Raw genomic sequence first — 52,107 nt, 5'->3', positions numbered from 1 at the left:
TGGTAAGGAGAGGGATGTCCGGAACGGACAGGGTGAGGTTTTTCAAGGTTTTTGGGTAATTCGATGACTTGTGTGTACATGCTAGCCTGAAAGGACAGAGGGATAGACATCGACCGAAACCTTTGTGGAGACGTTCCGGTGGAACGTCTCTACCCAGACGTTCCACCGGAACGTCTCTACGCAATTATCAAAACAAATCTAAATCTGTCAGCGCACCAAGACTGCTGGAAGATACTAGTTTAGCATATTTCCCTAACACACCTTTGGTATAACGAGGTGGACGGGGTTGCCAATTTGCACGACGACGAGCTAATTCTTCATCGGATACGTTTAATTGCAACAGTCGCGCATGAGCATCAATTGTGATAGTATCACCTTCTTCCACCAGAGCGATCGCTCCCCCAACTGCTGCTTCTGGCGCCACATGTCCAACTACCATTCCGTAAGTACCACCAGAAAATCGTCCGTCTGTAATTAACCCGACTGAATCAGCTAAACCCGCACCGATAATTGCTGAGGTTGGTGCTAACATTTCTCGCATCCCTGGACCTCCTTTTGGTCCTTCGTAGCGAACGACGATAACATCACCTGCATTTATCTGCTTTGCTAAAATCGCATCTAAACAAGATTCTTCTGATTCAAATACTCGTGCAGTTCCCGTAATTTTGGGGACTTTTACGCCAGTAATTTTCGCTACTGCTCCCTCTGTCGCCAGATTTCCTCTGAGTATAGCCAAGTGTCCTTGGGGATACATCGGGTTATTCCAAGGACGAATTACATCTTGGTTGGGGGATGGTTCATCTGGTATATCTGCCAACACTTCGGCGATTGTTTGTCCAGTGATAGTCAGAGCATCTCCGTGAAGTAAATCATGCACAAGTAGCATTTTCATCACTTGGGGAATACCACCAGCTTTGTGTAAGTCGGTAGCTACATAACGTCCGCTGGGTTTTAAATCGCACAAAACTGGAACACGAGCGCGGATGATTTCAAAGTCATCTAAATTAAGTTCGACACCAGCAGTGTGGGCGATCGCCAAAAAATGCAATACTGCATTTGTGGAACCACCAACTGCCATAACCACCGAAAGGGCATTTTCGATAGATTTGCGGGTGATTATTTGGCTGGGTAGAATTTGTTTGCGGATTGCTTCAACTAAAACAAACGCAGATTTTTCTGTACTATCTGCCTTTTCTGCATCTTCAGCCGCCATCGTTGAGGAATATGGTAAACTCATACCCAGCGCCTCAAAAGCGGAAGACATGGTATTAGCTGTAAACATTCCCCCACAAGAACCTGCACCTGGACAAGCTTTGTGTTCGACTTCTGAAAGTTCTTTGTCGTCAATTTTGCCAGCGCTGTGTTGTCCGACAGCTTCAAAGGAACTGACAATAGTTAAATCGCGTCCATCGTGGTGTCCGGGTTTGATTGTACCCCCGTAAACAAAGATAGCCGGGATATTCATGCGAGCGATCGCAATCATCGCACCAGGCATATTTTTATCACAACCACCGATAGCAAGTACACCATCCATACTTTGCCCAGTGCAAGCAGTTTCAATGGAATCAGCAATTACTTCTCGTGACACCAGGGAATATTTCATTCCCTCAGTTCCCATCGAAATCCCATCGCTAATAGTAATAGTACCGAATAATTGCGGCATTCCTCCAGCATTTTTAATACTAGCTTCCGCTCTGAGTGCGAGTTGATTAATTCCCATATTGCAGGGAGTTATGGTACTGTAACCATTAGCTACACCGACAATTGGCTTGATAAAATCCTCATCTTTAAAACCAACAGCACGTAGCATCGCTCGATTAGGCGATCGTTGTACCCCTTGAGTGATAACCTGACTTCTTAAATTATCTGACATCTTTGTTTAATTCCACGCGATCGACACTTTAATTAGCGCTTATGTTACACGATTTTCTCATGCATAGGATGCACAATGAAGCAAGAGTTAAAAGTTAAAAATCTCAAATTTCGTTCTTCGGATTTTGCGATATGGCATACAGCGATTTTACATTCCGCAGAGTAAAGCAAGACTTTGGGTTAAGCACCGTTGAAGGTGGTCGTTTTTTACCAGAAGTTGAACCCATTACACCCAGTTTAGTCTTATCTGGACTATTGGCAGAAAATTTATCGTGGGCGATCGCTGTCGGCACCGAAAAGGCAAAATCTGACGCAATACAGTTCGGTTAAGACAAGAGACGCGATAAATCGCCGTCTTTACAATAAAAAGTCCTTTGTAGAGACGGCGATTTATCGCGTCTTTGTGATCTATAATTTTCATCAAAAAATCTTATCCGAACCGTATTGCGGCGTGTCGGATGTAAAAAAACTTTTCTTTTTTTCCCTACACCCGACACCCTATACCCTACACCCTTTTTATCAACTTTCCCAAGCTGCTTGAAAAAAGTCTCGCTCACACAACATCGCATAACGATAAGTTGAATGTACTAAAGTAGTAGCAGTAGCATAACTTTCCACCAAACCTTCTAATTCCACTGCTAGCGGTTGAAAATCTGCGCTGCTATAAGTGCGAATCCACTCTGCATACTCATGATTGGGAATACCATTACGCGCTAACTCTTCTCCCAAAAAAGCATACAAACGCATACACGGAGACATCGCAGCAGCAGTTAAACCAACATCTCCACCCCAAGCAGTTGCTAATAAAAAGTCAGTATAACGCCTAGTAGCTGCTTGTGGTTCAACAGATTGCAGATTAACTTTCCAAGCTTGGGCATAACTCTGATGTAACTGTAATTCTTGCAAAACACCAGCCGCTAAATTGTGAAATATAATAAATCCTGCCCAATCTGGTGCTTTCGCAGCAGCAATACTGTAAGCACGGGCAAAAGCTTCTAAGAAAAAAGCATCTTGTCCGACATAGTAAGCGAACCTCTGCGAATCTAGCGTACCATCAGCAATGCCTTGAACAAAAGGATGCTTTAAACAAGCTTGCGCTAAATCTTGATTTGCTTTCCACAATTGAGCAGATATAGTCATTTGTTAAGTGTTGGGCATTGGGCATTGGGCATTGGGCAATAAATTAAATGTAGGGTGTGTTGTCGCGCAGCGCAACGCACCATGAATTGCGTAAGTCCTATCTGGAATTGAAACAACGCGATCGCACTATGGGATGAGGCAAGGCGTCATTGAGTGGATCTAACTATAATTAAAAATACCTGAAGAAGTATCTTTACTGCTGCATTTACCTGTAAAGTTTCTTCCAAGGATATAAATAATTACTAAATCAGCAGCGTGATGGCTATAGATTTACGGAAATTTTTTGAAGCAACTGACCCTAGCAAGACTCTAGTTATCACTAATCCAGAAGATAGAAAATATTATATTGATTTTTCTTCGGTGCGGGGTGGAGATATTATCACCAAGCTGAAGCAAAAAATTACCTATTTCAAGCCGGATGACCCCACTTGTACTTTATTGACGGGGCATATTGGTTGTGGAAAATCAACGGAACTATTACGCTTGCAGGGGGAACTAGAAACAGATGGCTTTCATGTGATTTATTTTGAGTCTAGCGAAGACTTGGAAATGACTGATGTGGATATTGGTGATGTAATGCTTGCGATCGCACGTCGGGTCAGCGAAAATTTAGAGCAGATAAATATTGCCGAACCCCGCAGGTTTAAGGAATTGCTGCAAGGTGCGTGGAATGTTTTAAACTCGGAAGTTACCGGGGTGAAGCTGAAGGTTCCCAATGTGGGGGATATTGGGTTTTCGGCTGAAAAGGAGAAATATTCGCTCTCTCTGGGGATTGGGGAAATTACCAGCAAGGCTAAAAGCGATGCAACCTTGCGGGAAAGACTCAATCAGTATTTGGGACCGCAAAAAATCAAGCTTTTGGCTGCGATTAATCAGGAGTTTTTGGAACCTGCGATCGCTAAACTGAAACAGCAAGGTAAAAAGGGTTTGGTGGTAATTGTCGATAATCTCGATCGCATTGATAATCGTATTAAAGCTTGGGGACGAGCGCAACAGGAATATTTATTTGTCGATCAAGGTGAATTTCTCAACAAGTTGAATTGTCATGTTGTGTATACAATGCCACTTTCCCTCAAGTTTTCTAATGATTATGGAATGCTGACACAGCGCTTTGATGACCCGAAGGTGTTACCGATGGTGCCTGTAAAATTGCCAGATGGTAGCGTCCACTCAGCAGGGATGGCATTAATGCGGGAGATGGTTTTAGCAAGGGCATTTCCTGACTTGAACTCAGTTGAGCGATACGGTAAAATTTCAGTAATATTTGATGATGAAATCACCCTCGACCGTTTATGTATGGCAAGTGGTGGTCACGTTCGAGATTTGTTGAAGTTGTTAAATACGTGTATTCAGGAGGAAATGAAGCTTCCCCTTACCCGTGCAACTTTGGAAGCTGTAATTATTGGTCGTCGAAATGAAATGATGTTGCCAATTTCCGATGAAGAATGGGAATTGTTGCGTCGGGTCAAGGAAAAGAAAAAGGTTAGCGATGACCAAGGGTATCAAAAACTCATCCGCAGTCGGTTTGTATTTGAATATCGGGATAATGGGGAAGTTTGGTTTGACGTTAATCCGATTTTGGCTGAAGCAAGAGAATTACAGTAAGAGGGTGTGGGGTGTGGGGTGTAGGGTGTGGGGGATAGGGATAACTTGACCAAAATCTAAAATCCGATGCAGGAAGATAAGGGAGAAACGTCATTAGAGGTGAATAATGAAAAAGCTTTACGGCAACTCGCTTGGGCAATAGAAAACGCTGCGGGAAAGTTTAAGCTGATTTTGGCAAGGTGTAATTATGCGAGTTTGCGATCGCATCTCATATCCAGATTACAAGAAATTTGTCAAGTAGAAGTTAGTGTTTTGCAGTTGCGGCAGTCTGGGAGGACTCTTTATACTGCGATTTATGAGGAATTTGGTGAGGATTTACCTGCTGCATTGATGGTTTTAGGTTGGGAGTCAGTGCAGGGACTTTCCCAGATGTTGACTTCTGCTAATCAAGTGCGGGAAGAATTTCGCAAGCATTTGCCGTTTCCGTTGGTATTGTGGATTAATGATGATGTTTACAAGCAAGTAATGCAGTTTGCCCCAGATTTGGAAAGTTGGGCAACTAGTAAAAATTTTGAAATAGCTAAGGATGAGTTAGCAAATGAAGTGAGGGATATTGCTAATTTGTGGTTTAGCGATAATTTCAGATTAAGTGAAGATGATTATTTCATCTTGGCAGCAGAATTAGAAGCAGCGCAGAAAGATTTATTAGGAGATGAAGAGTTTTTCACTTTGGAATTGCAGGCTGATTTAGAATCTTTGCTTGGTTTGGTTAAAGGAGTCACTAATCAAAAGGATACAGCCATAAAACATTTCCAAAAAAGTCTATTTTTATGGCAGCGACTTAATAATTTAGAACGTCAGCTAAAAAATCTTCATGAGATTGCTTACTGCTATTATTTAAAATCTCTGAGAATTTCAGATAAAACACATCCCGATTGGCAAATAACAAAAAATTACATTGAAGAATATCTAAATTTAATCTACGAGCATCAACAACATAAGTTAATTGCTAATGCTTGCATCAAATTTGGAGAAGCATTACGAGATTTAGAAGAATGGGAAGCTTTAGAAAGGTTAGCAAACCAAGCTATAGAAATACATCAAGCTGAAAATCAATGTTTAAATTTGGCAAGAGATTACGGATTTTTGGCAGAGGTAGCTTTAGCAGAGGAACGCTGGCAAGATGCCAAGAATTTTGCTTGTCAAGCATGGGAAATATCTAATTTAGAAGAAGATGTCAATAAAAGCCTTTATAAATTTCTCCTAGCTAAATCGCAATATCATTTAGGTGAGAAATCAGCCGCAATTCGCAATTTGGAAACAGCGCGAGAATTAAGCGAACCTCTAGAAGATTTAAGGCTTTATCTAGATATATTAAAAGATTTACAAAACCTGTATTTTGAGTCAAAAGAATATCTAAAAGCTTATGAGCTTAAACAAGAGCAATTTTCTGTAGAACAGCAATTTGGTTTACGGGCTTTTATTGGTGCGGGGAGATTGCAATCATTTAAAACAGAAACTTTTAGTACAGAACATAAATATAGGGAAACAATTGCACCGGAAATTGCTGCATCTACTCGTCAATTGGATGTAGAAAGATTAATTGAACGGGTTGGTCGTCACGATTGTAAGCTAATAGTAATTTACGGAGAGTCTGGTGTAGGTAAAAGTTCCCTGGTAAATGCGGGACTTGAACCAGCTTTGAAAAATAAAGCGATTGGTATTAAAGATAATTTGCCTGTGGTAATGCGAGTTTACACTAATTGGCAAGAGGAATTAACAAAGCAAATCACAGAAAACCTCTCTCCTGAAAGAAGAGAAGCTTTAAATTCTCCCCCTTCCCTGCAAGGTTCGGGGGTTGGGGGGTTAGGTTCCCCGATATTCCAGCAATTAACAGAAATTGAAGAGCGCAACATTCGCACGGTGTTGATTTTCGATCAGTTTGAGGAATTTTTCTTTGTTTACACTGAACCAGCGCAAAGACGAGAATTTATGGAATTTTTGGCTGAGTGTCTCAATGTTCTTTCGGTAAAAGTGATTTTGTCGCTGCGTGTGGATTATCTGCATTATTTGCTGGAGTGCAATGATTTATCTAGCATGAAGATTATTGGTAATGATATTCTCAGCAATAATGTTCTCTATAAAGTCGGGAATTTTACACCCAGCGATGCAAAGTCAATTATTCAACGTTTAACGGAGAATGCTAATTTTCCTTTGGAATCTGGTTTAATTGATAAATTGGTGGAAGATTTAGCAGGTGCATTAAAAGAAGTGCGTCCAATCGAATTGCAAATTGTCGGCGCACAGTTGCAAACTGAAGATATTAATATACTGGCAAAATATAGCTTATTGGGTAATAAAGCCAAGGAAGAATTAGTTAAGCGCTATTTACAAGCAGTTGTGGAAAACTGTGGTACAGAAAATATCCCCGTGGCAGAACTTTTGTTGTATTCCCTGACAGATGAAAAGGGGACTCGTCCGTTGAAAACTGGTGTTGAGTTGGAAAGAGATTTAAAGCATGTTATTGCGCTGTCGCGCACCCTCCCTAGTCAATTCGATTTAGTTTTGGAGATTTTAGTTAAATCTGGCTTGGTGTTGGTGTTGCCAGAAAAACCTGATGACCGTTATCAATTAGTTCACGATTATATCGCCGCCTTTATTCGTCAGCAACAGGAACCGAAGTTAAAAGTGTTGATGGAAGAATTGCAGAGGGAAAGAGAGCAAAGAAAAGCCAGCGAAATAAAGTTCAATAAATTTCTCAAACGTGCTTTGGCTGGTTCAATTGCTGCGGGATTTGGGTTTGCGGTGCTGACTGTCACAGCAGGTTATCAAGCATGGGAGGCAAATAAGCAAAAGCAACAAGCTGATATTAATGCATTAGAAGCACAAATAAATTCCTCCGAAACGCTTTTTGCTTCTGGGGAAACCCGTGATGCTTTAATTGCAGTTTTAAAAGCAGCAGGAAAAATTAAACAAGGTGAAGGAAAAGCAGGAAATAACCAAATTCTCATAAAAGCAGCTTTACGGCAAGTAGTATATTCAAACTACCCAGTTACAGAGCTAACAACCCTGACTGGGCATAGCGATAGGGTCATTCGTGTGGGTTGGAACCCCGACGGTAAAATTCTCGCTTCTGGAAGTAACGACAAAACCATCAAACTCTGGGATGCAACTACTGGTAAACTAATCAAAACCCTGACTGGGCATAGCGATGCGGTCATTGGTGTGGCTTGGAACCCCGACGGCAAAACCCTCGCTTCTGCAAGTTGGGACAAAACCATCAAACTCTGGGATGCAACTACTGGTAAACTAATCAAAACCCTGACTGGGCATAGCGATGCGGTCATTGGTGTGGCTTGGAACCCCGACGGCAAAACCCTCGCTTCTGCAAGTTGGGACAAAACCATCAAACTCTGGGATACAACTACTGGTAAACAAATCAAAACCCTGACTGGGCATAACGATGCGGTCATTGGTGTGGCTTGGAACCCCGACGGCAAAACCCTCGCTTCTGTAAGTAACGACAAAACCATCAAACTCTGGGATGCAACTACGGGTAAACAAATCAAAACCCTGGCTGGGCATAACGATGCGGTCATTGGTGTGGCTTGGAACCCCGACGGCAAAACCCTCGCTTCTGTAAGTAACGACAAAACCATCAAACTCTGGGATGCAACTACGGGTAAACAAATCAAAACCCTGACTGGGCATAACGATGCGGTCATTGGTGTGGCTTGGAACCCCGACGGCAAAACCCTCGCTTCTGCAAGTTATGATAATATCATCAAACTCTGGGATGTAACTACTGGTAAACTAATCAAAGCCTTGACTGGGCATAGCGATGCGGTCAATGGTGTGGCTTGGAACCCCGACGGCAAAACCCTAGCTTCTGCAAGTTTGGACAAAACCATCAAACTCTGGGATGCAACTACTGGTAAACTAATCAAAACCCTGACTGAGCATAGCGATGCGGTCAATACCCTGACTGAGCATAGTGATGGGGTCAATGGTGTGGCTTGGAACCCCGACGGCAAAACCCTCGCTTCTGCAAGTTATGATAATATCATCAAACTCTGGGATGTAACTACTGGTAAACTAATCAAAGCCTTGACTGGGCATAGCGATGCGGTCATTGGTGTGGCTTGGAACCCCGACGGCAAAACCCTCGCTTCTGCAAGTTTGGACAAAACCATCAAACTCTGGGATGCAACTACGGGTAAACTAATCAAAACCCTGACTGGGCATAGCGATAGGGTTAATGGTGTGGCTTGGAACCCCGATGGTAAAACCCTCGCTTCTGCAAGTTCAGACAAAACCATCAAACTCTGGGATGCAACTACTGGTAAACTAATTAAAACCCTGATTGGGCATAGGGATGCGGTCATTGGCGTGGCTTGGAACCCCGACGGTAAAACCCTCGCTTCTGCAAGTTCAGACAAAACCATCAAACTCTGGGATGTAACTACTGGTAAACAAATTAAAACTCTGACTGGGCATAGCGATGGGGTCATTGGTGTGGCTTGGAACCCCGACGGTAAAACCCTCGCTTCTGCAAGCTACGACAATACAATAATCTTATGGGATTTCGATTTTGATAATTTAGTCAAAAGTGGTTGCAGTCGCTTAGAAAACTACTTAGCTTTCCATCCGGAAGTGTTAGCCGATCTCAAGGTATGCCAAACACCATCTCTTTTAGCTAGAAGTGCTGAGGTGCTGGTGGTTCAAGGAGAGGAACAAGCGAAAAATGGTGAGATTAAGGCTGCGATTGAGAAATTCCGTGACGCACAAAAGTGGAATCCGCAGTTAAATTTTGACCTAGAGAAGAAAGCACGGGAGTTGCAGAAGAATGGGGGTAGGGGGTAGGGTGTGGGGTGTAGGGAACTGGAGAAAGTCTTACTACATCCCACACCCTCTGACTTTTTTCTCTCCGACACCCGACACCCGACACCCGACACCCGACACTCCCCTAAAAAGGAAAGAACTGAAGTAATACTGACGCCACTCCGCCTAAAAAGTCAACTAAACTAGGTTTGCCGGTGGTTACTTTACTACCTTGGGGTGTTTTCAGTTCGAGAAGAAAAGCTTGCGCTGTTTGCATTCCGGGGTTGTCGTTTTTGCTTTTAAACAGGTTTTCAGCAGTTAGAGCATCTTGAAATGCACCTTGTCGATCTAAAATTTGATAACGGGCAACACCACGAGCGAGATAAGCGCCGGCAAAGTCTGGTTTACTAGCGATCGCTTGATTAAAATAATCAATGGCATGTTGTTGGTTGCCTTTTTGCGCTTCTGCTACTCCCCAAGCATAAAATTCTTCTGGTTTAGCTGCTTGCAATGGTATACCCAACGCTCCTTGCAAGTTTGCACCGTTTAGGCTAACATCATTTAATTCCGCGTTGGCAAGATAGGTATTTCTCAAATCAGTACCCAGCAAATTTGCCCCATTAAGTTTCGCACCACTCAGGTTAACCCCAAATAAACTCGCACCGCTCAAATTGGCACCTGTTAAATCTGCACTGCTCAAGTTGGCACGACTGAGGTTTGCACCACTAAGATTGGCTTTACTCAAGTTCGCTCCAGATAAGTCTGCTAGCACCAAACCAGCGTTGCTCAAATCGCAGCTTTCACATTGTTTGGTTGCTAATAACTGTCTAATGTGTTCAGAATTTGCGGCTTGAGCGACGGTTGTTAAGCTAATTGTGGTTAAAAATACGACTGTGGATAGAATTTGCTTTTTCATAATCTGTGTCAGAATGCTTCTAAGTTAGAAACTTCGCCTGAGAAGTTGACACAGTTATAACTCAGGTTAAAGTATCAAGCATCACTAAATTCTTGATTGTTTTATGTGGAGAATTTCAAACTGTCGCCCGCTGTAGTGCTGTATATATTAGACATCTCCAGAAAAGACGTAAAGACGTTCCGTCGGAACGTCTCTACAAGGGTTTTGGATAACGCATATTTAATTTATACTTCTTATCTCTATTTAGTTATCCCGCTGAGTCAGAGTGAAAACTGCATGATTGTGCAAGTTTACCTCTCCAGTTGTCTGACTGGATGAAGACCAACCCATCTTGACACATAAGCTAAGTGCAAAAGTTAGGACAGCCGCTAATAATAATTTTTCCAGCATAGTCACACCTCACAACCATTAAATAATCACTCAACCACTATTTGCCTTTTAGCGTATGATTTATTTTTCTTCTAATCTAGCTGATAACCGAATGTGGTACAAATGATTTGGATCTGTTTTTGGGGTGACGCTAATCACGTAAATTTAGGTTATGGAGGCGATCGCTGATTATTGACAAGGAACTACAAACAACATAAATAAATTCTGTATTTTTTACTTCTGACTGGGGATCAGTTACATAGAGTCTCCCAGAAAGCGATCGCAACTAATAAGGCAAAGTTGCACCTTTAGTGTTAGCACCATCAAGTCGAGTATTGTTCAAATTAGCACCTTTAAGGTTAGCATTCCCAAGATTAGCACCGCCCAAGTCAGCATAACTCAAATTAGCATTTGTTAAGTTGGCTTTTTCCAGATTCGCACCCCCAAGTTTTGCGCTACTTAAATCTGCACCACTCAAGTTAGCGTTACGCAGATTTGCACCACCTAAATCTGCATTACTTAAGTTTCTTCCCCGCAAGTCTCTTCCTTGTAAGTTTGCACCACCAAGGTTTTTACCTAATTGATTTTTTGGGCTAGAATCTGCTAGTTGCACCACGGATACTTTTTGTGGTGGTAAGTTAGATGTTTCTACAGGTGCTTCTGATGATACATCTTGTGGTGTTAAGTTAGATGTTTCTGATGGCTTGGTTGATGTGTCTACAGTTTTCAATCCCAGATAAATTCCCACCCCAGCTACAAGAGTGGCGCCGGTGAGTACAGCAGCGAGGGTGAAAAGTATGCGATCGCGCAAATTGGACTGATGCATGGTTGCTACCTAAGTAATAGGGATTTTGCCTATTTATTTTCGCGTAATTACCTTGTAATTGTCTACTTTTTTAGACATCTCCAGAAAACAACCCACCAGACGCGTTAGCGAAGCGGAACGAAGTTCAATTTCGCGTCTGGTGGGTTGTTACGATATTTAGTCCAGAGGGATGGTAAAGTCATAAAAGTTAACCGTGCAGGAGATTTTTAACTTGGTTGCATGAGTTTGCTGTTTGTTTGCTTCAATGTATTGCATTTTTGAGTGTGGAATGTGGAATTAAATTGATATTATCATCGGTAAATTATTTACAATATAAAGACGTTCCACCGGAACGTCTCTACTAAATTCGGTGGAACGTCTCTACTAAAAATGGAGATGATTTAACCGATAAAGGGTATACCTGAAACAGCGATCGCACCAGCAATTGCACTAGCTGCGAGGGATGTTAAAGCTGTACCAAATAACCACCAAGCTGCACTGGCAACGGTTTTCTTCGTTTCTTCAGCTTGCTTTTTCCCTAGCTCTTTAATTGCATTCAAACGTCTTTGTGTCTCTTTTTGGATGCGTTCTGCTTGGTGTAAAACGCGATCGCGTGAGGCTTCGATTTGGTCGATAATCTTATTAGCTTGCGTTTCGGAAATATCTTGACGGGAACTAATGACAGCAACTAAAGTATCACGATCAAATTGACTTAAGCGATCGCGCAATGCTTCAAATCCAGCTTGGGGATCGTCAAAGACTTTCGTCACATCTTGCTTAATTGCTTCATAGTTAAGTTCCGGACGATCCAGCGAGTTGAGATAGTTGCGAATTTTCCCAAAAATTCCCTCAACTACCGATTGTACTCTTTGCTGAATCTGTTGATACTGTTCTACAAGTGAGTTGCGAACCGATTCGATTTGATCGACAATGCGGTTTGCTTCTTCTTCGGAAATATCCTCACGTTGAGATAGCAAAGCGACAACTGATGAACGGTCGATTTTAGCAACGCGATCGCTTAAACTTCCAATTCCTGCACGGGGAGAAGACAACAACAATTGTAAATCGCGCTTGATACTATCTGGGTTAAGTTCTTCTTTGTTCGTATTCCGCAAATAGTTTTCTAGATTCGCTTCAAAATCTAAAGCTCCTTTTGTCGCACGATTTGCAAAACGACGTGGTGCTTTGATAATATTGTCAATCGCTGATTGCACAGAATCGATTATCTGATTAACTTGTTCTTCGCTCAAGTTACCGGTGGAAGTGACAAGTTTAGTTAAGGTTTCTCGATCAACTTGCGATAAGCGATCGCGTAAAGCAGAAGCACCTTCTTTCGGATTGTCGAGTAACTTTTCTAAATCTGCTTTAATACCTTCAGGATTCAATTCTTCCAAATTGGTATTACGAAGATATTCGGCAATTGCTGTTGTCGTTTGTTCGTATTGTTCTTTCGCTTTTTGCGGTGCTTGCAAAATATTATCGCGTACCGATTCAAAATTATCGAGAACTTGATTAATTTGTTCTTCGCTTAAATCTTGACGCTGACTCAACAGTTGAACTAATGTATCCCTGTCAAATTGCGAGAAGCGATCGCGCAATAAGCTGATTCCCGCTTGCGGATCGTCCAACAATACTTTAAACTCGCGTTTGATAGCATCGGGATTGAGTTCTTCTTTATTCGTATTCCGCAGATATCCTTCTACTTTTTGACGCAATTCATCAGTTTTAGCTTTTGCTTGTTCTTGCAATTCTTGAGCGCGATTTAAGACATTATCGCGAGTACTTTCAATTGAACCAACAATATTGTTAGCTTCTTCATCGCTGATGTCTTCACGTTGCTTGAGCAATTGTACCAAAGTATCGCGGTCAAATTGTTTAAAGCGATCGCTCAAATCGGCAAAACCCGCTTCTGGATCTTCCACTAACTTAGCAAAATCCCGTTGAATACCTTCTGGGTTGAGTTCTTCCTTTCCAGTCGAACGCAGATATTCTTCAACGCGAGTGCGGAAGTTTTGATTTGTTTGCTGCGATTCTGCTTGCCCAACAACTTCTAAAACTTCGTTGCGATCGCTTTCCATTTGTTCGGAAATTTCTTTGATCCGCTCTTCGCTGATATCACCACGTTGCTTCAGCAAGTTGCTAAAATACTCTAAATTTATTTCTGACAATTGCCGTCTTACTTTTCCAGCATCTGCATTTTGGTCATAAATCACATCTTTGAATTCATTTTTAATCGTCAGCGGGTTAAAATGCCAAGGAAACGAATTCAAAATGTAATCTTCGACATCTGTCTTAATTGTGTTGCTAGCTGCTGGCAATTTTGCCTTTGCTTGCTGGCTTAAATTTTGTAGTTGTTGTCTAATTTTTTCAACATCTACATCTTGAACTTTTTCTTTCAGCTTTTGCAACTGAGGTGTAATTTTATCCAAATCTATATTAGATAAATTTGCATTCTTCAATACTACAGGTACAGCAGCGCTCAAGCCTAATTCAATAGCTTGTTTCATCATGCCATTGCTTTGCTTGCCATTACCGACACCACTTGTGACTAATTCTTGAAGCTTTTCGCCTAATTTATCAGAATTGATTTCTTCCGGAGTCACAGAATTGAGCAAATTCAATACTTGCTCTGTGGGATTGTTTTGTCTATTTAAAACTTGTTGCCAAGCACCTTCTAATTGGTCAGCAATGTTATTTATATCTTCTTGAGAAAAGTCAGATCGGCTGCTGATTAAATCAACAAAAGTCTGGCGATTAATATTTTTCAAAACATCGCGATCGCCAAGAGATTGTAAATCTACATCTTTCAGCAACTGGTCAAATTGATTGCGAATATCTTTGACATCCAGCTTTGGCAATTGCAAAGAACTTAAAGAACTTTGCAGCGTATTTTTGATACTATCGGGGTCAAAACCAGAAGTTAATTCGCGACGAACTGCGGCTGTAATTTCTTCCGCAGTAGAAACCATTTGATTTTTCGCAACATTAGCACCTAAAGCTGCCGTTGCTGTTCCCATCATTCCTTGAAAGCCAGCACTTGCAGTCTTTACAAGAGAACCAATTAATGACCCTACGGCTGTTGAACCTAACCAAACAATTAAGAAAAAGTATGTAGACCAAATCACAACACCGATAATTGCTCCTAAAACTGCGCTACCAATTAAGCTCAGTTTGACTGCGAGAAAACAAGCAGCAAATAAGGCAATACTCGCGGTTAACAGTGCCCAAATTCCTACTTTTGCTTCAACACCACGAATTGTGCTACCCAAGCTTTGATAATCATCATCATCAGATGAGTCACCACCTAAAGTAGAAATTCCCACCGCTAGAGAGAAGTTTGTTAATAAAAATTGAAAGGCAAATGCCATCAATACACCAGATAGCATTGCTACCAAAAACTTCGGTTCCGAAAAACCAAGTGATACTTCGGGAATTACAACTGCCTGAGCAATTGGCAGCGATTGTAATCCGTGTGCTTCGTTTAAGTTCAAAGCTGTTTGCAAACTGGAAAACATATTATTTTCTCACTTTCGCACTTACTACTACTTCAAGCTAACGACCAATTATCTAGATGCACACTGACTTCAGTAATAAATGGCTTTATCAAAAGTAGTAGTTTTGCGTGTAGTTAGGAAATTAATTTTTGATACATTTCTTCAAATAAACTCAGAAAGTATATATAGATTCAAAAAGCAAATTTTTTGCTTTGTTGTTATTAACATATAGGTACGGTAACTCCTATCATACTCCAGATAGAGGTAAAACTTATTCCAAGGGATTGATGACGACTTGACTAATAAAATGGATAAATAGAGTTATTCAAGCGACTAAAGAAAGAAAAATATTAGTATTGGAGAATTTGAAAATGGTTGTGGGAATACATAGACGCGCTGTAGGCGTATTTGCTAATCGCCGGGATGCAGAAGAAGCGCTCCATGAACTGAAAAAATCCGGCTTTGATATGAATAGAGTGTCTGTAGTAGTGCAAGATGCAGACGGCGATAAAAATATAGCTGGTGCGGAAGTTACAGAACGTGTTGGCGATAAATCTGATGAAGGTGCTACAGTTGGGGCAGTTTCCGGTGGTACTTTAGGTGGATTGACAGGCTTATTAGTTGGTTTGGGAACCTTAGCAATTCCCGGAATTGGACCAATTATGCTGGCAGGTGCAGCAGCAACCGCCTTAGCAACAACTTTAGCAGGTGCTGGTATTGGTGCATTAGCGGGGAGTTTGTTGGGTGGATTAATTGGCTTGGGAATTCCCGAAGAACGAGCCAGAGTTTACAACGATCGCGTCCAACGAGGACAATATTTAGTCATCCTTGATGGTTCAGATGCGGAAATTGCCGAAGCGGAAAAAATTCTGCATACTAGTGGTGTAGAAGAGTTTGGCATTTATAACCATCCGGGTGTTCCTAATCAGAATGTCGGTGTGAGAAAACATGCTGTTGGTTATTTCTCAAATCTGAATAATGCAGAATCTGCAATCAACGATTTGCGAACAGCAGGCTTTCCTTTAAGCCAAATTTCTCTAGTTCATCAAAACTCAACCCGTCCCGATGCATTTGCCGGCGTTGATTTACGCGATCGCTTTGATCAAAATAGATGGCATCTACCAGGCGATCGCCATCGCTTTTACAATGAAATAATCGATCAAGGACAATACGTTATCATCGTCGATGGTACAGATGATGAAATTAACCACGCTGCGGCAATTCTCAATCGGCATGGAATTCAACAGTGGCAGGTTTTTGACCCGGAAGCAAGTCCAAGAGGAGATTTGTATCCCAATCCAACTGGCATCGGTAGTCCTGTAAGTAACGCACCTCTGCATAGAAAACGAGCGATCGGTGTATTCTCTGACCGACGTGTTGCCGAAGCTGCAATTACCGATTTACGCGATGATGGAATCTCAATGGATCGCGTTTCAATCATCGGTAAGAATGCAGACCACAACGTTGCTGGTGTGCGTCTAAATGACCGTGTAGACGATACCAAAGCCGACGATGGCGCAAAAACAGGTGCAGTTACAGGTGGTGCATTAGGCGGTTTAGGCGGCTTATTAGTTGGTCTTGGCACCCTCGCGATTCCCGGAGTGGGTCCAGTACTATTAGGTGGTGCGGCTGCAACTGCTTTGGCTACGGCTTTGACAGGTGGTGCAATTGGTGCAGCTGCTGGGGGTATAGCTGGGGCATTAGTTGGTTTAGGAATACCCGAAAAAAATGCCAAAGTTTATAACGATCGCATTAACAGAGGCGATTATTTGGTAATCGTTGATGGCACAGATGCAGAAGTTCACCGCGCTGAAGAAATCCTCAGACGGCGACATGTTGAAGATTTTAACATCTATGATGCTACCGATTTAGATCGTCCAGGCGATCGGTCAGTTGTTACTCAACCAACACCTGTTGTTAACACAACTCAAAGCAATTATGTACCGCCGACACTTGATAGCAACGAACCCTCAGTAATCGTTGTTGACCGTCGCGATGAATCTGTCCGATAAACTTTTTACCTCTGGTTTCTGAGCCTAACCTGTTGGCGATTTGCAAGAATTTCCAGGTCTGATTTGGAAACCAGAGAATGAAAAACTTCCTCCTCACCACTTCACAATTTACTCGTTTCTAGTAATAATTAAACAAATGAAAAAGCTAACTCCCTTCTTAATTAGTTGCGTATTAGTTTTTGGTGCTGCTGCTTGTCAAAACCCCGCTAAAACTAGCGCGGATGCACCAAATGATGCTAATAAAACTGTATCTCAAACCGAAGCGCCAAGCGTAGAAGCAACTGAAGCTGCGAAAGAAGATGCTCAAAGTGAAGTCCGCAGAAGACAGCTAAATGCCGACATTAAGGCTCGTGAAGAACGGAATAATGTGACTGGAGGCGATACCGACAGAGCCGTAGGCGACCTGAAAAGTCAAGTTCGCTCTAAATTGGAAGCTAATATCCCCAACGGTAATTTAGCAGTTGATGCTACAAATGATGGTACAGTAACTGTTACAGGAACTGTAACTAATGAAGCCCAATTAGCTAAGATTGAACCTTTATCTAAAGAAATTAAAGGTGTCCAACAAGTGGTAAATAAAGCAACCGTTGTTAAGAAATAATCCCCGCAAAAATCTTTTTCTTCTCTCAATGTAGAATAAACATGGATGCCAACTTACAACAATCGGAATACGCTACTCCCACTTCACCAAAGGAAATGGTAGCAATTGCAGGTTCAAACCCGCAAAGTCTGCCAATGCTACCACCTGCGAGTGAACCAGAAAACCAATTGCAGGAATTTGGACAACAAGTTTCAGATTCTTTAGCGAAATTGCCGGAAAACTTAGGTAGATTCTTTAGCGAATACAAGAAACCAATTATCAACGTTGGTTTATTTATAGCAGCAATTGTCGCAGTCAAAATAGTTCTGGCAATTTTGGATGCCATCAATCATATTCCGCTGCTATCTCCAACTTTTGAGTTAGTGGGAATTAGTTACTCAACTTGGTTTACTTTCCGCTATTTACTCAAAGATTCGACTCGGCAAGAATTATCTGCTAACATTCAATCGCTCAAAGAACAGACTTTTGGTAGCAATGTTTCAGAAATGTAAATTAACCCCTGCCGATAAGCAAATTTAATTTTGTTAAATGTTGTGTCCGGAATTTTTTTGCTTGTTTGTGGTCAAGTCGAAATCAACTTTCTGACTTGACCGTTTTCTTTTAGGCTATATCGCGTCCAGTAAAGACGTTCGGTGTGGAAGTCTCTACAATGTAAAGACGTTCGATGTGGAAGTCTCTGCAATGTAAAGACGTTCGGTGTGGAAGTCTCTGCAATGTAAAGACGTTCGGTGTGGAAGTCTCTACAATGTAAAGACGTTCCGGCGGAACGTCTCTACAATAATAAAAATTAATTATAGGTTTTTATAAAATCTACCTGATGATAGAGAAAAAAAATGAATTTTTTGAGCTAATTCCCTTCTAAAGATAGTGTAATCATCATAACAAAAACACTTAATCTAGTTTATAAAGTTATTCAATCAGTTGAAAAAGGATTTGATTTATGGCTGAACAAAAGTTTAATAAAGCAGTAGATTCATCCGATCGCGTTAAAGAAGATAATTACGATAGAGGTATTGTGCCTGCGGAAACTGCCGCTCGTAGAGATAGAGAAGGAGATCAATTTAAAACAACCCCCACCGAAGAAAGGGAAGCAAGTGCGCTCACCGACGACCAAACCCACCCTGGTGACAGCATCCGCACCACAGACGGCTACACGGTGGATAAAGAAGGTCTTTTGAACAACTACGCAGTCGAACCGGAAATGTACTACGAGACACCTGGAGATGCCAGCCAAACAGCAGCAGCAGATGAAGCTGCACGGGTCGAAGAACTCGAAGAAATCAACGAAGACAAGCAAGGAGAATTGACCGAAACAGGTGACAAACGCGGTAGAGGTCCGGGTGCCGTTTAGTTTTGCACTCTTAAAGTTTCTCTGATAGTTATACGGCATTTTCACTGCGGCGATCGGGCTTTTCTCCCGGTCGTCGCTTATTTTAATAACGGTGAGTTATCATAATTTGCTAGAATATCAGCCGGATCGTCGTATTGCAAGTAAATAAGGTACACCCCACTCGCGAAGAAAGCGCACCCTCCCCGCTTGCAATACAGTTTATATACAACCCCTACATAATCTCAATGAATTTACTGCTTGACCTTTTCCTGATCGCTGGTGCACCCGAAAAAGGTTTGATCAAGCCCCTCGGTCATCACGAGTTGTTTCTGATATTACTCGAGTTAGCTTTGCTGCTTTTGGTCGCCAGAGGTTTAGGGGAGTTTATGCGGCGAATCCAACTACCGCCGGTAATCGGTGAACTGTTGGCAGGGGTGATCCTGGGTCCATCCATATTCGGGTTAATTCTACCAAGTTTACAAAAGCACATTTTTCCCCGCATTCAAGCACAGTCAGATTTACTTTCAGTAGTTTCCTGGTTGGGAGTGCTATTTTTGTTGGTTGTAACTGGATTGGAAACAGACTTAAACTTAATTGTCCGCAAAGGCAAAATCGCCCTACTCATTTCTTTAGGGGGGATTATTGTTCCCTTTGCCACAGGATTAGGATTGGGATGGTTGCTACCAGATAACTTTTTAGCGAACCCTAACGAACGGTTAATTTTCAGCTTGTTTATCGCTACTGCGATGAGTATCTCAGCAGTTCCGGTAATTGCCAAGGTACTGATGGACTTAAAGTTGATTCGGCGCGACATTGGGCAAGTTACCTTAGCTGCGGGTATGACTGATGATACTCTTGGCTGGATTCTCCTTTCTGTAGTGTCGGGTTTAGCAACCAGTGGCAAATTCGATTTTATAACGGTATTTAGGTCGGTTGCGGGAGCGCTAATATTTTTAGGACTTGCCTTTACCGTCGGGCGATCGCTTATGGCTTGGATGTTACGCTGGGTAGATGATTACATCGGCGGTGCTACGGCTAGTTTATCGGCTTTGTTAGTTTTGGCGCTAGGTGCTGCCGCTTTAACTCACGCTTTAGGTATTGAAGCTGCACTGGGAGCTTTTGTTACCGGGATTCTTGCCGGACAATCGCCACGCTTTAGTCGCGAAGCCGGGATAACTTTAGAAGTGATTACAGCTGGGTTTCTGGCACCGATTTTCTTTGCCACAGCCGGATTAAAGGTAGATTTAGTGCAACTGCTGGCACCGGAAACATTCTTTATTGGTTTAATTGTGTTGGCGATCGCCTGTTTTGGCAAGTTCACTGGTGCCTACATCGGTTCTCGTGCCGGTGGTTTGTCGCACTGGGAAGGTATCGCGATGGGTTCGGGGATGAATGCCCGTGGTGCAATGGAGATTATTGTTGCTACTATCGGCGTTTCCTTGGGCGTGCTAAACCAGCAAATGTATTCGATTATTGTCATGGTGGCGATCGTTACTTCTTTAATGGCTCCGCCTTTGTTACGCTGGGCACTGTCGAAAGTAGAAATCGGTGAAGAAGAAGCTCAACGCTTGCAAAAAGAACAACTCGCAAGCCGCAGTTTTATTAAGCGCATCCGCCGAATACTCCTACCTACTCAAGGCGGACCCAATGTCAGATTAGCTGCTCAGTTAGTTAGCCATCTGGCACATCAGAATACCCTAGAAGTCACGGCTTTGTTTGCTAAAAAAGATAAACAAACCATAGGAAATGCAGTAAACTTTTCTAGGAAAGATGTCAAAATTCATACACCTGAATTAGCGATCGCTGCCGTAGCCGAGCAAATTCACCTGCCGACGGATGGAATGTTGAACACGAAAGTAGAATCAGGAAACGATATTGCTGACGTAATTGTTAAAGAAGCCAGTAAAGGATATGACTTGATTGTTATTGGTGCAACTGAAAGTTCGCGCAAAAGCGGTGCTTTATTTAATGTGCTAGTCGATCGCGTCATTCAAGAAGCTCCTTGCGCCACAATGGTGGTGAAGTCGAATTTGCTCAAAGCCAAAGATTTGGGCGAAGCAATTAACTCTTACAAGATTAGTCAGATTTTAGTACCTACTAGTGGTGGCGATCGCAGCGAATATGCAGTTGAGATTGCTAGCACAATCGCGGCTCAAACCGGGGCGATTGTCACATTAGTTAACGTTGTCAATCGGACTCAGCGCGAGTATATTTTGTTTGAAGAGCAGACAATGCGATCGATAACAGAGATTGCCGAGCAGATTGTGCAACAGCAAGCAGAACTCGGACGGGGACTAGGTGCTGAGGTGAAAACTGTAATTCTGACGGGAATTCCCGAATTAGAAATTCTCAACTTTGCCCATTCTCACCAAGTAGATTTAATTGTCATGGGTAGCACTATTCGGACAGTCACAAATCGCGTGTTTTTCGGACACCGCGCCGATGCTATCCTTAATAAGGCGCCTTGTCCGGTAGCCGTGATTACCTTAAATGGTAATTCGTGGCGTTAAGCGAATAGAATTCGCTACTACACAAAAATAACCCGCAGAACCGAAGCGGGTTTTGTCTTCTGTAGCGATCGCCAGTGCCTTGGAAAGTCAACCACAGCGGTATTGTCCCCATAGTTGCGTTAGCGTTCCTCAGGAAAGGTATCGCTACATCGTTATAATAATTCGAGGCTGTCTGAAATGCTCTCTATGATAATTCTCGTGATGGGTGTCTCTGGTTCTGGTAAAACTACCATTGGACAACTGCTGGCAGAATCCTTGCATTGTGAATTTAGAGACGCCGATTCTTTTCATTCTCCAGAAAATATTGACAAAATGCGCCAGGGAATTTCCCTCAACGATTTAGATAGAATACCGTGGTTGCTAGCAATGCAACAAGCAATACAACATTGGCTGCAAGAAAATCAAAATGTAGTTTTAGCGTGTTCGGCACTGAAAGCTAGCTATCGTCAGTATCTTTTAATTAATGATGAACGTGTTAAATTAGTTTACCTTAAAGGTTCGTTTGAATTGATTCAAAAACGCTTGCAAGATCGTCACAATCATTTCATGAGTGAAAAACTTCTTCAAAGCCAGTTTGATACCCTTGAGGAGCCAACAGACGCGATTTTGGTTGATGTTTTCGAGTCGCCAAAGGAAATACTGCAAAATATTATAATGACTTTGGAGATTTAGTCAAATTAAATGAGTAACTTTGTCTGGTTGTTTAAGAACGGAAATATAAAATCTGGGGCGGGAAACGTTTGCTGACAGGCTATACTGCTCAAAGAATAGCCATTGTAACACTCGTGTTCGCGTCAGGCGATCGCTCTAACCGTCGTAGAGACGTTCCGATGGAACGTCTTTACGCTGTATTAATCCTTACATATTTTCCACTATGGAATATCAGCCGATCGCAACTGATATCCCAATTTATATTACATTCTAAAGTTGATGCGAAGCCAGAAAAGCTTCAACTTCGGCTTTGGTTGGTTGAGAAGCGATCGCACCGGGTTTCGTTGTCGTCAGCGCCCCGACAGCGCTAGCATAAGTCACAATTGCCCGTGCAGTTTCCGGGTTCCTCAAGCTTTGGATACCATGAATGAGGAGTTGATGAATTAACCCTGCTAAAAAGCTATCTCCCGCACCGGTTGTATCAACCACAGGGACGGAAAAAGCCGGTAATTTGCCTTCATTTTCCCCAAGACAATAAGCACTACCATTTTCTCCATCCGTGACTAATACACCTTCAATGGAATCAAGACGATGAGCGATCGCCCCCGCATCCGTGGTATCAAATAACCATTCGGCTTCTTCTAATGCTAATTTGATAAAATCCACCCGCTTAAATAATTCGCGAATTTTCGCTGGTGCAATATCAGGATTTTTCCAAAATACCGGGCGCCAATTGACATCTAGCATAATTTTCAAATCGTATTGTTCTGCTAAATCAAGAGCGCGGTGAATTGACGAAGCACTTTCGGGATATGCTAATTCCAAAGTACCCAAAACCAGAAAATCTGCTTCTTGGAATAGCGATTGTGATAATTTTTCCGCTTTGAGGCGAGTATCGGCAAATTCAGAAGTATCATATTCCCCAAAGCCCGCAAAAGTGCGATCGCCTTCCATTGAGCGTGTAACATAAACTTGCCGCGTTGGTGCTGTAGAATGGCGTTGCACCCCCGTCGTATCTACACCTACCTCTTCTAAAAGCTTTACCAGAGAATTTCCCGGTTCATCTTCACCCACACAACCGATAAAGCCTGCTTGCGTTCCCAACTTCAGTAAAGCACAGGCTACGTTAGCTGGTGCCCCTCCTGGATAAGGAGTCCACGATTTAACTTCTTCTAGCTTTAGCCCCAATTGATCGGCTAAACAATCAAACAAAACCTCACCTAAGCACAAAACACGGGGATTGCTCATTTCATTTTCGATTTTCTATTTTTCACTCTTTAATTTACAGTATAAAATCTACAGCAATCTTTCTATTATGTCGCCAGTTGTTCACAGAATTAAATAGCCATTTTTGCTACTTATATAAGTTGTAGATGCTCCTATCTCTGGAATTTGCCTAAGTAATATCTCGACAATTAAATAAATAAATAGTATAAAATAATTACTATTTTTCGCATTTAGTTTGAGTGTCAAAAATTTTAATTATAAAGAGAATATTGACAATCGTATTACTGCTAACACTTGAAATCCCTAGCTAGCAAAGAATCTTCTAGAATTAGAAAGAGCGATTGAGTACATATACCAAGGGAGGAATGAAAAAGTCATGGCTGGTGGCGAGTCTCAGACCCCTGTTAGTCTGTCAGACAGAGAACTGCAAATTATCGACTTAGTAGCCACTGGCTTAACTAACCAAGAAATTGCAGGGAAACTGGAAATAAGCAAACGTACAGTTGATAACCATATCAGCAACATCCTCACCAAAACGCAGACAGAAAACCGAGTAGCGCTTGTCCGCTGGGCTTTGCAGTGGGGCAAAGTCTGCTTAAATGATGTAAATTGTTGTGCTCTGCCTAAACCGAACGATTAAACGCCTAGTAGTGACGCGATTTATCGCGTCTGTCATCCTACTTTTGGCAATGGGCATCGGGCATAGGGCATTGGGCATAGGGCATCGGGCATAGGGCATGGGGCATTGGGCATAGGGCATAGGGCATGGAAAGAATTGTATTAGAATCCGCATCACTTACAGCCGCTTCTTTAATTCCCATTGCCCATTGCCCATTGCCCATTGCCCATTTCCCATTGCCCATTGCCCATTGCCCATTGCCCATTTCCCATTGCCCATTGCCCATTGCCCAATGCCCATTGCCCATTTCCTATTGCCTAACAAAAATTAGCAACAATCTACCGGCTGAAACGCTACATTTGAAACAAATCTATGTTGCTCCATTCTTTCGTAGGGAGCAGTGTTTCTATGAATACCTCTGCTTCTGCCAAACAAACATCATCTTTCTTTGATTTTTTTAACTTTGATTTAACAACACCAATGTCTGAAAAAATTGCCAATGTGGATTTTATTAGCTCAGACTTTGGGCAACCCACACAAGATGCCGATTTACTCAAACAGCTATCCTTTGTACCAGGGCTAAAAGAAATTCTCATGTTGCGACAGGTTCACGCCTTAGAACATGCTACCGTTTGGGTTCTGGGTCAATCAACTTCAGGATGTAGCAATTTTCAACTTGATAACGAACTATTAAGCGGCTTATCTACCGAGCAAGGATTTTACCTTTATGGTGAAGTAAATATTAGTAACTTGCGACGTGCGGTAACATTGGCTTTACATCGTCTCACCAATGGAGAAGTTGATTTAGCCGTGCATCCTCGCTGCGGTACAAATGCATCAGTCGCTATGTTGCTCACAGCTGGGTTAGCGGTGGGGATGCATCTGCTGCTTCCATTTCGTCCTATTGAGCAATTAGTCGGTTTGGGTTTGGCAGCTAGCACAGCGGCTAAACTTGCGCTTCCTATCGGTGCTTTAGCGCAGCGATATGTCACAACTGCGATACCTTTTAACTTGGCAATTGAAAATATTGCCGTAACTCGCCATGTTTGTGGACGCGAGGCGCATTTTGTCAAGGTGCGCTGGCGGGAATAATATTATGTCAGGTTTATTACTTACAATTGTATTGACGTTCCAGTAGAGACGTTCTGCCGGAACATCTCTACGAGGGTTGCGATATTTTTATTACTGTTAATTATCAAGATGTAATATTTTCACATGAGAAAACTTTATTTTTTACTACCTGGGACAGATGGCAAATTTGCCTGTGGTGGTCTTTGGGTAGAGTTAAATACAATTAAACTCGCTCAACAATTTTGTAGTGCTGAAGTTGTAACTTATCGACAAAGAGAAGAAGGTAAGCTTTTTTTAGATGATGTGCTAAAAGAGAAAAATTTAGATGATGTTATTTTTGTTATCAGTTGGGGATTTGATGTAGCTAAACTTGCTCGGAAATTACAGCCACACAATATAATTTATCATGCCCACAGTGCAGGTTACGGATTTAAGCTTCCCGCGAATATTCCCATCATCACCGTCAGCCGAAATACAATGGGATATTGGGGGCAACATTCCCCCCACTCTCTTATCTATTATTTGCCCAATCAAATTGGTAATCAATTTCAAAATTTAAATATTCAACGCGATATTGATGTTTTAATTCAAGCTCGAAAATCTTCTGAATATTTAATCAAAGAATTAATTCCCGCTTTGCAACAGCAATGTAAAGTATTAGTTGTTGATTCTTATGTCGAAGATTTAGGAAAGCTGTTTAATCAAGCTAAAGTATACCTCTACGACTCAGCAGAATATTGGGCACAACAAGCCGTCAGTGAAGGCTTTGGAATGCAGCCATTAGAAGCTTTAGCTTGTGGTTGTCAAGTTTTTTCTAGCATTAACGGTGGACTTTCTGACTATTTAGATCCGGGATTTAATTGCAATAAAATTGCTGGATATTCAAAAGAATATGATGTAAAACGTATTTTAAAAGCCCTGGAACATCCATCATATTCAATACCAGAACATATTTTAGCAGAATATAGAATAGAAAATATTAATCAGCGATCGCAAGTAATTCTAGATGGACTAAATGATTTTTTTGACCACAAAATGCATTACCCTAGCAATATCAAAAGCTTAACGGCAATGCATATCACAAAATTACGAACAAAAAAGATTTTTGATAAATTAAGAAAAAAATATTTTTCTAAGTAGTAAGCGCTTCAGCGCTTTCAAGGTGGAAAATCGAATTCCTAGATGATTTACTCAAGCGTGGCTGTGCATGGCTCAAAGATTACGTTGCTAGCCACCCTGAGGAGGCTGCTAATATTTGTCCTAATCGGTCTTGAAGATAAAAAATAGGCGATGCCTGCGGTGGGCTGCGCCTACGCGTTTCCCCCCTAACTGAATAATACTCAACCATTCTAGTTTTAGAGGCGATCGCTGGAGCAAAAAGGTTGAATATTGTAGTGTCAGGAGCGATCGCTGTAACTAATCAGTTTTCCACTCATATTCGGGAATATCTGCACCTATCATGATATTACGCAAAGTCCCAATTGGCAGATTCCGACCTTTGTGATAAGGCACAATTACTTGTAGTTGGCGATCGCCATTTCGCCATTTACCGAAAAAATGGGTTTAAAGCCCCGTCCTTATACGACGGCTTTCAATTAATTAGTGTACCAATACACTATACTAATAATAGTGGAAAGGTAATCAACCACTTAAAAAACCTAGCTGTCGAAAGACAAAGCACTGAACCTTGATAATTGAACGCCACTTGCTACAACGGGGGGAACCCCCGCAACGCAGTGGCTCATCTATGCGGTTCTACTGCATTGTTCTAGTTTCTTTAAGCGCAGTAGGTAAAAGATTCATAAGGGCTAGACGACTCAGAATTTTGGAACAAATTGTTTCAAACTAAACAGGACTTGCAGCAATGCAACTACCGAGGGGCACTTGGAAAGTTAACGCTTGGGGAGAATCCCACCTCTGGTCTAGATGACGCAAGGACTCTAGGTTAAGTGGTTTCGTTGAACCAAGAATCCACGTCGATTTATCGCGGGGAGTGTCAAGATGGCTACCTTTTTGAGAAATCAGATCGAATCCGTAGTGAGTGTAAAATTCTTTCAACCTCATCCGCATTCATTCGTCGAGTACGAGTCATCCTACCGTAACCTCGCGGGATATTGTGCCTGGTGCTAATTGAATTGGATCGGCTTCCAGATATAATTGAATTGCCTCGCGGATATTTTCTAAGGCTTCTTCTTCCGTATCACCTGCGGATGTACAACCAGGTAATTCAGGACACCAAACAGCCCATTCTCCGGTTTCTTGATCGGGTTCGAGAATTACTCGCCACTTCATAGTAAAGATACTTCCTGGGGATTTATTTTCTAGTTCTAGCTATATTTTGACACTCCTACCGTCGTAGAGACGTTCCATCGGAATGTCTTTACATTAGACATCTGGTAGAAAAGACGTAGAGACTACCAAGTGCTACGTCTCTACAAGGGTTTCGGGCAACGTATAATAAGCATAGCGGTCGATGTCTATTGTAAGTAATTTACCAGACATGATATTGATAAAGCCAAGCTAAGATAAAACCTCTGCAATTTCTGCTGTCAGTTTTTTGACATGAGGTTCCCTCATAATTGTTTGATGTTCGCCAGTTAAACAACAAACGCGCACTTGATCTGTGGTTAATTCTCCCCAACCTACAGTAGCATCGTCTGGAAATTGTTCTGCTAATGATGCTGTTTTGAAGAGTGAGATAGCAGCTTTAACAGTTTGCGGTTGATAACGCAGACTTGCTTGCACATTAGTTTTGTAAACGTTTACTAATCCAGCAATGAAATTTCGCCCCAAGTCAGGGGGAATAACTTCAGATTGCTGCAAAATTTGCAGTACATACTCAAATTGAGCTTCTTGGTTTCGGCTAGATACTTCTTCGTAAGAAATATTTATAGTTGTGTTGAAGTGAATTCCTATTTGCTCAACCATGAAGCAAAGAATACCAGCATCATCTTCCAAAGAAGCGTCATTTTCTAGAGTAGATAATGGTGGATGGGTATCGATAATTAACAGATTTTCAACCTGTTCACCCGCAGCTTCTAATTGGGCAGTCATTTCAAATGCAATTAGTCCTCCCAAAGAGTGACCACCTAGCAAATAAGGACCAGAAGGCAAGATTTCTCGAATTGCATTGATGTAACTAGCAGCCATTGCTTCGATAGTATCTAAAGGCGGTTGTTTCCCATCTAAACCGCGTGCTTGAAGTGCATAAACTGGACGTTCTTGACCTAAAGTTTGAGCAAATAAGGAATAGGAAAGAGCATAACCACCCGCTTGATGAAGGAGAAATAAGGGGGGTAAATTGCCCTTAGTTTGTAGAGGAACTAGAACATCTAAATCACTAGTTGTCCGCTCTTGCTCTATTAAAGCTGCTATCTTCTCTATTGTACCTTCTCGGAATAAAGTAACAACAGGTAGATTGCACCCTAAACGCTGTTCAATTGCTGCTATTAAACGGATGGCTAGGAGAGAGTGACCACCTAAATCAAAGAAGTTTTCAGTCACACCAATGGAGCTAATTTGTAGTATTTCTTCCCAGATTCCTACTAACTTATATTCTAATGGTGTTCGAGGTAGAATTTGTTGGTTTGAGTCGATTTTTCTTTCTACATTGAGTGCAGATAGTGCATTTCTATCAACCTTACCATTAGGTGTTAAAGGTAGAGAATCTAAGATGATAAAATTAGCTGGTACCATGTAATCAGGCAGTTTTTCTTTCAGGAAGGTACGTAGCTTATTCTCCGAGTTAAGTTGCTCGGTTGCGGGGACAATGTATCCAACTAGGCTTTTGTTTCCTCCTGAATCTACACCAGTAATTACCACAGCATTTAATACATCTGGATGCTGATTTAATACCTCTTCAATTTCTCCTAATTCAATGCGAAAACCGCGAATTTTAACTTGGTTATCAATGCGTCCTAAAAACTGAATGTTCCCATCAGGAAGATAGCGAACTAAGTCACCTGTTTTGTAGAGACGCGCACCTGGTTCACTGCTAAAGGGGTGAGGAATAAATTTCTCAGATGTCAACGCTGGACGATTAAGATAACCTCGCGCTAAAGCATCACCCCCAATATATAATTCTCCAAGAACACCAACAGGAACTAGTTGCAAGTATCGATCCAGAACAAAACACTGACTATTGTAAATTGGTTTACCGATGGGAAGTGATATTTCTTCAGTACTATTGCAGCGATAGATAGATGTTACTACTGTTGCTTCTGTAGGACCGTAGGAATTGAGTAATTGAGGAGTATGGGGTAAATTAGCAACAGACTTTTGCCATCGCTTGACATTTTCTAGTAATGCTTCTTCTCCACCAAAAATTACTATCCTCAGAGATTCTGGAATCATGTTTTCTGGAATGATTTCAGAGGTCAACTGATGCCAATAAGCAGTGGGTAAAGATAGGAATGTTAATTGCCAATTGCGGCAATATTGCCAAAAGTTTTTGGCGGATAGTATCATTTCATCTGTCCGCAACAACAAAGTAGCACCGACAATTAGACAGGTGTAGATTTGTTCTACTGCGGCATCAAAGCTGATAGAGAAAAACTGGAGCACCCGGTCTTGGGCTGTGATTTCATATTCTTTAATTGCTACAGTTGTGAAATTAACTAAAGATTGATGGGAGATTGCTACTCCTTTTGGCTTACCAGTTGAGCCAGAAGTGTAAATAATATAGGCTAGATTTTGGAGATTAATTCCACTGACTGGATTTTCTTGGCTATGTTGAGCGATTTGCTGCCAGTCTGAATCTAAACATACTAAAATTGTTTGATTGTCTGGCAATTTTGATCCAAATTGCTGTTTTGTCAGCAGGATCGACAAGTGAGTATCTTCAATAATATAGGCTAACCGTTCTAGGGGATAAGCTGGATCTAAGGGAATGTAAGTACCTCCAGCTTTGAGAATCCCTAGAAGTCCAACGATCATGTCTAGCGATCGCTCGATACTGATTCCTACTCGTACTTCTGGTTTGACCCCTAAAGATTGTAGGTAATGAGCCAATTGATTCACTCGCTGATTCAATTCCCAATAAGTCAGTTGTTGCTCTTGAAATACTACAGCCACCGCTTCTGGCGTCTTTTCTACTTGCAATTCAAATAATTGATGAATGCTTTTATCTTGAATCAATTCAAGTTGTTTCTTGTAGCACTGCATCAATAATTGATGTTGCTCAGTTACTGTTAGTAGTTGTAATTCAATAATGCTTTCTTGGGGATTGGTAACAATACTTGCTAACAATGTTTGGAAATGTTCCACCATCCGATTAATTGTTGCTTCTGCAAACAAATCGCGGCTATATTCCCATTCTCCTTGGAGTCCCTGTTCTGTTTCTACCATCGACAGAGTTAAATCAAACTTTGCCGTCACTTGTTCCAGTTCCAAGGGAGTCAATTGCAACTGAGGCAATTCTAGTTTGCCCATTGGCGCATTTTGCAAGACAAACATCACCTGAAATAAGGGATTATAACTGAGATTTCTTTCTGGTTGAATTTCTTCTACTATTCTTTCAAAAGGTACATCCTGATGAGCGTAAGCTTGGAGAGTTTCTTCTTTGATTCTCAAAAGTAAAGTCAGAAAATCAGGGCTGCCACTTAAATCACTTTTGATAATTAATGTATTGACAAAAAAGCCAATTAAGTCTTCAATTTCCTTACGATTGCGGTTAGCGATTGGTGTACCAATTAAGAAATCCTCTTGTCCCGAATAGCGCATTAATAGGGTGCTAAATACCCCTAATAAGCCCATGAATAAGGTAGCACCTTGAGATTCGCATAATTTCTGAAATTTTGCGGCTATTTCCTGATTAATTGTAAAGTATACAGCACTGCCTTGATAACGAGCGATCGCCGGACGAGGATAATCTGTTGGTAATTCTAAAATCTCTATTTTACCAGCAAGTTTTTGTTTCCAATAAGCCAGTTGCTCTTGCAGTTGGGTTTGTTCAAAAATTGTGCGTTGCCAATGGGCAAAATCTGCATATTGTATAGGTAAAGGCTGTAAATTTGAGGCTTCTCCCTGACAAAATGCCGTATAAGATAAGGTTAATTCCTTAATCATTAATCCCAAAGACCAACCATCAGCAATAATATGATGAATGACTAGGACAAAAACATGAACATCTTCGGCTAACTGATAGAGATGAACACGTAGTAAAGGTAGAGTACGAAGATTGAAAGGAGAGATAATTGCTTGCCGAACTAACTCTTGAAGTTGTTCTCCTTGCCGCAGTTCCGTTACTGTAAGGGGGACTTGGTATTCGTGAACAACTTGGATCGGAACTCCATCCTGACTATCAAAAGTTGTGCGTAATACTTCGTGACGTTGAATTATTGTTTGCAAACTACGCTGTAGTGCTTCTCGATTTAAAGTACCATCTAAACGAAACGCGACAGCTATATTGTAAGCAGGATTATTTGGTTCTAATAAATCTAAAAACCAAAGCCGAGATTGAGAGAAAGAAAGCGGTAAGTTTTGTCGTTCAGTAGTGAGAGGAATAATATCTAAAGATGCATTTCCCATATCGCTCCCTACAGCCAGACGTTCAATTTCTCCTGCTAAACCTGCAATGGTTGGATACTCAAAAACTGTCCGTAATGGAAAAGCTAAATTAAATCTTTCCCGAATCCGAGAAACTAATTTAGTTGCTAACAGCGAATGTCCTCCTAAATGGAAGAAATCATCTGTGACACCGATGCGATCTATACCAAGTACATCGTTCCAGATTTCACATAGTTTTGCTTGGGTAGGAGTTGTGGGTTCAACAAAAGATTGTCTGCTAATCTCTTGTTCTCTATCTGGTGCTGGTAAAGCACGTCTATCTAGCTTACCACTGGGAGTCATGGGCAAGCTTTCTAACAGTACAAAAGAAGCGGGACGCATATATTCTGGTAACTGTTCCCGCGTCTGTTCTTTTAATTGGGAAATTAAGGCTTTAGTAAAACGTCCTTTGAGGGGATTTATTGCGTAATAATTAGCAACTTGATAAGAGTTTCTATTGCTAATTGGCATTACTGGATAACAGGGTTTACCATTGTTTTTTGGATAGAAACAAACATCAAAGTAACTATGACTTAAACCTGGAGAGTAACTGATAGTTACTTGATAATCGATTTCTTTGGACAGCTTATATAAATCTGCTGGATCAATTGCTGGTTGTAAATCTAGGTTATCAATAAATTCGCGTAATTCTCCGATAGTATTAATATCATCATCACCTTGCATCCACTGCCAAATAGTTTCATCTTTAATTAACCGGGCATTGGGAATGCCACGCCAACCAATCGCACCTGAAGAGATAATTATAGTACGTAAATCATCTAATTGGAGATTCGCTGTTTCCCAATCTTGCCAAACAGCTTCTACAAAATTATTTGGTTCTGCGCCTAATTTGTGCAATATAATATCATAACGATATTTAGTTAATTCGTTGTGGCTATTTTCGGCTTTGAGGTGAACTTCTACTGCCGCTAAACTGGGGAAAACTTCCGTCAAATTGACGAAGAAAGCGGGATCGAGTACTAATTCATTTTCGGTTTCTGTAAGACGGCGAACTTGGGTTTTAAAACTCTCTCTATCTGTATTGTCATCTGCTTGGAAAAAGGCAACGCTGGTATGAAAATAATTGAGAAGCGGTAAGCTACGGTTATCGCCAATAAATAGACTACCTCCTGGTGCTAGCACTTGCAAAGCCCCTGCAATTACTTGCTGTAAATATTCGATAGAGGGGAAATATTGGGCGACGGAGTTAATAATAATCGTATCGAAGTAAGAGGTGGGAATGTCGGAAAAATTAATGGCTTCTCTAGAAAACAACCGCACATGAGACAAAGAGCTATTTTGAATAATATTTGTTAATTGGTTAATAGCTGTTTGGGAAAAATCAGTTCCCCAATAAGACTCAACCTGATTAGCAATATTCAACAAAATCATTCCTGTACCGCAGCCAATTTCTAGAACCCTTTGGGGTTTAAGTGCTTGGATTCGCGCCAGTGTATTATCTAGCCATTGACGCATTTGTGGGGCGGGAATGGGTTGATTATCGTAACTACTATTCCAACCTGTGATATTAAAAGCTGCGTCGGCTTCTGTGTCACTACTGTGATAAGTTTCGTTAAAAGTATATTGCCATTCTTGGGTTTGTTCCTGTGTCAAATTTTCATAGTCTGGGATTTGATTTTTAGGAACAATGTAAGCGGCTATTCTCATATCTTCCTGGCTTTCTTCGCGGACTATGACTAAAGCATCGCGTACCCCTGGATGGCGTTTCAGAACTGCTTCAATTTCACCCAATTCAATGCGGAAACCACGAATTTTTACTTGATGATCGTTTCGTCCTATATATTCAATTTCACCGTTGTGGAGGAAGCGAGCCAAATCACCAGTTTTATAGAGACGTTCTGGTTTTGAATTGTTAAACGGATTGGGAATCATGCGCTCGGCGGTTAATTGGGGACGGTTAAAATAACCGCGAGTCACACCTGCACCACCAATATACATTTCCCCAACTACACCAATAGGAATGGGTTGGCAATGACGATCTAAAATATATAAAGAAAGGTCAGGAATTGGTTTACCAATTAAACTTCCAAGACGTTGTTTTACATCTCGTAACCGAATTGGACGGTAAGTAACGTGTACTGTAGTTTCCGTAATTCCATACATATTTACTAACAAGGGAAACTCTTCATCGTGACGTTCAAACCAAGGTTCTAAGCTGGCTAAATCAAGCGCTTCACCACCAAATATCACATAGCGTAATTCTAATTCCCCTTCTCTACCCAGTAATTCTTCTGCTTGCATTAATTGGCGAAAAGCAGAGGGAGTTTGGTTTAAAACTGTGACTTTAGCATCACAAAGTAAATTATAAAATTCTTCCGGGGAACGACTGACTAAATAAGGTACAATAACTAAACGTCCACCAAAGAAAAGAGCGCCCCAAATTTCCCAAACAGAGAAATCAAAGGCACAGGAATGAAAGAGAGTCCATACATCTTTAGCATTAAATTGGAACCATTTTTCAGTAGCCAACATTAAACGCACAACATGACGATGGGTGACAACAACTCCTTTCGGTTTTCCTGTGGAACCACTAGTGTAAATAATGTAAGCAGCGTTATCGGGATCAACTAAAACTGATGGTGCGGTTGTTGTTTGTTTTGCTAGTTCAATTTCGCAGTTATCGATGAAAACGACTGTAGCTTGGTGGGGTGGAATTTGTGTTTGAAATTGGGTATGGGTGAGCAAAACTGCAACTTGACTATCTTCGAGCATATAAGCAATGCGATCGCTCGGATAGTCAGGATCGAAGGGAATGTACACACCCCCTGCTTTCAAGATAGCTAAAATAGCAACTACCAATTCTATTGAACGAGACAACCACAGTCCTACTCTTGATTCTGGTTTGACACCGAGATTAATTAAATGATGTGCTAATTGATTGGCGCGATGATTTAATTGTTCATAGGTAAGATTTTCTTTTTCAAAAATTAGCGCTGTCTGCTGAGGACGTAATTTTACATGTTGGTTAAAAATCTCGTGCAAACAGGATGTTACAGGAAAAGTTTGCTGATGTTTAGCAGGTACTAATGCCGCTAATTCTTCTGATAGAAGGAAAGGTAAGCGGCTCACCGATGTATCTGGTTCTGCCACCAAATTTTCTAGAAGTTGACAAAAATGACGCGCAAATCTTTCTACTGTTTCTCGTTTAAATAAATCAATATTATAGGATAAAACCCCATGAAAATTATCTGCACTTTCGGTTATAAATAATTCTAAATCGAAACGAGCAGCTTCTTGATTTGCTAATATAGAAATTTCTAAGTTGTCTAAACCAAAGTTAGGTTTAGGTGCATTTAATAAAGTAAAAGCAATTTGAAATAAAGGGTTACGACTAGTATCACGTTCGAGGTGCAAACGATCTACTAAGGTTTCAAATGGTACTTCTGTATGTTCAAAAGCGTCCAATACCGTTGCTTTAACTCTGCTTAACAGCGTCCGAAAATTCGCTTCATCTGATAAATCAGTACGAATTACTAACATATTCACGAAAAAACCAATGAGTTTTTCCGTATCAATTCCCGGACGGTTAGCGATGGAAGTTCCTACAGGTATATCTGTTTGTCCAGTGTAACGAGACAAAAGAGCGGCAAAAGCAGCCATCAGCGTCATAAACAAAGTCGCACCTTCTTGTTGACTGAAGGTGCGAAGGGTTTTTGTGAGATGATTTGGCAATTCAAATTTTACTAAATCACCCCGAAATGTTTGTAAACGGGGTCTAGAAAAATCAATCGGAAATTGCAGGATGGGTAATTCAGCTAGTTGTTGTTCCCAATAGTTCAAGCTATCTGCTAAAGTTAAATGATTAAATTTTTCTTGTTGCCATACAGCATAATCGGCATATTGAATTTTTAATTCTGGAAGTCCGGTTTTATCTCCTTTAATAGCCAGTTCATACAGAACAGCAATTTCTTGTAAAATCACACCAATAGACCAAGCATCAGCGATAATATGATGCAGAGTGAGGGTAAGAATGTATCGCTCTGGTGTAAGTCGAAAAAGTCGAGCGCGGATGAGGGGACCTGTTTCTAAATCAAAGGTATACTCAGCTTCAGAATGTGTTATGTGAGAGATTTCTTCTTCAGTTTCTGCGATTGGGCGATCGCTCCAATTTTCTAAGATAATTTCAGTGATAAAATGGGGGTGAATTGTTTGCCTAGCTTCCCCATCAATACTAACAAATGTGGTTCGCAAGCTTTCATGTCTTTGTTGCAATTCTCGAAAAGCTTGCTGTAAAGCCTCGACATTTACCAGTCCTTTCAGACTGAATACAGAACAAATATTATAAGCCGAAGATGTCGGTTCTAATTCATAAAGAAACCATAAGCGTCTTTGTTGGAAAGACACCGTTGCTTCATTAAGATTGCGACGCTGAATTAGAAACTGCTCTGTTTGCTGCTTGATTCCATCTTCTTCCAAAAGCAGTTCTAAAAGTTCAATATCATTGATATCTGAATAGTTCATCATAATAAACAGGAAAGCTAAATTGGTAACGACACAAATGACATAAAATACTTTTGGGCAGCTTGGAAGTATAAACTTAAAGCTTGGACTACTTGCCTCCGTTGCATTAATGTGTTTGCAGATCGCATCTCTACGAAAGGCATTAATCTTTTTTCATAAAACCAAATAACTTGCGCTACTTTAGCCTTCTGTTCTGGTGTCAACCATTTTTCCTCTTTCCACTTATTAAGAATTTTTTCAGCTTGAGCTTGAAAATTGACTGTTAGATGTAACTGATTAGTATTATGTAGGCGATATTGATGTAATTGCTGGGGAATAAAATGCACCTCGCTCACTAAGGCAAATTGGGCTAAGATATCAAGGATGTGTCCACCATTTCTTCCCAATTTTTCATCCCATCCTGATGTCTGTTCATAGATACTGCGACGAAAAACACAACGTCCGTCTAGTCCTCCTCCTAAGCCAGTAGCAATAGCTACTAAAGGTGTCTCAGGAGTATCGTAGGGTAGGGTTTTGATGCCAAAGAAAGAAGGAACCAATCTTGGAAAATAAACCGTGTTTATCGGCTTATCATCTTCATCAATGTTATAGAAATCGCAGTAAGCAACACCAACTTGAGGATGTTGATTCAGGTATTTAACCATTACCTCTAGCATAGTTGGTTCTAGACAGTCATCTGCATCAAAAAACAGTAAGTATTGCGATTTACCGGAACAAGCTTGAAAACCATTGTTACGTGTAATGCATGCACCACTGTTAGACTGTCTAACTAGCTGTAAGCGTGGTTCTATTGCGGCATAGGATGCAATAACTTCGGCAGAATTATCGGTACTTCCATCATCTACAATAATATACTCCCAGTCAGTAAAGCTTTGGCTACGCACACTATCTATTGCTTTGCCAATAAATTTTTCTGCATTGTAACAGGGAGTAATAATACTAATTTGCGGCATATAGAAACCTTATTTTCGAGGATTTTAGGACTTACGCATTGACAAAAAACACCAAATAGGAAGTATGGATTTCAGGAATTAAAACCTGATTTTTCTTTTGTTTTTTAGCGATGCCTGGGTTGGGCTACTAGCGATTATTGTCAAAAGCCTGAAACGGGAAATTTACGTTCATACATATTATGTGCGATTTGAGAGCGTGCGTAAGTCCTAGATTTAATCCTCATTTATTGGACAATAAACCGTGTTTATCGGCTTACCATCTTCCTCAATGTTATAGAAATCGCAATAAGCAACACCAACTGTTGGACTGTCTAATTAGCTAAGGAAAATATATTAGAAAGAAAATAAATGCTAAAATTAGCTCCAATAGTAAATTGCATCATGTTCTTTAGAAAAGGCGAGAAATCCACCAATAGTTATTCTGGTGCGATCGCCAACTGTTGGTACAATGCAGTGGTAGAAACGACCACCATCAAACAACATCATATCTCCAATATTCGGCTTAAAAGTCATGCTTCCATATTGCTGATCAAATACCTGATGTGATTGGTGATACAAGCGAGAACCATAGCCGTCGTTAGAGTTTGTATCTTCAAAGACTAACTCCTCACCGTCCCACTCCATACCATAAATAACCAGTTCCCCTCCGGCTTCAGGGAGAACTAAGGGAATAAAGAAACTAAGTTGGTCAGTTACATCTACTAGAGTTCTCAAATGCTCACTTTGAGGACTGTTCAAAAAATCGTTCCCCACATGAATAGGAAACTCATGATTTGTTGGTACTTTGCGAATGGTAGCTGGAATGTAGCTTTGTCCTTGAGAACCACTGGGTATTTTTACCGTAAGTCCCCCAGAAAGAGAGCTCAACATAGATTCCATTAGCGCCTCAAAGTCCAACATTCCTTCAAACAATGTGCGGCATTTTTGCCGAAAAATGGCTGCATAATCAAAGTATTGTTGCAAACTAGAGTCGGCAAAGACAATGTTTTCACCCAAAGTATAGGCTCCCTTAACCGCATCAGCAAATTTGGAGTCTAAAATCTCACTCATATCAACTTCATCATTCTTTAGGCGACTGACGACTAACTCAATGACATCTTTAGGCAATACCTCGCGAATAATTACACCCTCGAAGGTGCGGTTGAACAACATATCTTGCAAGGCACTGGGATGTTTTTCTATTTCTGATACATGAATATCAAGAAAGTTAAACAGTGGTTCTTTAGCAGTAACACTTTTAGGCATGATTTGCTATTTAATAATTTTTATTTCTGAATAGAAAGCGCTGCAAGGAGAAGCTGCTATCTAAATCATGGACATCCGTAGACATTCAACCTTTAGTTGACATTTCAATCGGTGGAATCGGCGTGTCATTACTCTTAACGCCCAGACACGGTTTAGCCATCCGCGTTTTTTGAACCTAATTTTTCTAAATTCTTTGGGGCATTTAAATCCCTATCAACGCTTACCACCCAATTTCCACATTCAAAAGTTCTAACCTTGAATGGCATATTTTGAATGTGCGTACAAATTGACCAATTCTTACTTAATGGGTAGAATCTAACCGCAAATATTACAACGCTTGTAAATTTTTTGGTTTTGCATTCTAGCGCAGTCTTACTTAACTTTATGTATTATCACATAAGCTTGATATTCGTTGTGTGTATATAAGTAAATTGTATACTTTCTTGGATGTAGATTTATAAATATTATATTTATAAATTTATCACAACCATGTAAGATTATGAAAAAATTGTTTTATACTTCAAGCAAAAGTTCTTCGTGTTGCCCTGTGTAAGGGACTCTTTACTGGGAAGAAGGAATAAAAGTGTACTGAGTTTTGTTCACGCAATCAAATATGAGTCCTATATTAAATTAAGTATTAGTTAGATATCAGTTGGAGCTAAAAGCCTATTAAGACAAGGCTTTTAAGTTTAAGAGAGTAAACTTTTTTAGGGAATGATGACACCGTGAATAAGATATTGCCATTGTCGATCAACCAAAGGGAAATCTATATTGACCAAATGATGTGGTCGGAAGGTTCCCATCTGAATATCGGTGCGACTGTAACGGTTCATGGTGCTTTTGATATTGAAGTTTTTAATTATGCCATAAACAAAGTAATTCGCTGTCATCCAGGTTTACGGACGCGAATTTATGAATTAGAAGGAAAACCTTTACAGACTATTGCACCGCACGAGGATGCCACAGTAGAATTAGTTGATTTTTCTAGCGATGAAAATAGTGAAAACCAGGCTTCAGAATATATAAATCGGGAATTTACTCAGTCTTTTAGCTTTGGTGAAAATGCCCCACTTGTGAATTTTCAGCTAATTCGCACCAGCAGCCAAAAACATATTATTTTTGCCAAATATCATCATGCAATTACCGATGGTTGGGGAACCGCTATCTTTTTCCGGGAAGTAATTAGAACTTACAATCAAATCATTAAAGATGGTGCTGATAATCAAACAGAAAGAGATTGGTCTTTAATTGAATATTTACAGGAAGAAACAGAATATTTAGAATCAAAGAATTTTCAGCGCGATCGCGATTATTGGAAACAGCGTCTTGAAGGTATTTCTAGCAAAGTTTTCCCCCAAATTAAAGCCCAAGGATTGGGAGGCGATCGCCAATCAATTTATATTTCCCGTGAGAAATATAATCGGGTCAATGTTTTGTGCCAAGAAATCCAATCAAATGCTTTTCATTTTATTTTAGGTTTACTCACAATTTATTTAACTAAACGCTATAAAAAGCAAGATTTAGTTGTGGCATTATCCCTGCTAAATCGTAATAAAAAAAGCTTTAAAGATGCCATTGGTTTATTCGTTAGTACCATTCCTTTTCGCCTAGAAATTAATGGTGATAAAACTATTCACGAACTTTTAGATAATATTCGCTCTTTATTGCGACAAGATTATCGCCACCAACGCTTTCCCCTCGGAGAAATGAAGCGCATGGCTGTACAACCAAACAATAAAGAGCATTTATTTGAAGTTTATTTATCTTACGAAAGGCACGATTACAACGAATGTTTTGCAGATAGTCAAACAAGCTGTGTTCCTTTGTACAGCGGTCAACAGAAAGTCCCACTGATTATTTATGTTCGCGAATATGACGAACACAGTGATATAAAAATCGATTTTGACTATAATCTTTCCTATTTAGATGATGAGACAGTCACACAGATAGTAACAAATTTCCAAAACTTGTTTGATGAAGCTGTAGAAAATCTAGAAAATACTATTTCTAGTCTTTCTGTTGTCTTGCCAGAAATCAGAGATAACACCATTAGTCAGCCCCAAATATCTTTAAATTATCTCACCAGTGAAACACTAGTTTCGGCTTTTGAAATTACCGCTAACAAATATCCAGAAAACCCAGCAGTTAAATTTAACAAAACAACCCTCACCTACGCCGATCTTAATACCAAAGCCAATCGCTTGGCTCATTATTTAATCAGTCAAGGAGTTAAGCCAGGAACGCGAGTGGGGATATGTTTAGAACGTTCAGAAAACATAGTTGTGGCGATTCTAGGAATCCTCAAAACAGGTGCAGCTTATGTTCCCATTGACCCGAATTCTCCCACTGCCCGTGTGCAACTAATTCTAGAAGATAGCGGAATTTCAGCACTGATTTCTGAAGAGTCAATTTTATCAGAATTAACTAACAAAGAAATAGTAGCATTCACTCTCAAATCTATAGAAAAGGAACTTACCCACCAACCAGATACATCCCCAAAAATTGCCATCAAATCAGAATTTCCCGCTTATATTATTTACACTAGCGGTTCCACTGGTACACCTAAAGGTTGTGTCGTCACTCATGGGAACGCTATGCGGTTAATGCGTTCTACAGAACCTTGGTTTGGCTTTAACGACAAAGATATTTGGACGCTGTTTCACTCCTTTGCTTTTGACTTTTCTGTGTGGGAATTGTGGGGTGCTTTACTTTATGGTGGTAAGGTAATTATTGTGCCTTTCTGGTTAAGTAGATCGCCAGAAAGCTTCCGCGAATTCCTCACCACAGAACGGGTAACTGTCCTTAATCAAACTCCTTCCGCTTTCTATCAGTTAATTCGCGCAGATGAAGCCAGTGTGGGAAAACTCGCGTTACGCTATATTATCTTTGGTGGTGAAGCTTTAGATTTATCAAGTCTACGTCCTTGGTTAGAAAAGTACGGTGAGAAAACCCCGCGTTTAATTAATATGTACGGAATTACAGAAACTACCGTTCATGTTACTTATCGCCCTATTTCTCTGCACGATTTGACAGGAAATGCTAGTATTATCGGTACAGAAATTCCTGACCTTTGTATATACTTACTCGATGAAAAACTAGAACCAGTTTCTGATGGTTTACCGGGGGAAATTTATGTTGCTGGTGCTGGGGTGAGTAGCGGTTATTTAAATCGTCCCGCATTGACAGCAGAAAGGTTTTTACCAAATCCTTTTGGGACTGGAAGACTTTACCGCAGTGGTGATTTAGGGCGGAGATTACCCAACGGGGATTTAGAATATTTAGGACGGATAGATCAACAAGTCAAAATTCGCGGTTTTCGCATTGAATTGGGAGAAATTCAGTCAGCACTCACATCCCATTCTCAAGTGCGGGAATCGGTGATTTTAACTGATGAATGGGAAACAGAAAGTCGTTTAGTTGCTTATTATGTTCCAGGAGAAACTAACCCTACTGCTAATGAATTACGTCAGCATCTAAAAACTAAGCTGCCTGATTATATGGTACCAGCAGCTTATGTGAGTTTAGACGCTTTTCCCCTCAATGTTAACGGTAAAATTGACACCAAAGGCTTACCTGCCCCAGATTGGAACCTGTTAAGGGTAGAAGAAGATTATATAGCCGCCACTAACGCCGATGAAGAAAGTTTGTGTGCAATTTTCGCCGAAACTTTGGGGATAGAAAGAGTAGGAATTGACGATAATTTCTTTGACATTGGTGGTGATTCAATTTTAGCTTTGCAAGTCATCGCCAAAGCCAAAAAAGCAGGTTTTGCGATTTCTGCGAGAGAACTTTATGAATCTGCAACTGTGCGTCAATTGGCTACTAAAAAAGCAGCCGTTGCAATATCAAATATAAGTGATGTTCCTGTTGTGAACTTGCTATCAGCAGCAGATAGACAGCGCTTACCAAAAGATGCAACAGATGCTTATCCTCTTTCTAGTTTACAGGCGGGAATGCTTTATCACACGGAAATGCATCCCGAATCGGCAATTTTCCATCAAATTTTCACCTTTGATTTACATCTGAGTTATTCAGAAGTAGCTTGGAAAAAAGCGATCGCTGATATTTGTGATGCTCATCCAGTATTGCGGACTTCCTTTCATTGGACAGGATACAGCACCCCCATCCAAATTGTTCACAAAGAAGTAGAATTACCTTTAACGGTTGTCGATTTGCGTTCTTTGGGAGCGAAGGCACGTCAACAAGTTGCAGAATGGATTGAATTAGAAAAAAATCGCTCCTTTGATATTACTAAACCTCCCTTATTTTGTTTCCAAATTCACAGACTTTCCGATGCTGAACTCAGCTTTAGTTTTAGTTTTCACCACGTCATTCTCGATGGTTGGAGTGTAGCGACGTTGTTAACACAATTGTTACAACGTTATGTCCAGTATTTAGGAGCAGAAACTGTTTCCGCTTTGAAAGTTCCTGATATTAATTACAAAGATTTTATCGCTCAAGAACAACAAGCGATCGCATCCCCACAACTGCGAGAATTTTGGCAACAATATCTGAGTAATTTAGAAGTTAGCACTCTCCCACGTCTTAATATACAGAAATTAAATACAACACCTCTAAAACGCGATCTAAAACGGGTATCCCTAACTATTGACGAGCAATTAGCCAATGCAATCCGTAAATTGACCAAAAAGGCTGGAGTTCCTCTAAAAACTGCGCTTTTAGCCGTTCATCTGCGCGTTCTCTCCTTTTTAACTGGACAAACAGAGGTAGTTACCGGTAACGTCATCAATGGACGACTCGAAACCCTCGACAGCCAAAATTTGTTAGGTTTGTTCGTGAATACCGTTCCCTTCCGGATGGAATTGACATCGGGGACATGGTGGGAATTAATCCAGTCTGTCTTCCGTGCCGAAAGTGACATTCTTCCTTATCGGAATTTTCCCCTCGCCGAAATGCAACGCTTGATTGACAAGCGTCCATTGTTTGAAGTGGGATTTAACTATGTGCATTTTCACGTATATGAAGGGTTGCTGAATTTACCGCAAATATCAGTCCAGAACGTTGATATTTTTGAAGAAACAGACTTTCCCTTCTTGGTAGAATTTTGTTTAGTTCCAGGAAGTGCAGCCCTAGAATTGAATTTAATCTATGACGTGCAACAGTTTGAGGCTACACAGGTTGAGCAATATAGCCAGTATTATCAAGCAGCCCTGACTGACATCGCCGCTCATCCCCAGACAGAATACCACAGGCGATCGCTCCTTTCTCCAACAGAACGGCAAAACTTACTACAAGCTGCTAACACCAACTCCTGTAACTTCCCATCTGCTGATACCCTAGTCTCTGCCTTTAGCCAAGCAGTAGCAGAATATACTAATAAAACTGCCCTAGTTTGGGAAGAAACAACCCTGACTTTTGCCGAATTAGAAAAAAGTGCTAATCGTCTCGCCCATTATCTCCAAAGTCAAGGTGTTGGTACAGAAAGCTTGGTGGGAGTGTGTTTGGAGCGTTCTGAAGAATTAATAATTGCCATCCTAGCCATCCTCAAAGCCGGTGGTGCTTACGTTCCCATTGATCCCAGTTACCCAAGCGATCGCATAGAATTTCTCTTACAAGATAGCGGGATTGTTCTGCTATTAACACAGCAATCAGTAGTTTCCCAGATTCCCCAGTCTGATACTGAAATTGTCATTCTGGAAAATATCGCCACCGAACTAGAAAATCAAAGCCACGAGTCCTTAGCAGTCCAGATATTACCAGAGCATCCAGCCTATGTAATTTATACAAGTGGTTCCACTGGAAAACCCAAAGGCTGTATCGTCACTCACGCTAATGTCATTCGCTTGCTCAAAGCCACCGAATCCTGGTTTGGGTTTAACAGCGAAGATGTTTGGACGTTATTTCATTCCTACGCCTTCGACTTCTCCGTTTGGGAACTCTGGGGAGCCTTATTGTATGGCGGTCAAGTAATTGTGGTACCCTATTGGACGAGTCGTTCACCAAAGGACTTTTTACAACTACTGCAAAAACAGAAAGTCACGGTATTAAATCAAACACCCTCCGCCTTCAAGCAATTAATCCAAGCAGCCATAGCAGAGAGGCAAAAGCTACCTTTGCGCTACGTAATTTTTGGTGGTGAAGCCTTAGAACTATCAAGCCTACAACCTTGGTTTGAGTTATATGGCGACGAACAACCAAAATTGATTAATATGTACGGCATCACTGAAACCACTGTTCACGTCACCTATAGACCGATTACCAAGAAAGATGTCAGCGCGAATCGAGGTAGCGTTATCGGTCAACCCATTGCCGATTTAAATCTCTATATATTAGATGAGAATCTGGAACCAACACCAGTAGGAATTCCTGGGGAAATCTATATTGGTGGTGCGGGAGTGACGCGGGGTTATCTCCATCAGCCTCGTCTGAGTGCAGCAAGATTTATTCCCGACCCTTTTGCGAAAACTCCCGGTACTCGTTTATACTGTAGCGGCGACTTAGCCCGTCGTCTACCAGATGGCGAACTACAATATCTTGGACGGGCTGACCGACAAGTTAAAATACGCGGTTTTCGCATTGAACCAGGGGAAATTACCGCCGTTCTCAACACTCACCCCCAAGTCAAAGAAGCTTTAGTTATGGTGCGGAAAGCCGCAAATGGGGATAAAAAGCTAGTTGCTTATTTTACCTCTGATACCGAATCCGACCTGAAAACGGTATTACCAGAGTTTTTAAAGAGCAAACTCCCAGATTATATGATTCCAGCGGTCTTTGTGCCACTAGAAGCCATTCCCTTAACGGTGAACGGTAAACTAGACCAAAAAGCTTTACCAATACCAGATTGGGGTTCAACAACTAAACCTTACATTGCACCGAGAACCGACCAAGAAGCAACTATCTGTTCCTTGATGGCTAGTTTATTAAATTTAGAACGGGTAGGAGTAAACGATGACTTCTTTGAAATCGGGGGAGATTCCCTGTTAGTCACACAACTAGCGATCAGTTTGCGGCAAACCTATGAAACCGAATTTCCCCTACCTCAATTATTTAGCCATCGTACCCCAGAAGCGATCGCTCTTTTACTAGCAGCTTCCCCAACAGTGCAAACAACCGCCGATATCCCCAAAGCACGACGTCAACGCCGTTCTGTAAACTTAAGTGATGACGGCATTTTAGTAAATTAAAAATTCCAAATTGGAAAAACCTAAAGGAGACTAAAAAACCATGACTAACAACGAACAAAACGACGAAACTATTTATCTTGTAGTGGTCAATCACGAAGAACAATATTCAATTTGGCCCAAATGGAAACAAGAATTACCATTAGGATGGAAAGCTGTAGGCAAAGAAGGCTCTAAAACTGAATGTTTAGCCTATATCGAAGAAGTCTGGACGGATATGCGTCCTTTAAGTTTACGTCAAGCAATGCAAGAATCATCAAACTAAACAACTACTAATAAGGGAATAGACTAATTAGCAATTACCTATTCCCAATTACCCAACTAAATCTATGAATAAAATTCCCAAAATCATCCATCAGATTTTTTTTCAGGGAGAAGCAGCAGTACCAAAAAAATATCGTCTTTATCATCAAACAGTTTTGCAAAATCATCCTAATTGGGAACACCAATTTTGGGATGAAGCTAAAGCTAGGAAATTTATGGAAGAAAATTATTCCTGGTTTATGCCCATATTTGATGGTTATCCCCATGATATTCAACGTCGTGATGCCATACGTTATTTCATCCTCTATCACTACGGAGGATTTTATATTGATATGGATGTTGAATGCCTCAAACCAATTGATGATTTATTAGCAGATTTTGAACTGGTGTTATCAAAATTGGTGGGGTTCAGCAATGCGATTATGGGTAGTATTCCCAGACATCCCCTTTGGTTGACAGTATTTGAAGAATTAGAAAAACGTCAAGATAATTCAGACAATAAAACTATGCCCTTTTATGTGGGCTACAGCACCGGACCTATCATGTTAAATGATTGCGTAGTAGCAGGTCAATTCCATAAAAATTCCACAGTTCGTGTGTGTCCAGGATACATTTTTGAACCGGGTGCCCCAATGGAACTTAACGGTAAAATATTCAAAAGTCAGCCTACCTCAGAGACTTATACCATACATCACATGACTACTTCTTGGTTGCCTATGAAACACCAGATAACTAGAGTTTTATTCGGTATAGTTATAGAACCATACTGGTTCTTTCGCTCTTTGGTAAAAGGTAAAGTGTAATTATTTATTGTGGACTTTTATCAAAACGAATATTGCTTCAAAAAACAATTAAAAATATGGAATCTTTGGTCAGATGAAAACCGTAGGAAATTAGTAGAGCTTGAGACATTATCAAGACCACAAATTTGAGAAATGGAAGCTAAATCATCCAATAAAATCGCCTGTAATCATCATTCTCTCCTTAATCCACTGAAAAGTAAATTTTAATCGTAAGGAAAAAGTTATGAATATCACTGCACAAAATAAATTTAACCAAACATCAGTAAATCAAATTGAGCGTATTCATAAACCTACATTAGATGAGTTTAAACAAAAAATTTTCTCTTCTAGAAAACCAGTGATTATTACTGGGAAAATAAATGATTGGAAAGCATATTCTTTATGGTCAGTTGATTATTTAAACAATGTTGTAGGTAATAAAGAAATTAATGTCAACTTTTCCAAAAAACAAATATTCGATTTTGATCCAAAAGCCCAGTTTAGTATGGTTAGTAAAAAAATGAAGTTTACTGACTTCACAGATTGGATTTTTCAGGAAAAAACAACAGACGAATACTATTATCTCCAGCAAAGTCCAATTAAAATCAGCTTTCCCGAACTGATTCCAGATATTGAAGTTCCAGATTACATTGATAAAAAATTATTCATTGTTACAAATCTGTGGATAGGTACTGGCGGTAATGTCTCACAATTACATTACGATATGTCAGAAAACTTGTTATCTCAGTTGCGTGGTCGAAAGCGAGTTTTGCTGTTTGAACCCAAACAAACTTCTCTACTATATCCTTTTCCCGCACATTCAAAAATACCACACATGAGTCAATTAAATATTGACCAACTTGACATTGATCAATTTCCTAGATTTCAAAAAGCAAAATACATGGAGTGTCTGCTTGAACCAGGTGAAATGCTTTTTATTCCAGCTTTTTGGTGGCACCAAGTTTACTCTCTCGACCAGCTAAATATTTCTATAAACTTCTGGTGGAAAACTAATTTTAAAGAATATTTTACACCACCTGGAAGACGATTGATATTACAGGTACCTGGTCTTATTTGGCAAACTCTTAAGAATTTTGCAGGGGTTTAATGCCTTTAATCTTTAGGCAGTTAAAGGTAATTTTACATCGAACAGGGAGTAACATACAGCATATTTCACTCCTTAGGAGGTACATGCATAAAACCCAAAACCCTGTAAAGACGTTCCGGTGGAACGTCTCTACGTGTATTCAATAAAAACGCAATTTGGTGTATCGCCAAATTTCATCCACTGCACGTTTGACTCCACCAGCCGCACGACAAGCATCACCCAAACGACCACTATTGACTCGAAAAGAACTATCATCAAAAATTCGCTGTGCTGTCTGTTGCAAATTTTCCACAGTTACATCTTCTAACATCATCATAATTCCTGCACCCTGCTCCTCAATACGGCGGGAAATTATTTCTTGCTCATAAGTTTGTGGTACTGCAATCATTGGTACTGAATACCAAACAGCTTCCCGTGTTCCGCCACCTGCTCCGTGCATAATGAATAAACTAGCACGCTCTAATATTTTTAATTGGGGAACAGTACCTGTAGGTCGAATGATAAAGTTGTTAGGAATATCTCCTAAAAGGGTGACATCCATAACCGGACTTAATACCATTATCACCTGAGCATCTGTGTTACCAAAAGCATCAATACAACTGCGATAAAATGGCAAACCAGGGTCATGAATGTTGCCAAATGAAATCAAGATTAACTTGTCTTTTTGCAATTCCTCCATTGGAAAATCATATTCCATTGCCCGCACCGGATTACAAGGTCCAACAAAATGGAAACGCTCGTCAAATTTATCACTATAAGGTTGGAGTTCTGGAGGTAAATAACAAATATTGAGGGGTTCAATATTAGTAAATGTATCCACAAATTTTATTGGAGGTACACCATAAGTTGCTCGTAGTTCTCTTTGATATTGACGATAGTGTTTCATCCCAACAGTCGCCTCTTTTAAAAATCGTGGTAGCTTCTTCCTTAGCCAAGGACATTCATAGAAAGTTTGGGTAGTAAAAGCAGCTGTAGCAATGGAATTAACAGCGGGAATATTCAGTAATTGTGCCACTAATCTTCCCCAAAGACAGAGGGAGTCATGAATGATGTAATCTGGTTTTTCTGCACGCACTGATTCTAAAAGTGCTGGGAGCATCTGATGAGCGCACCAAGTTAGAGAAGGCACCAATGACATTTCATTCTCAGATGGTGGTGCTGTCTCAGGGTTTATTGGGGGATAGCAACGAAAGGAGGCTCCAAAACTCTCGATTTCCTGCTGAAAAGTGGGAACTTCATAGTAAATTACTTCTTCACCTCTGTTGATTAACTCAGCCATCAACCCCAAGGTAGGGATGACGTGTCCAGCTGCTGAAACATTCATGAATATTACACGACCCATAAAAAATACCCCGCTATTTTGAATAATTAAAAATTGAGAATGACCTGATAATATTTCTTGAAACTAGGGCGATGAGCAACACTAATAAAAGTTGTCCTTGTCTTTGTTAGAATACTATAAAATCAATTTATTTGTAGACTGCATAAATTTTTCTATTTTGGAGGATTTCCATAACTTTTTCCTATATTTACTTCACCTGAACACAGGGTACAATTGTGTTCTATATCACAAAGTTGTCTTTCATGGGCGATACGCTCACTTCATCCTTGTAAGTTACTCATATTTAACAGGACTTACGCAAAAACTCTCTCAAACTCTTATTCCTCTGTGTTCTCTGCGTCCTCTGCGGTTCGTTTTTTGGTCATCTTGCGTAAGTCCTATTTAATATGAAGACGCATAGAAAGAACCCCACCCTAACCCTCCCCGCAAGCTCTTAGGGAACCGGATTTTCCCCTAAGAGCTTGCGGGGAGGGGCTTCGCGGGGTGGGGTCAAATTCTATGCAGCTTCACAAATAATTGGTATCAGTTATATTCAGTTTAGTGACATGCATCTAATTAAATTAAGTAGTAATATTATGTATTGTTGATCAAATATTAATATAATTAATACAGAAAAGATGTCTAATTTATAAATTTATACAAATAAATGCGTATTTTCAGTTTTATTTGGTTGGGACAACTAATATCTCTAATAGGTGTCTCGATGACCGGGTTTGCTTTAGATATATCTGTGTTTAAGCAAACTGGCTCCGCTACCCAATTCGCCTTCCTCATACTGACTTCTACAGTTCCATTGATTGTCATGTCGCCTATCGCAGGAACATTGGTAGACCGTTGGGATCGTCGCTGGACAATGATTATTAGTCAGATTTGTATAGGACTGTCTACCGTAAGTTTGATAGTGCTAGTAACCACTGGTCAAATAGAAATTTGGCACATCTACCTGAGAAATATCTTTACTTCTATTATCGGTGCTTTCCATGCACCTGCTTATAAGGCTTCCATTACCTCTTTAGTACCGCAAGAGGATTTACCACGGGTCAGTGGTATGGTTCAACTAGCCATTGCTATTCAGCAAATCCTTTCACCTTTAATAGCGGGTACTCTGTTAGATATTGTTGAGGTGAAAGGCATTCTCCTGATAGACTTGTCAACGTTACTGATTGCCCTTGTTCCCCTTCTGTTGGTGCGATTTGGTGAGATTAGTCAAACTGCTAATGTTGATGAGGACGTTCAACCTTCCTCACTTTGGCAAGAAATACTCTACGGTTGGACTTATCTAATAGAGCGTCCTGGACTACCAAGCTTTCTGATTCTCTTTACTATTTACCAATTCTTGGTTGGGTTCGTGAGTGTATTAGTCTATCCTCTGATTCTTTCTGTGACCAATGCAGCTGGCTTGGGAAAAATCGCCTTTATTACGGGTATTGGTATGCTCTTGGGGGGTATAGTGATGAGTACTTGGAAGCATAGTTGGCAGAACTTAATTAGCCCAATTCTCATTGCGATGTCCTTGAGTGGGATGTCGATTGCTTTGGCTGGTTTTCGCCCCTCTATCGTCCAAATGGCTATTGCTACTTTATTTTTCTTCACGATCGCACCCTTCATCAATGGGAGTGTACAAGTTATCTTCCAGACAAAAGTTGCCGAAAATGTACAAGGAAGAGTTTTTGGATTGATGGGTGCAATATCGGGGTCTGCTGTACCGCTAGCGGCGATTTTTGCAGGTCCTCTGGCTGATCGTGTTTTCGAGCCATTGATGACTTTTGATGGACCTTGGTCTAAAGAACTAGTGGGACAGTTAATTGGTTCTGGTCCTGGTCGTGGTATTGGACTACTATTTGTCATCGTTGGGTTTTCTATCTTGATCACAGCAATAATTGGATACCAATACCCTACCATCCGCGATTTGGAAAATAATTTGCCTGATTATCAGGAATCTTCAACAGATAATGTGTCTCTCATGTAGGGATAATAGAGCAAAGTAGAGACGTTTCGTGGAACGTCTCTAATCGGTTAACGGTCTTAGCTTTTCTTGCCCTGCTCACAAGAGCCTTCCTAAGACAAAGGTGAATGGTGGAAGTTTAATTCCAATACCACCTTCCACAAGATGAAATACTCCACCCGTAGTAGTAATCAGCATATCAACACCGGAAAAATCACTAGACCAATTAGGAATCTTGAAAGCTTCTTCAAATACTGGTGTTAGTCCCAAATTCATCGCCACAAACAGTGGTTGCTCATCAGGTGTACCATGAATCAGTACACACCAGAGTCCGTGATTCCTAGAACATAATAGGGTGCGGTTTCCACTGTGAATTAGTTTATTTTGCCGTCTAATTTCGGCAAGTTGTCGAATCAGTAAAAAAGTCGGGTGGTTTTGTTCATATGGTTCAAAAGTTTTGCGGTTAATTGGTCCAAACTCCCACACACAGGCAGGGTTTTCAAACAAATCTTCTCGCACGTAGCAATCATGTCCAATCCACTCTCCTGTATCCTCTTTTTGATGCAACCCTAAAGCGCCAGAAAATTCTTGCTCTGTTCCTTGATAAATAGAAGGTATTTGCGGTCCTAAAATCAAACAAGCCAGTCCAAAGTGTAACCTGACTCTGGACTCGTCTAGGTTTGCTAAACGACTCAAGAATTGATGCAAGATTCTAGTTGTATCTTGATTATCTAGGAACATAATATTGTGACGCCAACCCGCATGATATGGTTGTGATGGTGCGAGAAAGCCACAAAAATAATCTGCCAAACCCCCTAGCCAATTGCCATCATTGAGCGAATGTTTGACGGCATAATAGGTTGGGTAATCGATCAAATTTGTGAATTTGGCGCTATTATATTCAATTACTTCATCGTGAGTACTCCCAGCGTGTTCAGCTATCTGTAGAAATTCTTTTTTCCCTAGATAGCTAGCATATCTTGATATCTCTTCCACACAAGGCTCCCAAAAATCAAGACCAACGTGACGAGCAGAATCGTAACGAAAGCCATCAATATCTGTTTCTGCAATCCAGTATTTCAGGTGTTGAATTAGTAATTCCCGAACGTAGCTGGTTTCTGTTCGCCAATCTTCCAGGAAACCAAAGAGTCTTTGATTTACCATATCAGTGTATTCTGGTCCGTGGAACAGTGATGTGTTGCGTGCTTCTATAGGAAAAGGCATTACCGCAGTATCATCACCTTGCACATACTTAAATTCTCCTCCTGGTGGACCGCCATACTCTTCCCAGTTAATACTATCTGCAAGATGATTG

At 40.7% G+C, this 52,107-nt stretch carries 33 protein-coding genes (1 of these 33 running past the window's edge); 17 read left to right on the top strand and 16 right to left on the bottom strand.

Annotated elements, in window-relative coordinates; all coding sequences use genetic code 11:
• Window positions 1–187: 187 nt before the first annotated feature.
• Window positions 188–1,873 carry a dihydroxy-acid dehydratase gene (gene ilvD, locus TOL9009_RS0106490; RefSeq protein ID WP_029631972.1) on the bottom strand — a complete coding sequence of 562 codons (1,686 nt, stop codon included), beginning with the start codon at window positions 1,871–1,873 and terminating at the stop codon, window positions 188–190.
• Between the two features lie 131 nt (window positions 1,874–2,004).
• On the opposite strand from ilvD, the gene TOL9009_RS38390 reads away from it, so the two are divergent.
• Window positions 2,005–2,202, top strand: a complete 198-nt coding sequence (locus TOL9009_RS38390; RefSeq protein WP_051502822.1) for a hypothetical protein — start codon at window positions 2,005–2,007, stop codon at window positions 2,200–2,202.
• A 189-nt stretch (window positions 2,203–2,391) separates the two neighbouring features.
• Here the strand turns inward: TOL9009_RS38390 and TOL9009_RS0106480 are convergent, their stop codons facing one another.
• Window positions 2,392–3,012, bottom strand: a complete 621-nt coding sequence (locus tag TOL9009_RS0106480) for a TenA family protein (protein ID WP_029631971.1) — start codon at window positions 3,010–3,012, stop codon at window positions 2,392–2,394.
• Window positions 3,013–3,270: 258 nt separating this feature from the next.
• Here TOL9009_RS0106480 and TOL9009_RS0106475 point away from each other — a divergent pair, with 258 nt between their 5' ends.
• Both TOL9009_RS0106475 and TOL9009_RS0106470 read left to right on the top strand, forming a co-directional pair.
• Window positions 3,271–4,617, top strand: coding sequence for an AAA family ATPase (locus TOL9009_RS0106475; RefSeq protein WP_029631970.1), 1,347 nt, complete (start codon window positions 3,271–3,273; stop codon window positions 4,615–4,617).
• A 66-nt stretch (window positions 4,618–4,683) separates the two neighbouring features.
• Window positions 4,684–9,420: a WD40 repeat domain-containing protein gene (locus tag TOL9009_RS0106470; RefSeq protein WP_084763143.1), complete on the top strand. Its 4,737-nt coding sequence runs from the start codon at window positions 4,684–4,686 to the stop codon at window positions 9,418–9,420.
• A 103-nt stretch (window positions 9,421–9,523) separates the two neighbouring features.
• Here the strand turns inward: TOL9009_RS0106470 and TOL9009_RS0106465 are convergent, their stop codons facing one another.
• The 4 genes from TOL9009_RS0106465 to TOL9009_RS0106455 all read right to left on the bottom strand — a co-directional run bounded on the left by TOL9009_RS0106465 (window position 9,524) and on the right by TOL9009_RS0106455 (window position 14,983).
• On the bottom strand, window positions 9,524–10,294 hold the full coding sequence (locus TOL9009_RS0106465) for a pentapeptide repeat-containing protein (RefSeq protein ID WP_029631967.1): 771 nt from the start codon (window positions 10,292–10,294) through the stop codon (window positions 9,524–9,526).
• Between the two features lie 243 nt (window positions 10,295–10,537).
• Window positions 10,538–10,684 carry a hypothetical protein gene (locus TOL9009_RS46955; RefSeq protein WP_186227496.1) on the bottom strand — a complete coding sequence of 49 codons (147 nt, stop codon included), beginning with the start codon at window positions 10,682–10,684 and terminating at the stop codon, window positions 10,538–10,540.
• A gap of 265 nt (window positions 10,685–10,949) precedes the next feature.
• A complete protein-coding gene (locus TOL9009_RS0106460) occupies window positions 10,950–11,489 on the bottom strand; it encodes a pentapeptide repeat-containing protein (RefSeq protein ID WP_029631966.1) in 540 nt (179 codons plus the stop codon).
• A 380-nt stretch (window positions 11,490–11,869) separates the two neighbouring features.
• Entirely contained in the window at window positions 11,870–14,983 is a 3,114-nt protein-coding gene (locus TOL9009_RS0106455; RefSeq protein WP_029631965.1) for an MFS transporter, read from the bottom strand.
• A 350-nt stretch (window positions 14,984–15,333) separates the two neighbouring features.
• Here TOL9009_RS0106455 and TOL9009_RS0106450 point away from each other — a divergent pair, with 350 nt between their 5' ends.
• The 6 genes from TOL9009_RS0106450 to TOL9009_RS0106425 all read left to right on the top strand — a co-directional run bounded on the left by TOL9009_RS0106450 (window position 15,334) and on the right by TOL9009_RS0106425 (window position 22,087).
• Window positions 15,334–16,974 carry a general stress protein gene (locus TOL9009_RS0106450; protein ID WP_029631964.1) on the top strand — a complete coding sequence of 547 codons (1,641 nt, stop codon included), beginning with the start codon at window positions 15,334–15,336 and terminating at the stop codon, window positions 16,972–16,974.
• Between the two features lie 136 nt (window positions 16,975–17,110).
• Window positions 17,111–17,575: a BON domain-containing protein gene (locus TOL9009_RS0106445; RefSeq protein WP_029631962.1), complete on the top strand. Its 465-nt coding sequence runs from the start codon at window positions 17,111–17,113 to the stop codon at window positions 17,573–17,575.
• Window positions 17,576–17,616: 41 nt separating this feature from the next.
• Complete coding sequence (locus TOL9009_RS0106440) at window positions 17,617–18,066, top strand: CAAD domain-containing protein (protein WP_029631960.1); 450 nt, start codon at window positions 17,617–17,619, stop codon at window positions 18,064–18,066.
• Window positions 18,067–18,515: 449 nt separating this feature from the next.
• Complete coding sequence (locus TOL9009_RS0106435) at window positions 18,516–18,926, top strand: hypothetical protein (protein WP_029631958.1); 411 nt, start codon at window positions 18,516–18,518, stop codon at window positions 18,924–18,926.
• Between the two features lie 224 nt (window positions 18,927–19,150).
• Window positions 19,151–21,415 carry a cation:proton antiporter domain-containing protein gene (locus TOL9009_RS0106430; protein WP_029631956.1) on the top strand — a complete coding sequence of 755 codons (2,265 nt, stop codon included), beginning with the start codon at window positions 19,151–19,153 and terminating at the stop codon, window positions 21,413–21,415.
• Window positions 21,416–21,601: 186 nt separating this feature from the next.
• On the top strand, window positions 21,602–22,087 hold the full coding sequence (locus TOL9009_RS0106425) for a gluconokinase (protein ID WP_029631955.1): 486 nt from the start codon (window positions 21,602–21,604) through the stop codon (window positions 22,085–22,087).
• Between the two features lie 249 nt (window positions 22,088–22,336).
• Here TOL9009_RS0106425 and TOL9009_RS0106420 read toward each other — a convergent pair whose 3' ends face one another.
• Window positions 22,337–23,314, bottom strand: a complete 978-nt coding sequence (locus TOL9009_RS0106420) for a carbohydrate kinase family protein (RefSeq protein ID WP_029631953.1) — start codon at window positions 23,312–23,314, stop codon at window positions 22,337–22,339.
• 355 nt (window positions 23,315–23,669) lie between these two features.
• On the opposite strand from TOL9009_RS0106420, the gene pedR reads away from it, so the two are divergent.
• Window positions 23,670–23,933, top strand: coding sequence for a photosynthetic electron transport-dependent transcriptional regulator PedR (gene pedR / locus TOL9009_RS0106415; protein ID WP_029631951.1), 264 nt, complete (start codon window positions 23,670–23,672; stop codon window positions 23,931–23,933).
• Between the two features lie 37 nt (window positions 23,934–23,970).
• Here the strand turns inward: pedR and TOL9009_RS44365 are convergent, their stop codons facing one another.
• Both TOL9009_RS44365 and TOL9009_RS49070 read right to left on the bottom strand, forming a co-directional pair.
• Window positions 23,971–24,135, bottom strand: coding sequence for a hypothetical protein (locus TOL9009_RS44365; RefSeq protein ID WP_186227706.1), 165 nt, complete (start codon window positions 24,133–24,135; stop codon window positions 23,971–23,973).
• Window positions 24,090–24,212 carry a hypothetical protein gene (locus TOL9009_RS49070; protein WP_260675854.1) on the bottom strand — a complete coding sequence of 41 codons (123 nt, stop codon included), beginning with the start codon at window positions 24,210–24,212 and terminating at the stop codon, window positions 24,090–24,092. The genes TOL9009_RS44365 and TOL9009_RS49070 overlap by 46 nt, the downstream gene beginning before the upstream one ends.
• A gap of 108 nt (window positions 24,213–24,320) precedes the next feature.
• Here TOL9009_RS49070 and TOL9009_RS0106405 point away from each other — a divergent pair, with 108 nt between their 5' ends.
• Together TOL9009_RS0106405 and TOL9009_RS0106400 are read left to right on the top strand one after the other, a co-directional pair.
• On the top strand, window positions 24,321–25,004 hold the full coding sequence (locus tag TOL9009_RS0106405; RefSeq protein ID WP_029631949.1) for a DUF6391 domain-containing protein: 684 nt from the start codon (window positions 24,321–24,323) through the stop codon (window positions 25,002–25,004).
• Between the two features lie 123 nt (window positions 25,005–25,127).
• Window positions 25,128–26,123: a glycosyltransferase gene (locus TOL9009_RS0106400; protein ID WP_029631947.1), complete on the top strand. Its 996-nt coding sequence runs from the start codon at window positions 25,128–25,130 to the stop codon at window positions 26,121–26,123.
• Between the two features lie 948 nt (window positions 26,124–27,071).
• Here the strand turns inward: TOL9009_RS0106400 and TOL9009_RS0106395 are convergent.
• The 5 genes from TOL9009_RS0106395 to TOL9009_RS50470 form a co-directional block, all read right to left on the bottom strand.
• On the bottom strand, window positions 27,072–27,275 hold the full coding sequence (locus TOL9009_RS0106395; RefSeq protein ID WP_029631946.1) for a type II toxin-antitoxin system HicB family antitoxin: 204 nt from the start codon (window positions 27,273–27,275) through the stop codon (window positions 27,072–27,074).
• A gap of 228 nt (window positions 27,276–27,503) precedes the next feature.
• Window positions 27,504–36,014, bottom strand: coding sequence for a non-ribosomal peptide synthetase (locus TOL9009_RS0106390; protein ID WP_029631944.1), 8,511 nt, complete (start codon window positions 36,012–36,014; stop codon window positions 27,504–27,506).
• Window positions 36,015–36,028: 14 nt separating this feature from the next.
• Complete coding sequence (locus tag TOL9009_RS42080; RefSeq protein ID WP_051502821.1) at window positions 36,029–36,964, bottom strand: glycosyltransferase family 2 protein; 936 nt, start codon at window positions 36,962–36,964, stop codon at window positions 36,029–36,031.
• A gap of 357 nt (window positions 36,965–37,321) precedes the next feature.
• Window positions 37,322–38,209 carry a 2OG-Fe(II)-dependent halogenase WelO5 family protein gene (locus TOL9009_RS0106380; protein ID WP_029631942.1) on the bottom strand — a complete coding sequence of 296 codons (888 nt, stop codon included), beginning with the start codon at window positions 38,207–38,209 and terminating at the stop codon, window positions 37,322–37,324.
• Between the two features lie 152 nt (window positions 38,210–38,361).
• Window positions 38,362–38,595, bottom strand: a complete 234-nt coding sequence (locus TOL9009_RS50470) for a zinc ribbon domain-containing protein (RefSeq protein ID WP_084763142.1) — start codon at window positions 38,593–38,595, stop codon at window positions 38,362–38,364.
• A gap of 339 nt (window positions 38,596–38,934) precedes the next feature.
• On the opposite strand from TOL9009_RS50470, the gene TOL9009_RS0106375 reads away from it, so the two are divergent.
• The 4 genes from TOL9009_RS0106375 to TOL9009_RS0106360 all read left to right on the top strand — a co-directional run bounded on the left by TOL9009_RS0106375 (window position 38,935) and on the right by TOL9009_RS0106360 (window position 47,505).
• Complete coding sequence (locus tag TOL9009_RS0106375) at window positions 38,935–45,354, top strand: non-ribosomal peptide synthetase (RefSeq protein ID WP_029631940.1); 6,420 nt, start codon at window positions 38,935–38,937, stop codon at window positions 45,352–45,354.
• 40 nt (window positions 45,355–45,394) lie between these two features.
• The gene (locus tag TOL9009_RS0106370; RefSeq protein WP_029631939.1) at window positions 45,395–45,616 is read left to right on the top strand and encodes an MbtH family protein; all 222 of its coding nucleotides are present in this window, start codon (window positions 45,395–45,397) and stop codon (window positions 45,614–45,616) included.
• A 64-nt stretch (window positions 45,617–45,680) separates the two neighbouring features.
• Entirely contained in the window at window positions 45,681–46,418 is a 738-nt protein-coding gene (locus TOL9009_RS0106365) for a glycosyltransferase family 32 protein (RefSeq protein WP_029631937.1), read from the top strand.
• Between the two features lie 223 nt (window positions 46,419–46,641).
• Window positions 46,642–47,505, top strand: a complete 864-nt coding sequence (locus TOL9009_RS0106360) for a cupin-like domain-containing protein (protein ID WP_029631934.1) — start codon at window positions 46,642–46,644, stop codon at window positions 47,503–47,505.
• 139 nt (window positions 47,506–47,644) lie between these two features.
• On the opposite strand, the gene TOL9009_RS0106355 is transcribed toward TOL9009_RS0106360, so the two are convergent.
• Window positions 47,645–48,847 (bottom strand): macrolide family glycosyltransferase, encoded by a 1,203-nt coding sequence (locus TOL9009_RS0106355; protein WP_029631933.1) that lies wholly within the window; start codon window positions 48,845–48,847, stop codon window positions 47,645–47,647.
• Window positions 48,848–49,493: 646 nt separating this feature from the next.
• Here TOL9009_RS0106355 and TOL9009_RS38375 point away from each other — a divergent pair.
• On the top strand, window positions 49,494–50,816 hold the full coding sequence (locus TOL9009_RS38375) for an MFS transporter (protein WP_051502820.1): 1,323 nt from the start codon (window positions 49,494–49,496) through the stop codon (window positions 50,814–50,816).
• 75 nt (window positions 50,817–50,891) lie between these two features.
• On the opposite strand, the gene TOL9009_RS0106345 is transcribed toward TOL9009_RS38375, so the two are convergent.
• A protein-coding gene (locus TOL9009_RS0106345; protein ID WP_029631931.1) for an alpha-amylase family glycosyl hydrolase crosses the window boundary here: on the bottom strand, window positions 50,892–52,107 show its 3' portion. 803 nt of this gene lie beyond the right edge of the window; only the last 1,216 of its 2,019 coding nucleotides appear in the window; the start codon falls outside the window, past its right edge; it ends in the stop codon at window positions 50,892–50,894.

The sequence above is a fragment of the [Scytonema hofmanni] UTEX 2349 genome (assembly GCF_000582685.1).
GTDB lineage: Bacteria > Cyanobacteriota > Cyanobacteriia > Cyanobacteriales > Nostocaceae > Hassallia > Hassallia hofmanni.
Note: the sequence above shows the minus strand (reverse complement) of the source record. Positions and strands in the feature narration are given on the sequence as shown.

What these genes read in the sequence shown, in the direction of transcription:
- ilvD (WP_029631972.1), bottom strand. Translation starts at nt 1,873, where the DNA reads ATGTCAGATAATTTAAGAAGTCAGGTTATCACTCAAGGGGTACAACGA.
- TOL9009_RS38390 (WP_051502822.1), top strand. Translation starts at nt 2,005, where the DNA reads ATGGCATACAGCGATTTTACATTCCGCAGAGTAAAGCAAGACTTTGGG.
- TOL9009_RS0106480 (WP_029631971.1), bottom strand. Translation starts at nt 3,012, where the DNA reads ATGACTATATCTGCTCAATTGTGGAAAGCAAATCAAGATTTAGCGCAA.
- TOL9009_RS0106475 (WP_029631970.1), top strand. Translation starts at nt 3,271, where the DNA reads ATGGCTATAGATTTACGGAAATTTTTTGAAGCAACTGACCCTAGCAAG.
- TOL9009_RS0106470 (WP_084763143.1), top strand. Translation starts at nt 4,684, where the DNA reads ATGCAGGAAGATAAGGGAGAAACGTCATTAGAGGTGAATAATGAAAAA.
- TOL9009_RS0106465 (WP_029631967.1), bottom strand. Translation starts at nt 10,294, where the DNA reads ATGAAAAAGCAAATTCTATCCACAGTCGTATTTTTAACCACAATTAGC.
- TOL9009_RS46955 (WP_186227496.1), bottom strand. Translation starts at nt 10,684, where the DNA reads ATGCTGGAAAAATTATTATTAGCGGCTGTCCTAACTTTTGCACTTAGC.
- TOL9009_RS0106460 (WP_029631966.1), bottom strand. Translation starts at nt 11,489, where the DNA reads ATGCATCAGTCCAATTTGCGCGATCGCATACTTTTCACCCTCGCTGCT.
- TOL9009_RS0106455 (WP_029631965.1), bottom strand. Translation starts at nt 14,983, where the DNA reads ATGTTTTCCAGTTTGCAAACAGCTTTGAACTTAAACGAAGCACACGGA.
- TOL9009_RS0106450 (WP_029631964.1), top strand. Translation starts at nt 15,334, where the DNA reads ATGGTTGTGGGAATACATAGACGCGCTGTAGGCGTATTTGCTAATCGC.
- TOL9009_RS0106445 (WP_029631962.1), top strand. Translation starts at nt 17,111, where the DNA reads ATGAAAAAGCTAACTCCCTTCTTAATTAGTTGCGTATTAGTTTTTGGT.
- TOL9009_RS0106440 (WP_029631960.1), top strand. Translation starts at nt 17,617, where the DNA reads ATGGATGCCAACTTACAACAATCGGAATACGCTACTCCCACTTCACCA.
- TOL9009_RS0106435 (WP_029631958.1), top strand. Translation starts at nt 18,516, where the DNA reads ATGGCTGAACAAAAGTTTAATAAAGCAGTAGATTCATCCGATCGCGTT.
- TOL9009_RS0106430 (WP_029631956.1), top strand. Translation starts at nt 19,151, where the DNA reads ATGAATTTACTGCTTGACCTTTTCCTGATCGCTGGTGCACCCGAAAAA.
- TOL9009_RS0106425 (WP_029631955.1), top strand. Translation starts at nt 21,602, where the DNA reads ATGATAATTCTCGTGATGGGTGTCTCTGGTTCTGGTAAAACTACCATT.
- TOL9009_RS0106420 (WP_029631953.1), bottom strand. Translation starts at nt 23,314, where the DNA reads ATGAGCAATCCCCGTGTTTTGTGCTTAGGTGAGGTTTTGTTTGATTGT.
- pedR (WP_029631951.1), top strand. Translation starts at nt 23,670, where the DNA reads ATGGCTGGTGGCGAGTCTCAGACCCCTGTTAGTCTGTCAGACAGAGAA.
- TOL9009_RS44365 (WP_186227706.1), bottom strand. Translation starts at nt 24,135, where the DNA reads ATGGGCAATGGGCAATGGGCAATGGGAATTAAAGAAGCGGCTGTAAGT.
- TOL9009_RS49070 (WP_260675854.1), bottom strand. Translation starts at nt 24,212, where the DNA reads ATGGGCATTGGGCAATGGGCAATGGGCAATGGGAAATGGGCAATGGGC.
- TOL9009_RS0106405 (WP_029631949.1), top strand. Translation starts at nt 24,321, where the DNA reads ATGAATACCTCTGCTTCTGCCAAACAAACATCATCTTTCTTTGATTTT.
- TOL9009_RS0106400 (WP_029631947.1), top strand. Translation starts at nt 25,128, where the DNA reads ATGAGAAAACTTTATTTTTTACTACCTGGGACAGATGGCAAATTTGCC.
- TOL9009_RS0106395 (WP_029631946.1), bottom strand. Translation starts at nt 27,275, where the DNA reads ATGAAGTGGCGAGTAATTCTCGAACCCGATCAAGAAACCGGAGAATGG.
- TOL9009_RS0106390 (WP_029631944.1), bottom strand. Translation starts at nt 36,014, where the DNA reads ATGATGAACTATTCAGATATCAATGATATTGAACTTTTAGAACTGCTT.
- TOL9009_RS42080 (WP_051502821.1), bottom strand. Translation starts at nt 36,964, where the DNA reads ATGCCGCAAATTAGTATTATTACTCCCTGTTACAATGCAGAAAAATTT.
- TOL9009_RS0106380 (WP_029631942.1), bottom strand. Translation starts at nt 38,209, where the DNA reads ATGCCTAAAAGTGTTACTGCTAAAGAACCACTGTTTAACTTTCTTGAT.
- TOL9009_RS0106370 (WP_029631939.1), top strand. Translation starts at nt 45,395, where the DNA reads ATGACTAACAACGAACAAAACGACGAAACTATTTATCTTGTAGTGGTC.
- TOL9009_RS0106365 (WP_029631937.1), top strand. Translation starts at nt 45,681, where the DNA reads ATGAATAAAATTCCCAAAATCATCCATCAGATTTTTTTTCAGGGAGAA.
- TOL9009_RS0106360 (WP_029631934.1), top strand. Translation starts at nt 46,642, where the DNA reads ATGAATATCACTGCACAAAATAAATTTAACCAAACATCAGTAAATCAA.
- TOL9009_RS0106355 (WP_029631933.1), bottom strand. Translation starts at nt 48,847, where the DNA reads ATGGGTCGTGTAATATTCATGAATGTTTCAGCAGCTGGACACGTCATC.
- TOL9009_RS38375 (WP_051502820.1), top strand. Translation starts at nt 49,494, where the DNA reads ATGCGTATTTTCAGTTTTATTTGGTTGGGACAACTAATATCTCTAATA.